50 protein-coding genes and 1 tRNA gene (2 of these 51 cut by a window edge) are annotated in these 57,671 nt (G+C 62.7%); 39 read left to right on the top strand and 12 right to left on the bottom strand.

Features of this window, described 5'->3' with window-relative positions:
* Positions 1-746: the final stretch of a M13 family metallopeptidase gene (locus tag D9M09_RS27625; protein WP_121670832.1), read on the top strand. The gene continues 1,330 nt to the left of window position 1, outside the view; the window shows 746 of its 2,076 coding nt (coding positions 1,331-2,076); its start codon lies off the left edge, out of view; the stop codon is at positions 744-746.
* 308 nt (positions 747-1,054) lie between these two features.
* On the opposite strand, the gene D9M09_RS27630 is transcribed toward D9M09_RS27625, so the two are convergent.
* Complete coding sequence (locus D9M09_RS27630) at positions 1,055-1,618, bottom strand: c-type cytochrome (protein WP_121670833.1); 564 nt, start codon at positions 1,616-1,618, stop codon at positions 1,055-1,057.
* A gap of 199 nt (positions 1,619-1,817) precedes the next feature.
* Here D9M09_RS27630 and D9M09_RS27635 point away from each other — a divergent pair.
* The 19 genes from D9M09_RS27635 (at position 1,818) to D9M09_RS27725 (ending at position 24,610) form a co-directional block, all read left to right on the top strand.
* Positions 1,818-1,893 (top strand) — tRNA-Arg (locus D9M09_RS27635).
* Between the two features lie 195 nt (positions 1,894-2,088).
* A complete protein-coding gene (locus D9M09_RS27640) occupies positions 2,089-2,553 on the top strand; it encodes a helix-turn-helix domain-containing protein (RefSeq protein WP_240453498.1) in 465 nt (154 codons plus the stop codon).
* Positions 2,553-3,131, top strand: a complete 579-nt coding sequence (locus D9M09_RS27645; RefSeq protein ID WP_121670835.1) for a PIN domain-containing protein — start codon at positions 2,553-2,555, stop codon at positions 3,129-3,131. The genes D9M09_RS27640 and D9M09_RS27645 overlap by 1 nt, the downstream gene beginning before the upstream one ends.
* A 294-nt stretch (positions 3,132-3,425) precedes the next feature.
* Complete coding sequence (locus tag D9M09_RS27650; RefSeq protein WP_121670836.1) at positions 3,426-6,083, top strand: TonB-dependent receptor; 2,658 nt, start codon at positions 3,426-3,428, stop codon at positions 6,081-6,083.
* A gap of 113 nt (positions 6,084-6,196) precedes the next feature.
* A complete protein-coding gene (locus tag D9M09_RS27655) occupies positions 6,197-7,549 on the top strand; it encodes an MFS transporter (protein ID WP_121670837.1) in 1,353 nt (450 codons plus the stop codon).
* Positions 7,550-7,573: 24 nt separating this feature from the next.
* On the top strand, positions 7,574-8,521 hold the full coding sequence (locus D9M09_RS27660) for a glycoside hydrolase family 43 protein (RefSeq protein WP_121670838.1): 948 nt from the start codon (positions 7,574-7,576) through the stop codon (positions 8,519-8,521).
* A gap of 16 nt (positions 8,522-8,537) precedes the next feature.
* Complete coding sequence (locus D9M09_RS27665) at positions 8,538-9,608, top strand: aldose epimerase family protein (RefSeq protein WP_121670839.1); 1,071 nt, start codon at positions 8,538-8,540, stop codon at positions 9,606-9,608.
* 200 nt (positions 9,609-9,808) lie between these two features.
* Positions 9,809-11,551 carry an IlvD/Edd family dehydratase gene (locus tag D9M09_RS27670; RefSeq protein WP_121670840.1) on the top strand — a complete coding sequence of 581 codons (1,743 nt, stop codon included), beginning with the start codon at positions 9,809-9,811 and terminating at the stop codon, positions 11,549-11,551.
* A 12-nt stretch (positions 11,552-11,563) separates the two neighbouring features.
* Positions 11,564-12,556, top strand: coding sequence for an AraD1 family protein (araD1, locus tag D9M09_RS27675; protein WP_121670841.1), 993 nt, complete (start codon positions 11,564-11,566; stop codon positions 12,554-12,556).
* Positions 12,553-14,130, top strand: coding sequence for an aldehyde dehydrogenase (NADP(+)) (locus tag D9M09_RS27680; RefSeq protein ID WP_121670842.1), 1,578 nt, complete (start codon positions 12,553-12,555; stop codon positions 14,128-14,130). The genes araD1 and D9M09_RS27680 overlap by 4 nt, the downstream gene beginning before the upstream one ends.
* 75 nt (positions 14,131-14,205) lie before the next feature.
* Positions 14,206-14,973, top strand: coding sequence for an SDR family NAD(P)-dependent oxidoreductase (locus D9M09_RS27685; protein ID WP_099408093.1), 768 nt, complete (start codon positions 14,206-14,208; stop codon positions 14,971-14,973).
* Positions 14,974-15,205: 232 nt separating this feature from the next.
* Complete coding sequence (locus D9M09_RS27690) at positions 15,206-16,756, top strand: alpha-N-arabinofuranosidase (protein WP_121670843.1); 1,551 nt, start codon at positions 15,206-15,208, stop codon at positions 16,754-16,756.
* Between the two features lie 65 nt (positions 16,757-16,821).
* Complete coding sequence (locus D9M09_RS27695; protein WP_121670844.1) at positions 16,822-17,847, top strand: arabinan endo-1,5-alpha-L-arabinosidase; 1,026 nt, start codon at positions 16,822-16,824, stop codon at positions 17,845-17,847.
* Between the two features lie 161 nt (positions 17,848-18,008).
* Positions 18,009-18,983, top strand: coding sequence for an ABC transporter substrate-binding protein (locus D9M09_RS27700; protein ID WP_121670845.1), 975 nt, complete (start codon positions 18,009-18,011; stop codon positions 18,981-18,983).
* Between the two features lie 9 nt (positions 18,984-18,992).
* On the top strand, positions 18,993-20,546 hold the full coding sequence (locus tag D9M09_RS27705; protein WP_240453499.1) for a sugar ABC transporter ATP-binding protein: 1,554 nt from the start codon (positions 18,993-18,995) through the stop codon (positions 20,544-20,546).
* The gene (locus D9M09_RS27710) at positions 20,543-21,628 is read left to right on the top strand and encodes an ABC transporter permease (protein WP_205602313.1); all 1,086 of its coding nucleotides are present in this window, start codon (positions 20,543-20,545) and stop codon (positions 21,626-21,628) included. Before D9M09_RS27705 ends, D9M09_RS27710 begins: the two co-directional genes overlap by 4 nt.
* Positions 21,625-22,599 (top strand): galactofuranose ABC transporter, permease protein YjfF, encoded by a 975-nt coding sequence (gene yjfF / locus D9M09_RS27715; protein WP_070289435.1) that lies wholly within the window; start codon positions 21,625-21,627, stop codon positions 22,597-22,599. Before D9M09_RS27710 ends, yjfF begins: the two co-directional genes overlap by 4 nt.
* Before the next feature lie 4 nt (positions 22,600-22,603).
* The gene (locus tag D9M09_RS27720) at positions 22,604-23,575 is read left to right on the top strand and encodes a glycoside hydrolase family 43 protein (RefSeq protein ID WP_070289436.1); all 972 of its coding nucleotides are present in this window, start codon (positions 22,604-22,606) and stop codon (positions 23,573-23,575) included.
* A 93-nt stretch (positions 23,576-23,668) separates the two neighbouring features.
* Complete coding sequence (locus tag D9M09_RS27725; protein ID WP_070219038.1) at positions 23,669-24,610, top strand: LysR family transcriptional regulator; 942 nt, start codon at positions 23,669-23,671, stop codon at positions 24,608-24,610.
* A 115-nt stretch (positions 24,611-24,725) separates the two neighbouring features.
* On the opposite strand, the gene D9M09_RS27730 is transcribed toward D9M09_RS27725, so the two are convergent.
* From D9M09_RS27730 to D9M09_RS27745, 4 genes are all read right to left on the bottom strand, one after another.
* On the bottom strand, positions 24,726-25,991 hold the full coding sequence (locus D9M09_RS27730) for a DUF6445 family protein (protein WP_121670847.1): 1,266 nt from the start codon (positions 25,989-25,991) through the stop codon (positions 24,726-24,728).
* Positions 25,992-26,037: 46 nt separating this feature from the next.
* Positions 26,038-26,769: a hypothetical protein gene (locus D9M09_RS27735; protein ID WP_121670848.1), complete on the bottom strand. Its 732-nt coding sequence runs from the start codon at positions 26,767-26,769 to the stop codon at positions 26,038-26,040.
* Positions 26,770-26,800: 31 nt separating this feature from the next.
* The gene (locus D9M09_RS27740; protein WP_121670849.1) at positions 26,801-27,625 is read right to left on the bottom strand and encodes a hypothetical protein; all 825 of its coding nucleotides are present in this window, start codon (positions 27,623-27,625) and stop codon (positions 26,801-26,803) included.
* A gap of 85 nt (positions 27,626-27,710) precedes the next feature.
* A complete protein-coding gene (locus tag D9M09_RS27745; protein WP_121670850.1) occupies positions 27,711-29,099 on the bottom strand; it encodes a caspase family protein in 1,389 nt (462 codons plus the stop codon).
* Positions 29,100-29,274: 175 nt separating this feature from the next.
* On the opposite strand from D9M09_RS27745, the gene D9M09_RS27750 reads away from it, so the two are divergent.
* From D9M09_RS27750 to D9M09_RS27815, 14 genes are all read left to right on the top strand, one after another.
* Positions 29,275-30,039 carry a hypothetical protein gene (locus tag D9M09_RS27750; RefSeq protein ID WP_141750051.1) on the top strand — a complete coding sequence of 255 codons (765 nt, stop codon included), beginning with the start codon at positions 29,275-29,277 and terminating at the stop codon, positions 30,037-30,039.
* The gene (locus D9M09_RS27755) at positions 30,036-31,061 is read left to right on the top strand and encodes a hypothetical protein (protein WP_121670851.1); all 1,026 of its coding nucleotides are present in this window, start codon (positions 30,036-30,038) and stop codon (positions 31,059-31,061) included. The genes D9M09_RS27750 and D9M09_RS27755 overlap by 4 nt, the downstream gene beginning before the upstream one ends.
* Positions 31,062-31,089: 28 nt before the next feature.
* A complete protein-coding gene (locus tag D9M09_RS27760) occupies positions 31,090-31,947 on the top strand; it encodes a hypothetical protein (protein WP_162995804.1) in 858 nt (285 codons plus the stop codon).
* 1 nt (position 31,948) lies between these two features.
* On the top strand, positions 31,949-33,589 hold the full coding sequence (locus tag D9M09_RS27765) for a hypothetical protein (protein ID WP_240453500.1): 1,641 nt from the start codon (positions 31,949-31,951) through the stop codon (positions 33,587-33,589).
* Complete coding sequence (locus D9M09_RS27770; protein ID WP_070219046.1) at positions 33,564-34,475, top strand: glycerophosphodiester phosphodiesterase; 912 nt, start codon at positions 33,564-33,566, stop codon at positions 34,473-34,475. Before D9M09_RS27765 ends, D9M09_RS27770 begins: the two co-directional genes overlap by 26 nt.
* A 28-nt stretch (positions 34,476-34,503) precedes the next feature.
* The gene (locus D9M09_RS27775) at positions 34,504-35,100 is read left to right on the top strand and encodes a hypothetical protein (protein WP_121670853.1); all 597 of its coding nucleotides are present in this window, start codon (positions 34,504-34,506) and stop codon (positions 35,098-35,100) included.
* A gap of 148 nt (positions 35,101-35,248) precedes the next feature.
* Positions 35,249-36,286 (top strand): LacI family DNA-binding transcriptional regulator, encoded by a 1,038-nt coding sequence (locus tag D9M09_RS27780; protein ID WP_121670854.1) that lies wholly within the window; start codon positions 35,249-35,251, stop codon positions 36,284-36,286.
* Positions 36,286-37,773 carry a sugar ABC transporter ATP-binding protein gene (locus D9M09_RS27785; RefSeq protein ID WP_121670855.1) on the top strand — a complete coding sequence of 496 codons (1,488 nt, stop codon included), beginning with the start codon at positions 36,286-36,288 and terminating at the stop codon, positions 37,771-37,773. The genes D9M09_RS27780 and D9M09_RS27785 overlap by 1 nt, the downstream gene beginning before the upstream one ends.
* Positions 37,754-38,773 carry an ABC transporter permease gene (locus D9M09_RS27790; RefSeq protein ID WP_121670856.1) on the top strand — a complete coding sequence of 340 codons (1,020 nt, stop codon included), beginning with the start codon at positions 37,754-37,756 and terminating at the stop codon, positions 38,771-38,773. The genes D9M09_RS27785 and D9M09_RS27790 overlap by 20 nt, the downstream gene beginning before the upstream one ends.
* A 61-nt stretch (positions 38,774-38,834) precedes the next feature.
* Positions 38,835-39,803 carry a substrate-binding domain-containing protein gene (locus D9M09_RS27795; RefSeq protein ID WP_121670857.1) on the top strand — a complete coding sequence of 323 codons (969 nt, stop codon included), beginning with the start codon at positions 38,835-38,837 and terminating at the stop codon, positions 39,801-39,803.
* Positions 39,804-39,896: 93 nt separating this feature from the next.
* The gene (locus tag D9M09_RS27800; protein ID WP_121670858.1) at positions 39,897-40,949 is read left to right on the top strand and encodes a sugar phosphate isomerase/epimerase family protein; all 1,053 of its coding nucleotides are present in this window, start codon (positions 39,897-39,899) and stop codon (positions 40,947-40,949) included.
* A gap of 9 nt (positions 40,950-40,958) precedes the next feature.
* Positions 40,959-42,110 carry a Gfo/Idh/MocA family protein gene (locus tag D9M09_RS27805; RefSeq protein ID WP_240453501.1) on the top strand — a complete coding sequence of 384 codons (1,152 nt, stop codon included), beginning with the start codon at positions 40,959-40,961 and terminating at the stop codon, positions 42,108-42,110.
* A 9-nt stretch (positions 42,111-42,119) separates the two neighbouring features.
* On the top strand, positions 42,120-42,425 hold the full coding sequence (locus D9M09_RS27810) for a 2Fe-2S iron-sulfur cluster-binding protein (protein ID WP_121670860.1): 306 nt from the start codon (positions 42,120-42,122) through the stop codon (positions 42,423-42,425).
* 170 nt (positions 42,426-42,595) lie between these two features.
* A complete protein-coding gene (locus D9M09_RS27815; RefSeq protein ID WP_162995805.1) occupies positions 42,596-44,218 on the top strand; it encodes a PQQ-binding-like beta-propeller repeat protein in 1,623 nt (540 codons plus the stop codon).
* Positions 44,219-44,236: 18 nt separating this feature from the next.
* Here D9M09_RS27815 and D9M09_RS27820 read toward each other — a convergent pair whose 3' ends face one another.
* On the bottom strand, positions 44,237-44,548 hold the full coding sequence (locus tag D9M09_RS27820) for a hypothetical protein (protein WP_070219056.1): 312 nt from the start codon (positions 44,546-44,548) through the stop codon (positions 44,237-44,239).
* Positions 44,549-44,650: 102 nt separating this feature from the next.
* Between D9M09_RS27820 and D9M09_RS27825 the strand changes: the two genes are divergently transcribed.
* Positions 44,651-44,920, top strand: a complete 270-nt coding sequence (locus D9M09_RS27825; protein WP_121670862.1) for a MoaD/ThiS family protein — start codon at positions 44,651-44,653, stop codon at positions 44,918-44,920.
* A 14-nt stretch (positions 44,921-44,934) separates the two neighbouring features.
* Entirely contained in the window at positions 44,935-46,032 is a 1,098-nt protein-coding gene (locus D9M09_RS27830; protein ID WP_070313129.1) for a WD40/YVTN/BNR-like repeat-containing protein, read from the top strand.
* On the opposite strand, the gene D9M09_RS27835 is transcribed toward D9M09_RS27830, so the two are convergent.
* A complete protein-coding gene (locus D9M09_RS27835; RefSeq protein WP_070219059.1) occupies positions 46,005-46,628 on the bottom strand; it encodes a TetR/AcrR family transcriptional regulator in 624 nt (207 codons plus the stop codon). The genes D9M09_RS27830 and D9M09_RS27835 overlap by 28 nt on opposite strands.
* A 151-nt stretch (positions 46,629-46,779) precedes the next feature.
* On the opposite strand from D9M09_RS27835, the gene D9M09_RS27840 reads away from it, so the two are divergent.
* Positions 46,780-47,823 (top strand): MBL fold metallo-hydrolase, encoded by a 1,044-nt coding sequence (locus D9M09_RS27840; RefSeq protein ID WP_070313128.1) that lies wholly within the window; start codon positions 46,780-46,782, stop codon positions 47,821-47,823.
* 6 nt (positions 47,824-47,829) lie between these two features.
* On the opposite strand, the gene D9M09_RS27845 is transcribed toward D9M09_RS27840, so the two are convergent.
* Positions 47,830-48,162, bottom strand: a complete 333-nt coding sequence (locus tag D9M09_RS27845) for a hypothetical protein (protein ID WP_070313127.1) — start codon at positions 48,160-48,162, stop codon at positions 47,830-47,832.
* A 435-nt stretch (positions 48,163-48,597) separates the two neighbouring features.
* On the opposite strand from D9M09_RS27845, the gene D9M09_RS27850 reads away from it, so the two are divergent.
* Positions 48,598-49,608, top strand: coding sequence for a substrate-binding domain-containing protein (locus D9M09_RS27850; protein ID WP_070289455.1), 1,011 nt, complete (start codon positions 48,598-48,600; stop codon positions 49,606-49,608).
* 32 nt (positions 49,609-49,640) lie between these two features.
* On the opposite strand, the gene D9M09_RS27855 is transcribed toward D9M09_RS27850, so the two are convergent.
* The 3 genes from D9M09_RS27855 to D9M09_RS27865 form a co-directional block, all read right to left on the bottom strand.
* Positions 49,641-53,237, bottom strand: coding sequence for an indolepyruvate ferredoxin oxidoreductase family protein (locus D9M09_RS27855; RefSeq protein WP_121670863.1), 3,597 nt, complete (start codon positions 53,235-53,237; stop codon positions 49,641-49,643).
* Positions 53,238-53,479: 242 nt separating this feature from the next.
* Positions 53,480-54,622, bottom strand: coding sequence for a hypothetical protein (locus D9M09_RS27860; protein WP_121670864.1), 1,143 nt, complete (start codon positions 54,620-54,622; stop codon positions 53,480-53,482).
* 74 nt (positions 54,623-54,696) lie between these two features.
* Positions 54,697-55,626: a LysR substrate-binding domain-containing protein gene (locus tag D9M09_RS27865; protein WP_070219121.1), complete on the bottom strand. Its 930-nt coding sequence runs from the start codon at positions 55,624-55,626 to the stop codon at positions 54,697-54,699.
* 138 nt (positions 55,627-55,764) lie between these two features.
* On the opposite strand from D9M09_RS27865, the gene D9M09_RS27870 reads away from it, so the two are divergent.
* A complete protein-coding gene (locus D9M09_RS27870) occupies positions 55,765-56,991 on the top strand; it encodes an HD-GYP domain-containing protein (RefSeq protein ID WP_070219063.1) in 1,227 nt (408 codons plus the stop codon).
* A gap of 121 nt (positions 56,992-57,112) precedes the next feature.
* On the opposite strand, the gene D9M09_RS27875 is transcribed toward D9M09_RS27870, so the two are convergent.
* A protein-coding gene (locus tag D9M09_RS27875) for a GGDEF domain-containing protein (RefSeq protein WP_070219064.1) crosses the window boundary here: on the bottom strand, positions 57,113-57,671 show its 3' portion. The gene runs 488 nt beyond the window's last position; 559 of the gene's 1,047 nt are visible here — the last part of the coding sequence; the start codon falls outside the window, past its right edge — the gene reads right to left on this strand; its stop codon occupies positions 57,113-57,115.

Here is a 57,671-nt window from a genome sequence, read left to right on the forward strand (position 1 = left end):
TGACGGTGGCGCCCGATGATTTGATCGGCAACATCCAGCGTTCGCACCTGCTCAATTACAACCGCGAATTGAACAAGCTGGGCCAGCCTATCGACCGCGACGAGTGGGGCATGACGCCGCAGACCGTGAACGCCTATTACAACCCGGAACTGAACGAAATCGTCTTCCCGGCCGCCATTTTGCAGGCACCGTTCTTTGACGCCAAGGCGGACGACGCCGTCAACTACGGCGCCATCGGCGGCGTGATCGGCCATGAAATCAGCCACGGCTTCGACGACCAGGGCGCCCAGTACGACGGCGACGGCAATCTGCGCGACTGGTGGACCAAGGCCGACCATAAAAACTTCGCCAAGAAGACCAAGCAGCTGGTGGCGCAGTACAACAGCTTCAGTCCGGTGAAAGGCCACTTCGTCAACGGCGAGCTGACCCTGGGCGAGAACATCGCCGACAATTCCGGCGTGGCAATTGCCTACAAAGCGTATAAATTGTCGCTGAACGGCAAGCAAGCCCCCGTCATCGATGGTTTCACGGGCGAACAGCGCTTCTACGCGGGCTTTGCCCAGGTATGGCGCATGAAGATGCGTGAAGCGCAGCAACTGGTCTTGCTGAAAACGGATCCGCACTCGCCAGGCCAGTTCCGCGCCAACGGCACCATGCGCAACCAGCCAGGTTTCTATCAAGCCTTCGACGTGAAACCGGGCGACAAGATGTATCTGCCGCCGAAAGACCGCGTCATCATGTGGTAAGACGCTAAGTAATCCTCGGGAAATTAGTGTGAATTTATGACGAATAGAACCGGATGCTATGCAAGGCGCTCGCTGCGACGCAGCGCGAGCACTGCTAGCAGCGAGCAAGCCTCGTCGGCCACCTTGCAGAGCGCCGGTTATAGAAGTCAGAAATCACAATAATTTATTGGGGGTTACTTAGTTCAAGGCATAAGTTGCCAGCCGCCCCGCGCAAGCCGGGCGGCTTTTTTACGGCCTGATGTAACGCAAATTGCGGGTAAAAAAAAACCGCCCCTGCGGGCGGTTCCTCGATACAGGTGCTGCGCTGCTTACTTGGCAGGCTCGGCGGCTGGTGCGCTGGCGGCGCCAGCCGCTGCGGCCGGTGCCGGCACTTCCGGCTCCTTGAACTTGCCGCCCGACGCATTGGCCATGTAGACCACGGCGCGCGCCACTTCCACATCGTCGAGGTCGGGATTGCCGCCCTTGGCCGGCATCGCGCGCAAGCCTTCGATCGCGTGTTTCAGGACCGTATCGTAGCCCTGGGCCAGGCGTGCCGACCAGCTGCCCGCGTCGCCAAACTTCGGCGCACCGGCCACGCCGGCGCCATGGCAAGCCACGCAGGTGGCCGTGTAGACGGCTTCGCCGCCTTGCAGCACTTTCGGACCGCTGGCATCCTTGAAGGTAAAGCCTTCATTGGCCACCGGGCTCAAGCGGGCATCGATGGCTTCGGGCGACTGGCTGTCCGTGCCGGCGCCCGTCAGTTTTTGCGCCGTGACGAACTGCACCAGCAGGATGATGCCGATGACGGTGATGAGGAAGAAGCCCGCTACGGCGGCAAGCAATTGTTTAGGCGTTTTGATCGCTGATTGTTGTTCGTTATGTGCGTCGCTCATGATGTCCTTAGTCCAGATTTGAAACTGATGGCCGTGTAAGGTAGCATTTTTACATGCTTGTATGTAAACCTTTATGAAACCCACAATTATAGGCACAAAAATTGAGCAGTGACATGCAATTGCCGACGATACGACAGTTTCCGTAGACGTAGGTAAAGAAAAACGGTATCCTTCGCATCACTTCAGAAATTCCCCCTACGCGGCTGTAGCTCAGTGGATAGAGTATTGGCCTCCGAAGCCAAGGGTCGTGGGTTCGATCCCCGCCAGCCGCACCAAGATTTTCCTCATCGTTTCCAGATCATTTCTCCACCATGTCGCGGTTGATGGCACTGGCTTTCTGTCGGCCTGTATCTGTTCGCCTTGCCGTTAAAACGTCGTGTCGTACTTGTCCTTGCACAAATTGTTATACTAATTTGGTTGCGTTTATTGCGTTTGCTTCGTAAGATTCAATGGAAAGTAGGGAGGATGCCATGTCGAATGTGCTTGATCGTCTGGACAATAAAGAAGACCTGGAACTGGCGAAGGCGGCGCAGCGCTGCCTGGTGAGTGCGCTTGATCATTCTCGTGCCGTGCAGATTGCGGTTCTGGAAGAGGGCGCGCAGGACTTGGGTGATGCACCCTTGCTGCGTTTGCCGCCGAATGTGTTGCGCCTGTTTGCCGATGTCTTAGGTACCTTGGCCCAAGGTAAGGCCGTGACAGTCATGCCGAAGGAACATGACGTGACGACACAGGAAGCGGCCATGTACCTGAACATGTCACGTGCCTACCTGGTGCGCCTGCTTGAGGCAGGGAAGATTCCCCATCATAAGGTGGGTACGCACAGGCGGCTGCGCTTTGAGGATGTGGTGCAGTACAAGGATGAGCGCAAACGGCGTTCGCAACAGGCCTTGCAGGCCTTGGCAGATCAGGCGCAGGAGCTTGAACTGGGGTACTGATGGCTGGATACTACCGTTACACTGCCGTCCTCGATGCCTGTGTGTTGTATCCGGCCCCCTTGCGCGATCTATTGCTGAGTTTGGCGGCGGACGGTATATTCAGCGCACGCTGGACAGCACGGATACAGGAAGAGTGGCAACGCAATTTGCTACTCAAGCGGCCTGATCTCGATCCTTCGGCATTGGCGCGCACCAGCGCGCTGATGGACGAGGCGGTCGAAGACGGCGTGATCGAGTCGTATGAATACCTGATTGATGCCTTGGTCTTGCCCGATGCCGACGACCGGCACGTGCTGGCGGCAGCCATCGTGGGGCATGCGGACGCCATCGTCACGTTCAATCTTAAAGACTTCCCGGACGCGATCATGCGAGGGCACAACATTGAAGTCTTGCATCCCGATGATTTTCTGGTGGCGCAGTATGAACTGGCCCCGATACGCATGCTCAGTGTCGTCAAGGAAAACCGGGCGCGATTGCGCAAACCGCCCAGATCCGCTGCCGAATTGATTGCCACCTACGAAGCGCAAGGCTTGCCGCAACTGGGGAAGTTGCTGCATTCCGCAATTGCCTTGCCCTAGCGTCTGCTTCGGCAACCGGGCAAGAGTTGCTCCCCCGCTTGAAAGACATGCCTCCGTTGTCCAGGATCGTGTACTGCCGTTTTTTTAGGCGTGATCACGCCTGAAATGTCCCTGGCGCCCCTGCCGTTGTCGCATTACAACCTCCAAAGTCACCCAGCCATCGATATCAAAATTGATATCGAAACAGTGGAAAAATTGATTGGAGAGATTATCGCCCAGCCCCTAAGATAAACGCCGAGCATGCGAACGACATGCAAGCAGCACAAAAAATATCAATACAATATCTGGAGATTCATGATGCGCAACGCCACCGGCCCGCTCGCGGCCACTTTCCCTCGTCCATTCATGTTGAAGGCAGCCGTCGCGGCATTGGCCGGTATCGGCTTGCTGAGCACGGCTTCGGTCCGGGCGCAGGAGGCGGTGGCGGCCGATGCCGGTGCCGAGCCTGCCGCGGAAGTGGCTGTCGTGACCGTCAGCGGCGTGCGCCGTTCGGCGCAGAACTCGCAGCAGATCAAGATGCGCTCGGACCAGGTCATCGATTCCATCGTCGCCGACGACATCGGCAAGTTCCCTGACAATAACGTGGCCGAGACCCTGGCGCGCATTTCCGGCATCCAGATCCGCCGCGATTCGGGCGAGGCTAGCGCCGTCATGATCCGCGGCTTGCGCGATGTCACGACCCTGCTCAACGGCCGCGAGCTGTTCACCACGACGGGCCGCTACGTCAACCTGGCCGACATTCCTGCCACGATGCTGCAGCGCGTCGACGTGTACAAGTCGCAAGGCGCGGACCAGGTCGAAGGCGGCGTGGCCGGCATCATCGACGTGCGCACGAATCGCCCGTTCGACTTCAAGGATTTCACGGCCAGCGTCAACACGCGCGCCGTCTACAGCGACAAATCGAAAGCCACGGACCCGAACATCAGCGGCATGGTGGCGAACCGCTGGAAGACGGGCATCGGCGAAGTGGGTGCCTTGCTGGGCCTGTCGCAGCAGCAGCACCGTTACCACGAAGAACGCGCGTTCAGTACGGCGCCCGTGGATAAAAGTTTCCTGTCGCCGGGCTTGACGGGGCCGGACCAGGTGGGTTTGTTGCCGATCAAGGGCGACCGCCGCCGCACGACCGCCAATGCCGTGCTGCAATGGCGTCCGAACGCCGACGTCGAACTGTACGCCGAAGGCATGGCCACGCGCTTCCTGCTCGACGCCGAGTCCGACTACTTTGTCGGCTTGCCGTGGTGGGGCACGCCCGTGTCGGCGACCAAGATTCCCGGCAGCAACCAGCTGCAAACCCTAACCTCGACCAACGTCAACACCATCATGTCGACGCAGGCGAACAAGAACCAGACGAAGACGCACCAGTTTGCCGTGGGCGGCTTGTGGGATATCAACCCGGAATGGCGTTTCACGTCGGAAGTGGCCAGCACCAAAAGCACTTATGCGTGGCGCAATCCGATTCTCGACGCCATCACCGTCGTGCCGAACGCCACCATCAATACCAACCAGAACGGCACCCTGCACGTCGACTACACGGGCATCGATCTGCAAGACCCGTCGAATTATTATTTGAAGGGCTTTTTCGACCGCTACGGCAAGGACCAGGGCAGCTCGAACGATGTGCGCGCCGACCTGGCGTACACGCCGAGCGCCGGCGGCATCTTCAAGGAAATCAGCGTCGGCGTGCGCGGCGTCAAGCGCGAAGCCGAATCGATCAAGAGTTTCGAGGGCAATGCGGAAGCACCGGACGTGTCCGGCGCCGCGTTTCCGTTCAGCCGCCAGAGCGTGACCTCGATTCCGGGCCTCAATTGCCTGTCGGAACCGATGTCCGGCGGCGGCCCCGATTATGGCTTGAAGCAATGGTACACGCCGTGCGCCAGCTTCCTGCTCAATAACACGGGTACGATCCGCCAGGCCGTCACGGGCAGCAGCGCGGCGCGCGCCATGGACCCGGGCTCGTTCTTCAAGGATACGGAAAAGACGTATTCGATCTATACCAAGGCGAAGGTCGCCTTCAAGCTGGGTGCCTACCCCGTCGATGGCACCGTGGGCGTGCGCGTCGTGCGCACGGAGCAAAGCTTGCAAGGCAACAGTTCGCAGGATGGCGTCTACACGCCCGTCATCAGCGACACGGCCAGCACCGACGTGCTGCCGAGCGTGGCCCTGAAAATCAAGCTGCGCTCCGACCTGGTCGGCCGCTTCGCTGCCGGCCGCACCATCAGCCGCCCCGGCTTTGCACAGCTGAACCCGGGCGTGGCCCTCGTCAACTCGACGGAAACGGTGAAGGCGACGGGGGCGGGCGGCAATCCGAACTTGAAACCGGTGACGGGCGACAATGTCGATGCGGCCTTGGAATGGTATTTCGCGCCGGCCGGTTCCGTCACGGCCACCGTGTTCCACCACAAGTTCGACGGCTATATCCAGCAACGCATTGCCAGCGAAACCATCGGTGGCAAGACCTACGACGTGGACCGTCCGTACAACACGGCCGCCGGCAAGCTGCAGGGCCTGGAAATCGGCTACCAGCAGTTTTATGACGGCTTGCCCGGCATCCTGAGCGGCCTGGGCCTGCAGGCGAACGGCACCTACATGAGCGGCACCACCGACGACGAGACGGGCAGCCATGCCATCACGGGCGTGTCGCGCTACTCGTACAACCTGGTGCTGCTGTATGAAAAAGATGCGTGGTCGGGCCGCCTGGCCTACAACTGGCGCTCGAAATTCATCGACAGCTACAACCAGGGCGGCCCCGGCCTGGACTTGAAAGTGGCGCCGACGGCCCAGCTCGACGGTTCGCTGTCGTACAAGATCAACGAACAGTTCACGGTGACCCTCGATGGGAATAACTTGCTCGACACCAAGTTCAAGGATTACTGGAACGAGCCGGGCGTGTATGCGCGCGATACGCGGCGCTATGACCGGACAGTTGGCGTATCACTGCGCTGGAAAATGTAAGTTGATCACATCGTAAAAAATCAAGGGCGTTGCATGGTTTCGGCCGGCAGCGCCCCTTGCGTTGCAGTTTGGCAGTCAGACACGATTCATCATCAAAAGAATGGACGGAAAGCATGGAGACGCAAAAATTATCCACCGTTGAAAAGGTCGGCTTCGGCGCCGGCGACATGGCGCTCAATGTCGTCATCTCGTCGATGATGTTGATCATTACCTTTTTCTATACCGATATCTATGGCTTGAAAACCACGGACCTGGCACTGCTGTTCGTGGCCGTGAAAGTCATCGGCGCCATCGCCGACCTGGTCATGGGCCAGATCACCGATCGCTACAGCTTTGCCTCGGGCCGCTACCGCCCGTATCTGCTGTGGCTGGCCGTGCCGTACGGCGTCAGCGTCTTCTTCGTCTTCAGCACGCCCGAGTGGCAGTATGACGCCAAGCTGATCTGGGCATATTCGACGTATATCCTGATGACCATCATGACGGCCGGCGTGGGCATCCCCTACATTTCCCTGATCAGCGGCCTGACCAGCGACCCGCAGGACCGCCTGTCGGCCAATGGCTACCGCCTGTTCTTCGCCAAGATCGGCGCCTTCATGGTGACCATCGTCGTGCCGATCCTGTCGCAGCGCTGGGGCGGCGGCAACCCGGCCGTCGGCTATCAGGCGGCCATGGCCGTGATGGCCGTCATGGGCGTGGCCCTGTTCCTGTTCTGCTATTTCTCCACCACCGAGCGCGTGGTGCACGTGGTGGAAAAGCAATCGTTGCTCGACCAATTGAAAGTGCTGCTGCAGAACGACCAGTGGCTGGTGCTGTGCGGCGTGTGCGTCACGGGCACCATCGGTTATGTGGTGCGCGGCTCCGTCGCCATTTATTACGCGAAATACTATCTGGGCGGCAATACGGAAACGGTGGCCGCCTTTTTGACCACGGGCGTGGTGGCCGCCATTCTGGCCATGATCGCCTCGACCTGGATCACCAAGTTCTACTGCAAGGTCAAGCTGTTCCGCTACACGCAGATCGGCGTCGCGCTGATCAGCCTGGCCATCTATTTCTTCGTCAAACCGAGCGACACCGTGCTGGCCTTCGCCCTGTATTTCCTGCTCTCCTTTGTCGTGGACTTGCATGCGCCCGTGTTCTGGTCGGCCATCGCGGAAACCATCGATTACGGTCAAGTCAAGACGGGCAAGCGCGTCTCCGGCTTTGCCTTTGGCGGCATTTCCGTCTGCCAGAAGGCGGGCATGGCGGTGGCAGGTGGCCTGGTGGGCGTGCTGCTCGCGTATTTCGACTACCAGCCCAACCATGAGCAAACGCAATTCGCCCTGAACGGCATCGCACTGATGCTGTCGATCATCCCCGGCTTCTTCCACTTGTTGATGGGCTTGCTGATGTTCAAGTACCGCATCAGCGACAGCTATTACACGGGTGTGAAAGTGGAAATGCACAAGCGTGGCTTTGTTGCCACGTAAGAACAATTGAATGGAGTAAGCAACATGGCAGACGTCTTGAAACCGCTGATCGAACAGCGCGCCGACCCGCATATCTACCGCCACAGCGACGGCTATTATTACTTTACGGCGTCCGTGCCGCAGTACGACCGCATCGAACTGCGCCGCGCCGACAGCATCGCCGGCCTGGCCGACGCGCAAACGGTCGACGTGTGGCACAAGCCGGACACGGGGCCGTACAGCGAACTGGTGTGGGCGCCGGAGCTGCACTTCAACCAGGGCGCCTGGTATGTGTATTTCGCCGCCGCGCCGAGCCGCGAAATCAAACATAAACTGTTCCAGCACCGCATGTATGCGATCCGCAATGCCAACGCCAACCCCTTGGAAAGCGAGTGGGAATTCATGGGCCAGATCGATACGGGCATCGACACCTTCTGCCTGGACGCCACCACGTTCGAACACGACGGCGTGCTGTACTACCTGTGGGCGCAGAAGGATGTGGCCATCGAGGGCAACTCGAACCTGTACATCGCACCGATGGCCACGCCGTGGCAGCTGGCCGGCCCGCCCGTGATGCTGAGCAAGCCGGAATTCGACTGGGAAATCCGCGGCTTCTGGGTCAATGAGGGACCCTCCGTGCTGAAACGCAATGGCAAGATATTCATCAGCTATTCGGCCAGCGCCACCGATGAAAACTATGCGATGGGCCTGCTGTGGGCCGATGACACGGCCGACCTGCTCGATCCGGCAGCGTGGACGAAGTCGCCCGCGCCTGTGTTTGCCACCTGCTACGAGCACGGCATCTACGGCCCCGGCCACAACAGTTTTACCACGGCCGCCGATGGCGATGGCGTATTGCTGGTGTACCATGCCCGCACCTACACGGAAATCGTCGGCGACCCGCTGTGGAACCCGGACCGCCACACGTTTGTCAAACCGCTGCGCTGGGATGCGCAGGGCATGCCCGTGTTTGGCCGCTCCTCGACCCTGTAACTCCGGACCCGACGCCATGACCCCAGTTGATTCTGTTTCAGTGACGCAAGCGCCGTTCGGCGTCCTGCCCGATGGCCAGCAAGTGACGGCCTTTACCCTGACGAACCGCCAGGGCATGCAAGTGAAAGTGCTGGACTTTGGCGCCATCATCAGCGAAATCCACGTGCCTGACCGCGATGGCCGCTTTGCCGACGTGGTGCTAGGTTTTGATCGCCTCGAGCCGTATCTGGCCAACAGTGCGTTTCTGGGCGCCGTTATCGGCCGTTACGGCAACCGCATCGCCGAGGGCCGTTTCAGTCTCGACGGCAAGGAATATCAGCTGGCCGTCAACAACGCACCGAATCACTTGCATGGCGGCAATCAGGGCTTTCACCAGGTCATGTGGCAGGCTGAACCGTTCACGAAGGACGATGCCGTGGGCATCACGTTCACGCGCAGCAGCCCGCACGGTGAAGATGGCTACCCGGGCAAGCTCGACGTCACCTTGACCTATGCACTGGACAACGACAATGCGCTGAGCCTGCGCTACCACGCCGTCACGGACCAGGCCACGCCCATCAACTTGACTAACCACAGCTATTTCAATCTGGCGGGGCAGGGCACTATCCTCGGCCACGCGCTGTCCGTCAACGCGGACCGCTACCTGCCCGTCGATGCGGGGTCTATCCCCACGGGGGAACTGGCGGACGTGGCGGGCACGCCGTTCGACTTGCGCCAGAGTACCGTCATCGGCGACAACATAGCCCTGCCGCATGAACAGATCCGCATCGGGCGCGGCTATGACCATAACTTTGTGCTCAATCAAAAGCCGGGCCAGCAGCTGAACCTGGCCGCCACCGTGCGCGATCCCGCCTCGGGTCGGGTGATGCAGGTGTACACGCAGGAACCGGGCATCCAGTTTTATTCCGGCAATTTCCTCGACGGCAGCCAGCACGGCAAGCAGGGCCCCATCCTTTACCGCGGCGCGCTGTGCCTGGAAACCCAGCATTTCCCGGATTCGCCGAACCAGTCGCATTTCCCGAACACCATTTTGCGCCCGGGCGAGGTGTATCAGACGGAAACGGTCTATCGGTTTTCCGCAGAATAATCGTCGCAGACCCCAAAAACCTTCCACGCCCTGCCGCCATGCGCCCGCAGGGCGTTTTCATTGGGGCATGCCGATATCGTTTTCGATATCGGAACGCATTAAAAATTGATTGGAAAGGCATGGCAGGATTCTTTAGTATTCCAACATCGCTGCCCGGGCCGACGACCTTAGATCCGGCATGGCACAACCAGGAGAATGGCATGTCTGAGACAAAAAAGAAGGTAGCCCTGCGCTCGGCCGAGTGGTTCGGCTCGCAGGACAAGAACGGCTTCATGTACCGCAGCTGGATGAAAAACCAGGGCATACCTGACCACGAATTTCACGGCAAGCCCATCATCGGCATCTGCAATACCTGGTCCGAACTGACGCCCTGCAACGCGCATTTCCGCCAGCTGGCCGAACACGTCAAGCGCGGCATCCTGGAAGCGGGCGGTTTCCCCGTGGAATTCCCCGTCTTCTCGAACGGCGAATCGAATCTGCGCCCGACAGCCATGCTGACGCGCAACCTGGCCTCGATGGACGTGGAAGAATCGATCCGCGGCAATCCGATGGACGCCGTCGTGCTGCTGGTCGGCTGCGACAAGACGACACCGGCATTGCTGATGGGCGCGGCCAGCGTCGACATTCCCACCATCGTCGTCAGCGGCGGCCCCATGCTGAACGGCAAACTCAATGGCAAGGACATCGGTTCCGGCACGGCCGTATGGCAGCTGCACGAGCAGATGAAGGCGGGATCGATCACCTTGCACCAGTTCATGTCGGCCGAATCGGGCATGTCGCGCTCGGCCGGTACCTGCAACACCATGGGCACGGCTTCGACGATGGCCAGCATGGCCGAAGCGTTGGGCACGTCCTTGCCGCACAACGCGGCCATCCCAGCCGTCGATTCGCGCCGCTACGTGCTGGCGCACATGTCGGGCATCCGCATCGTTGAAATGGTGCACGAAGACCTGCGCCTGTCGAAAGTGCTGACGCGCGAGGCGTTTGAAAACGCCATCAAGGTCAACGCGGCCATCGGCGGCTCGACCAATGCCGTGATCCACCTGAAGGCGATTGCCGGCCGCATCGGCGTGCCTTTGGAACTGGAAGACTGGACCAAGACGGGCCGCGGCACGCCGACCATCGTCGACTTGCTGCCGTCGGGCCGTTTCCTGATGGAAGAGTTTTACTACGCGGGCGGCTTGCCGGCCGTGATACGCCGCCTGGGCGAGGGCGATTTGCTGCCGCACAAGAACGCGCTGACCGTCAATGGCAAGTCGCTGTGGGACAACTGCGTCGAAGCGCCGATCTACAACGATGAAGTGGTGCGCACCCTGGACAATCCATTGCTGGCCGATGGCGGCATTTGCGTGTTGCGCGGCAACCTGGCACCGCGCGGCGCCGTGCTGAAACCGTCGGCCGCCTCGCCGCATTTGATGCAGCACCGGGGCAAGGCTGTCGTGTTCGAGGATTTCGAGCACTATAAATCGCGCATCCTCGATCCGGATCTCGACGTCGACGCGAACTCCGTGCTGGTCATGAAGAACTGCGGCCCGAAAGGTTATCCGGGCATGGCGGAAGTGGGCAATATGGGCTTGCCGCCGAAACTGCTGGCGCAAGGCATCACCGACATGGTGCGCATTTCGGATGCGCGCATGAGCGGCACGGCCTACGGCACCGTCGTGCTGCACGTGGCGCCGGAAGCCATGGCGGGCGGCCCGCTGGGCATTGTGCGCGACGGCGACATGATCGCCCTCGATTGCCACGCCGGCAGCCTGAACATCGACATCAGCGACGCGGAAATCGCCGAGCGCCTGGCGGCCCGCGAGCTGGGCAGCGCGCCCGGACCGAAGAGCGGCTACCAGCAGCTGTACATCGAACACGTGTTGCAGGCCGATGAAGGCTGCGATTTCGACTTCCTGGTCGGCAATCGCGGTTCCGCCGTGCCGCGCCACTCACATTAAGCGGAGACCATTATGCTGTTGCTGCAATTTACGAATGAACATGGCGGCCGCCTGGTCGGCCTGCTGCAAGACGACCAGATCCGCGTCATTGAAGGCTACAACACGACGTATGCGCTGGCGCAAGACGCCATCCGCAAGCGTATCAATCTGGCGGAACTGGTCAACGCCAGCGTCGGCAACGCCACGCATGCGTATGCGGACGTGGCCGCCAGCGGCCGCCTGCTGCCGCCGCTCGACCATGCCGACGAGGCGCACTGCTACGTGACGGGCACGGGCCTGACCCATTTGGGCAGCGCCGGCGCGCGCGACGCCATGCACAAGAAGATCGGCGGCGACGCCGAATCCTTGAGCGACTCGATGAAAATGTTCCGCCTGGGCGTGGAAGGCGGCAAGCCCGCTGACGGCACGGCCGGCGCCCAGCCCGAGTGGTTCTACAAGGGCGACGGCTCCATCGTGCGCGCTGGCGGCCAGCCGCTGCGCATGCCGGACTTTGCCCTCGATGGCGGCGAAGAGCCGGAAATCGCCGGCCTGTACGTGATCGGCGACGACGGCCAGCCCTACCGGGTCGGCTACGCCATCGGCAATGAATTCTCGGATCACGTGACGGAACGCCAGAACTATCTGTACCTGGCCCACTCGAAGCTGCGCGTCTGCAGCGTGGGCCCGGCCCTGCTGGTGGGCGAATTGCCCGCGCACATAGACGGCACCTCGCGCGTGCTCGACGCGGCCGGCAATGTGCGCTGGGAAAAAGCGTTCGTCAGCGGCGAAGACAATATGTCGCACACGATCGCCAACCTCGAGCACCATCACTTCAAGTATCCGCTGTTCAAGCGCCCTGGCGACGTGCACGTGCACTTCTTCGGCACGGCCACCCTGAGCTTTGCCGATGGCGTGAGCGTGGCGCCGGGCGAAACCTTTGAAATCGAAGCGCCGGCCTTTGGCCCTGCCTTGCGCAACCGCCTCGACGTCTTCCCAACCGAATTTGCGAAAGTGAGCACATTATGAGTTTCAATATCACCGGTGATGCATTGATCGGCGGCGTCGCCGTCAAGGGCAATGGCGGCTCCTTCGAAGCGTGGGACCCGGCCGCGCGCGCACACATCGCGCCCGCCTTCCACATGGTTGACGTAGCGCAAATCGACGAAGCTTGCCGTCTGGCGCAAGCCGCGTTCGACCCGTTCCGCGCCACCAGCGATGCGCAGCGCGCCGACTTCCTCGACACCGTCGCCGCGCAAATCGGCGAACTGGGCGATGACTTGATCGTGCGCGCCATGACGGAAAGCGGCTTGCCTCGCGCGCGCCTGGAAGGCGAACGCGGCCGCACCGTCGGTCAATTAAAACTGTTCGCCGGCTTGCTGCGCGAAGGCTCGTGGACCGATGCGCGTATCGACAGCCCGCTGCCGGACCGCGTGCCGCCGCGTCCTGACTTGCGCTTGCGCATGATCGGCCTGGGCCCCGTCGCCGTGTTTGCGGCCAGTAACTTCCCGCTGGCCTTCTCCGTGGCCGGCGGCGATACGGCCTCGGCCCTGGCTGCCGGTTGCCCTGTCGTCCTGAAAGCCCATTCGGCCCATCCGGGCACGTCCGAGCTGGTGGCGCGCGCCATCGTGAAAGCGATTGCCATCTGCAAGCTGCCGGCAGGCGTGTTTGCCTTGCTGACGGGTACGGGCAATGGCATCGGCCAGGCCTTGGTCGCCCATCCGGCAATTCGGGCTGTCGGTTTCACGGGTTCGCGTTCGGGCGGCATCGCCCTGATGAAGGTGGCGGCGGAACGTCCGCAGCCGATCCCCGTCTATGCGGAAATGAGCAGCATCAACCCCGTGTTTGTGCTGCCGCAAGCCCTGGCCGCCCGTGGCGCGGCCATTGCCAGCGGTTTTGCCGCGTCGCTGACGATGGGCGTGGGCCAGTTCTGCACCAATCCCGGCCTCGTGCTGGGCCTGGAAGGTGCCGACTTCACGGCCTTTGCCGCCGCCGCCGCCGAAGCGCTGGCGCCGGCACCGGCCGCCACCATGTTGACGGCTGGTATCGCCAGCAGCTATGCCAAGGGCGTCGCCGCGCTGGCGCAGCACGCCGATGTGACGCCGCTGGTGCAAAACACGGGCGAGGAAGGCAAGGGCGCCGCCGCCCTGTTCGTCACCTCGGGCGAGGCCTTCCTGGCCAGGCACGATCTGCGCGACGAAGTGTTCGGTCCCGCCTCCCTGCTGGTGGCGTGCCGCGACATGGAGCAAATGCTGGCGATCACGGAAAGCCTGGAAGGCCAGCTGACGGCCACTCTGCAGATGGATGCGGGCGACCTGGAAGACGCGCACCGTTTGCTGCCCGTGCTGGAACGCCGCGTGGGCCGCATCCTGGCCAACGGTTTCCCGACGGGCGTGGAAGTGTCGACGGCGATGGTGCACGGCGGCCCGTTCCCGGCCACCTCGGACGGCCGCAGCACCTCGGTAGGCACGGCGGCCATCAACCGCTTCCTGCGCCCCGTGTCCTACCAGAACCTGCCGCAGGACTTGCTGCCGGAGTCGCTGCGCGATGATAATCCGCTCAGTATCTGGCGCCGCAAGGACGGCGTGTTGGGCAAGGAATAACAACACGGCGAGCCGCATATCGAATGCGGTACGCTGTGGTGCACGTGTACATAAAAATAAACAGGTGGAGACAAGATGAAGCAATTGGCGAAATATGGCAGCTTGCAGGGCAAGCGCGTGTTCATCACGGGCGGCGGCAGCGGCATCGGCGAATCCCTGGTGGCGGAGTTTGCCGCCCAGGGCGCGCTGGTGGCGTTTGTCGACATCGCCGTGGAAGCGAGCGAGGCCCTGTGCCGCCGCCTGGCTGAAGCGGGCCTGACGGCGCCACTGTTCCGCCATTGCGACATCACGGATATTGCTTCCCTGCAAGCCGTCATGGCGGAACTGGCGCAGAAGCTGGGCGACTTCGATATCCTCGTCAACAATGCCGCCAACGACCAGCGCCACCAGGCGCAGGACGTCACCCTGGAATACTGGAACGAGCGCATTGCGATCAATCAACGTCCCATGTTCTTCACCTGCCAGGCCGTGTTCGAGGGCATGAAGCGCAGGGGCGGCGGCTCCATCATCAACGTCAGCTCGATTTCCTGGCACATGAAGTCGGGCGGCTATCCTGTGTACGCCACCACCAAGGCTGCCGTTGTGGGCCTCACGCGGGGCCTGGCGCGCGATTACGGCGCTCACAATATCCGCGTCAACACGGTCACGCCCGGCTGGGTCATGACGCAGCGCCAGATCGACCTGTGGGTCGACGACGCGGCCGAAGCGGAAATCAAGAAAAGCCAGTGCTTGCCCAATAAACTGATGCCACAGGACATCGCCGCCATGGTGTTGTTCCTTGCATCGGACGACGGCGCGATGTGCTCCAGTCAAGAATTCATCGTCGACGCCGGCTGGGTCTGACAAAACGTCCAGGGCGTTGTTGCAGCGTCTCGCCGTACTAGCGTACTGTCTTCGACGCTGCGCCTAGCCCTGGGCGTTTTGTCGGCTGCGGACTGATCCGCGGCCAAACCGCTACCTCCATTGCAGCACCGCTCCTGCCGCCCCAACCCCGCGGCAGGAGAGGCATCGTCACATCCAGATTGCGCCGGGGTTGACCCCGGCCCTTGCTTTTCACTAAAAAACAGGAGACAGCATGAAATTCATCCATACCAGCATCGTGGCCCTCAGCCTGGCCATGGCCGTCGGCAGCGCTTTTGCCGCGCCCGTCAATGTCACCATCGACGTGGCCAGGCCCGGTTCCGTGATCAACAAGAACATCTACGGCCAGTTCGCCGAACATCTGGGCACCGGCATCTACGAAGGCATGTGGGTGGGGCCGGAGTCCAGCATTCCGAACACCAAGGGCTGGCGCAATGACGTGCTGGGTGCGCTGAAACAGTTGCACGTGCCGCTGGTGCGCTGGCCGGGCGGCTGCTTTGCCGATGAATACCACTGGAAGGATGGCATCGGCGCGCGCGCCCAGCGCCCGACCAAGGTCAACACCAACTGGGGCGGCGTGGAAGAGTCGAACGCCGTCGGCACGCATGAATTCTTCGACCTGGCCGAGTTGCTGGGCGCGCAGACCTATATCAACGGCAACCTCGGTTCCGGCACGCCGCAGGAAATGTCCGAATGGCTCGAATACATGACGTCGGACAGCAAATCGACCCTGGCCGAGTTGCGCCGCAAGAATGGCCGCGCGCAGCCGTACAAGGTCGATTACTTTGGCATCGGCAATGAAGCGTGGGGTTGCGGCGGCAACATGCGCCCGCAGTACTATGCCGACCTGTACAAGCACTATCACACCTTCATGAAGACGCCGGAAAGCGCGCGCCCGAAATTCATCGCCAGCGGCGGCAATGACGACGACATCAGCTGGTCCAGCACCCTGAGCCGCGAGATCAAGCCGAACATGATGGATGCCATCAGTTTCCACTACTACACGGTGCCGACCGGTGTGTGGGAAAAGAAGGGCGCGGCCACGGGCTTTGGCGAAAATGAGTGGATTTCCACCCTGAGCCGTACCCTGCGCATCGATAGCTTGATCAAGAACAATCTCGCCGCCATCGACAAGAACGACCCGTCGAAAAAGACGGGCCTGTACGTCGATGAATGGGGCACCTGGTACGACGTGGAGCCGGGCACCAACACGGGTTTCCTGTTCCAGCAAAACAGCTTGCGCGATGCGCTCGTCGCCGCCCTGAACTTCAATATCTTCCATGCCCACGCGGACAGGGTGCGCATGACGAATATCGCGCAAATGGTCAACGTGCTGCAGGCCATGATCATCACGGACAAGGACAAATATTTCCTCACGCCTACGTATCACGCGTTTGAAATGTACGTGCCGTTTCAAGATGCCACGTCCTTGCCGGTTGCCATTAGCGGCAATGGCAAGTACAGTCTGGGCAAGGTCAGCATTCCCGAAGTGAGCGCCTCGGCCGCGCGCGGCAAGGATGGCAAGGTGTACTTGTCGCTGGTCAACACGAACCCGCACAAGGCCGTCGACGTCAGCGTGGCCCTGGCCGGCAAGCCGGCGGCCAAGGTCACGGGCCGCGTGCTGACCGCCGGCAAGATGGATGCCGTCAACAGCTTTGCGCAGCCGCAAGCCGTGCAGCCGGTGGCGTTCAATGCCCAGGCGCAGGGCGGCAAGCTGACCGTGTCGGTGCCCGCCAAGGCGGTGGTGGTGGTGGCGGTCGAGTAAACCTGCCGATTTTGAGGTATCCAGCCGGCCCGCATGACGGGCCGGCTGGCCATGTGGAGAACACGATGCAATTTTCGACAATGATGGCCTTGGCGGCCATGCTTGCCTTCAGCCCCGTCCAGGCGGCCCAGGTCAGCGTGCACGACCCCGTGATGGCCAAGGAAGGCGACACGTATTATTTGTACAGCACGGGTCCCGGCATCACCTTCTACAGCTCGAAGAATATGCGCGACTGGCAGCCGGAAGGGCGCGTCTTCGCGGGCCAGCCGACCTGGGCCAAGACGGCCGCACCGTCGTTTGACGATCATATCTGGGCGCCCGACGTGCAATTCCATGACGGCAAATATTACCTGTACTACTCGGTGTCCGGCTTCGGCAAGAACACCTCCGGCATCGGCGTGACCGTCAATACCACCCTGAATCCCCGCTCGTCCGATTACCGCTGGGTCGACCAGGGCATGCTGCTGCAATCGGTGCCCGAGCGCGACGAGTGGAACGCCATCGATTCGAACATCGTCACCGATGCCAAGGGCACGCCGTGGATGGCCTTCGGCTCGTTCTGGAACGGCATCAAGCTGGTGAAACTCAACGCGGACTGGAAAACCATTGCGGAACCGCAAGAGTGGCATTCGCTGGCGCGCCGCGTACCGCTGCCGCCACGGGCGGGCGAATTCAAGCCCGCGCCCGAGGAAATCGAGGCGCCGTTCATCTTTCAGCGCGGCAATGAATACTTCCTGTTCGTCTCCTGGGGCTTGTGCTGCCAGAAGGAAAAAAGCACGTATCACCTGGCCGTGGGCCGTGCCAAGAGCGTGACGGGGCCGTATCTGGACAAGGATGGCCGCGACATGGCGCAGGGCGGCGGCACGGTGGTATTGAAAGGCGACAAGGATTGGCAGGGACTGGGCCACAACAGCGCCTACACGTTTGACGGCAAGGATTACCTGGTGCTGCACGCCTACGAAACGGCGGACAACTATTTGCAGAAGCTCAAGATATTGCCCATGACGTGGGACAAGGACGGCTGGCCGCAGGTGGACCCGCGCGACTTGAACCGCTACCAGAGCCGCGAATTGCCGGCCGCCAAACGGTAAACGGACCAGGTGATGGGCGGCAGGTGATACGTAAATCGGTATCGCAAGCGAAAAAGAATTGATTGGATGGCTATGTTGCTTTCTCCTACCATGGGTTCATAAAAAACCGCCCATCCGGCATCCGGCTGTGATGGTATTCCAAAAAAAAACTGGAGACAAGAATGAAATTGACACGCCGCACACTCCTCGCCAGCGCCATGCTGCTGGCCGCTTCCGCCACCACCTTCGCTACCTCGTCCGCGTTTGCCGCCAAGCCCCTCGTCATGGGCTTTTCGCAGGTAGGCGCCGAGAGCGAGTGGCGCACCGCCAATACCGTCTCCATCAAGGAGGCGGCCAAGAAAGATGGCGTCACTCTGAAATTTGCCGATGCGCAGCAAAAACAGGAAAACCAGGTCAAGGCCCTGCGCTCGTTCATCGCGCAAAAGGTCGACGTGATCGCCTTCTCGCCGGTCGTGGAATCGGGCTGGGATACGGTGTTGCGCGAAGCCAAGGCTGCCAAGATTCCCGTCATCCTGACCGACCGCGCTGTCAACGTGGCCGATAAATCGCTGTACGTGACCTTCATCGGTTCCGACTTCGTGGAAGAGGGCCGCCGCGCCGGTCAATGGCTGCTGGACTATGCCAAGAAAACCCCGGACGCGCAACTGAACATCGTCGAACTGCAGGGCACGGTCGGTTCCGCGCCGGCCATCGATCGCAAGGAAGGCTTCCAGGAAGTCATCGGCAAGAATCCCAAGCTGAAGATCATCCGTTCGCAAACGGGCGACTTTACGCGTGCCAAGGGCAAGGAAGTGATGGAAGCGTTCCTCAAGGCCGAAGGCAAGAAGATCAACGTGCTCTACGCGCACAATGACGACATGGCCATCGGCGCCATCCAGGCCATCGAAGAAGCGGGCATGAAACCGGGCAAGGACATCATCATTATCTCGATCGATGGCGTCAAAGGCGCGTTCGAGGCCATGATCGCCGGCAAACTGAACGTCACCGTCGAATGCAGCCCGCTGCTGGGCCCGCAACTGATGTCCATCGCCCGCGATGTGGTGGCCGGTAAACCCGTGCCAGCGCGCATCACGACGGTGGAAGGCGTGTTCCCTGCCGAGGTGGCCGCCAAGGAATTTCCGAACCGTAAGTACTAAGCTTGCCGCATGATGAACACGCAAGCGCATCACTCTGCCGCGCCAGCTCCCTTGCTGGAGTTGCGCGGCATCAGCAAATCCTTTCCCGGCGTCAAAGCCCTCAGCGACGTTGCCCTGCGCCTGTATCCGGGCGAAGTGCACACGCTGATGGGGCAGAACGGCGCGGGAAAGTCGACCCTGATCAAGGTGCTGACGGGCGTCTACACGCCCGACAGCGGCCAGATTCTGTTTGACGGCAAGCCCATCGCCCCCGCCTCCACCTCGGATGCGCAGGCGCTCGGCATCAGCACCGTGTACCAGGAAGTCAATCTGTGTCCGAACCTGTCGGTGGCGGAAAACATCTTTATCGGCCGCTACCCGCGCCGCTTCGGTGCCCGCTTTGGCCCGATCGATTGGCGTTCCATGCAGCAACAGGCGCGTGCCTTGCTGCAGCAATTGCAGATCGATATCGATGTCACGGCGCAACTGTCCAGTTTTCCGCTGGCCATCCAGCAAATGGTGGCCATTTCGCGCGCGCTGAATATTTCTGCCCGCGTGCTGATCCTCGACGAACCCACGTCCAGCCTGGACGAGGCGGAAGTCCATCTGCTGTTTTCCGTGCTGCGCCGCCTGCGCGAGCAGGGCATGGCGATCCTGTTCGTGACCCACTTTCTCGACCAGACCTACGCCATTTCCGACCGCATCACGGTCATGCGCAATGGCGAGCGCGAAGGAGAGTATGCGTGCAGCGAACTGTCGCGCCTGGCGCTGGTGAACAAGATGATCGGCGTGGCGGCCGATACGCAGGCGCAAGAACTGGATCTGGCGCAAGAAGCGGGCGCCGCCAGCTTCAGCCCGACTGTGCTGGAAGCAACAGGACTGGGCCGCAAGGGCGCCTTGCTGCCCATGGATTTCCACATCCGCCAGGGTGAATTGCTGGGCCTGGCGGGTTTGCTCGGTTCAGGCCGCACGGAACTGGCGCGCTTGCTGTTCGGCGCCGACAAGGCGGACTCGGGCACGATCACCATGCAGGGCCAGCCGCGCCAGTTCACCGTGCCGCGCGACGCGATTGCCCGCGATATCGGTTTCTGCTCGGAAGACCGCAAGCACGAGGGGGCAATTTTGTCGCTGTCCGTGCGCGAAAACATCATCCTGGCCTTGCAAGCCCGCACGGGCTTGCTGCGCGCCATCCCGTTCAAACGCCAGCAGGCGCTGGCCGACGAATATGTGAAGGCGCTGGGCATCAAGACGGCCAGCATCGAGACGCCCATCGGCAGCCTGTCGGGCGGCAATCAGCAAAAAGCCCTGCTGGCGCGCTGGCTGGTGACCTCGCCCGCCATGCTGATTCTCGACGAACCGACGCGCGGCATCGACGTGCGCGCCAAGCAGGAAATCATGAGCTATGTCAGCAAACTGTGCCGCAAGGGCATGGCGATCCTGTTCATCTCGTCCGAACTGCCCGAAGTGCTGCGCTGCAGCGACCGTATTCTGGTCATGCGCGACCGCAAGGCGTGCGGCGACTATGCGCGCGGCGAGCTCGATGACAGTTCCGTGCTGCAAGTGATTGCCGGAGAGACAGCATGAGCATGACCACACCGTCGCCCGCCGCCCCTGCGGCGCGGGCGGCTGCCACCACGGATTCTTCCATTGTGCATACCGTTTTACACCACCCCCTGAGCCGGCCCGTGGCCGCGCTGTGCTTGCTGCTGCTGGTCGATTTCTTTGCCATCCCCGGCTTTTTCCACCTGGAAATCCGCGATGGTCATTTGTACGGCAGCGTGATCGACATCGTCAACCGCGCCGCGCCCCTGATGCTGGCCGCGCTGGGCATGACCCTCGTGATTGCCACGCGCGGTATCGACATTTCCGTGGGCGCCGTCGTGGCCCTGTCGGGCACCGTGGCCGCCATGCTGATCGGCGGCACCATGGTGATGGACAACGGTGTGCCCACTTACGTCAGCAACATCCCCATGGGCTGGGCCCTGGCGGCGGCCTTGGGCGCGGCCCTGCTGTGCGGCGCCTGGAATGGCGTGCTGGTGGCCGGTCTCGGTTTGCAGCCCATCGTCGCCACCCTGATCCTGATGGTGGCGGGGCGTGGCCTGGCGCAATTGCTGACGGATGGACAGATCGTCACCGTCTACTATCAACCGTTCTTTTTCATCGGCAGCGGCTACCTGTTCGGCTTGCCGTTCTCCCTGTTCCTCGTGGCGGCCGTGTTTATCATCACGGCCTTGCTGATGCGCAAAACGGCCCTGGGCCTGTTCATCCAGGCCGTCGGCATCAACCCCGTCGCCGCGCGCCTGGCGGGCATCAGGACGGCGACATTGATCTTTTTCGTCTACGTGTTTTGCGCCGCCTGCGCGGGCTTGTCGGGCTTGATGATCAGCTCGAACATCAAGAGCGCGGACGCGAACAATGCGGGCCTGATGCTGGAACTGGACGCCATCCTGGCCGTCACCCTGGGTGGCACGTCCCTGGCCGGCGGCAAGTTCAGCCTGGTCGGCAGCATGATAGGCGCCCTCATCATCCAGACCCTGACCTACACGATCTATTCGCTCGGTGTGCCGCCCGAAGTGAACATGGTCGTCAAGTCGGTCGTCGTGTTCCTCGTCTGCCTGTCGCAATCGTCGGAATTCAAGCAATTGCTGCATCGGAGAAAAGCATGAAGGGCTTGCTGCACACCCCGTATTTCACCTCGCTCGTCACGGTCTTGCTGCTGGTGGTGATGCTGGGCCTGGGCGGCGCCGCCTACCCGGGCCTGCTGTCGACGCAAGTCATTTTTAACTTATTGATCGATAACGCCTTTTTGCTGGTGATTGCCGTCGGCATGACCTTCGTCATCGTTTCCGGTGGCATCGACCTGTCCGTCGGTTCCGTGCTGGCCCTGTCGACCATGATCGCCGCCTGGCTGCTGAACGTGGCGCACTGGCCGCCGCTCCTGGTGATCGTCACCGTGCTGGCGCTGGGCACCGTGTTTGGCGCCGGCATGGGCGCGCTGATCCATTACTTCAAATTGCAGCCCTTCATCGTCACCCTGGCCGGCATGTTTCTGGCGCGCGGACTGTGCTACTTGATCAGCATCAATTCCATCACTATCGACGATCCGCTGTTCGTCGCCATGTCGCAGACGCAACTGGGCTTTCTCGGCGGCTTCGTCTCGCCCGGCGTCGTGATCGCCGTGCTGACCTTGCTGCTGGCCATCTGGCTGGCGCACGCCACGCCGTTCGGCCGCGCCGTGTATGCGATCGGCGGCAATGAGCAGTCGGCCCTGATGATGGGCTTGCCCGTGGGCCGCACCAAGGTCTTCATTTATGCCTTCAGCGGCTTTTGTGCTTCGCTCGGCGGCGTGCTGTTTTCGTTCTACATGCTGTCCGGCTATGGCTTGCATGCGCAAGGCACGGAACTGGACGCGATTGCCGCCGTCGTCATCGGCGGCACCCTGCTCAGCGGCGGCTACGGCTATGTGGCGGGCGCCCTGTCCGGCGTGCTGGTGCTGGGCACCATCCAGACCCTGATCGCCTTCGACGGCACGCTCAGTTCGTGGTGGACCAAGATCGTCATCGGCGGCCTGCTGTTCGTCTTTTGCGTCGTGCAAAGACTGATGGCCATGGGCCAGAAAAATACCAACGGGAGTTAATCTGATGTTCAAGCAACACACACGTGCCGCCATTGGCATGGCGGCGGTGCTCGCCTGTGCGGCATGCGGCGCCCAGGCGGCCAACCCCATCGTGAAAAATATCTACACGGGCGATCCGGCCGCGCTGGTCGACAATGGCAGGGTGTATCTGTACGTGGGTCACGATGAAGCGAGCGCCACGGATACGGATTACCGGATGAACGAATGGCGCGTGTATTCCTCGTGCGACATGGCGAACTGGACCGACCACGGCTCGCCCGTGCGCTTTTCCACTTTTGCCTGGGCCGGCAAGGATGCGTGGGCGGGCGACATCGTCAAGCGCGGCAGCAAATACTATTTCTATTCGACCGTCGACCATAAAACCATCCCCGGCAAGGCCATCGGCGTGGCCGTGTCCGACAGCCCGACGGGGCCGTTCGTCGACGCGCGCGGCAGCGCCCTGATCACGAATGACATGACGAAACAGACGGCGATCCCGTGGGACGACATCGACCCGGCCGTCTTCATCGATACGGATGGCCAGGCCTACATTTATTGGGGCAACACGGTCTTGAAATACGCCAAGCTCAAGGCCAACATGACGGAGCTCGACGGTCCGATATTGACCTTAGGCATGGATGCGTTTACGGAAGCGGCCTATATGCACAAGCATGCGGGCACGTATTACCTGTCGTACTCGCGTAACTTCCCGGAAGAAACGGCATATTCGACGGGACCCACGCCCACGGGGCCGTGGCATTTCCGTGGCGCCATCATGGACAAGAATGCCGTCGTGAAAACCATCCACCAGGCCATCATCGAGTTCAACGGCAAGTCCTACATCTTCTATCACAACGACAAGTTGCCCGGCGGCGGCGAATACCGGCGCTCCGTGGCCGTGGAAGAGCTGAAATACAAGCCGGACGGCACGATCGAATTCATCCAGCAAACGGCTGGCCCGGCCGCCAACCCGAGCGCCGCCTGCAAGGCATCGTGACCGCTCGTTGACGACGCTCAAAAAGGAGACACACCGATATCAATAAGATCGATATCAGTGAGAAACTGATATCGATCATGATATGATTTATTCATGGATACCCTCAACCCCAACTGGTTCTTGCGAGCCCGCCTGAAGACGCGGCAATTGCTGCTGTTGATCGCCCTTGACGAGCAGCGCAACATCCATCGCGCGGCGGAAGAATTGCACATGACGCAGCCGGCCGCGTCCAAGCAAATCAAGGATCTGGAAGAGATGCTGGACGTGCGCCTGTTCGACAGGTTGCCGCGCGGCATGGAGCCGACCATCTACGGCGAAACGATGATACGCCACGCGCGCATGGCCCTGACGAGTCTATCCTTGGCGCATGACGACATCGTCGCCCTGAAGTCAGGCCTGACGGGCCAGGTGGAAGTGGGCGTCATCATGACGCCGGCCATGGCCTTGCTGCCGCGCGCGATTGCCCGCATCAAGCAGCAGGCGCCGCTGATGCGCATCGGCGTGCACCTGGAGCACAGCAATACCCTGATGGACATGCTGCAGCACGGTACCCTGGATTTCATGATCGGGCGCATCCTGGAAAAGGAAAGCAGCGCCGGCCTCATCTATGAAGAATTGACGGAAGAGCCGGCCAGCGCCGTGGCGCGCAATGGCCATCCGCTGCTGTCGCGCAAGAATCTGCAATTGAAGGACCTGGCGGCCCAGCCGTGGATATTGCCGCCGCAAGGCAGCATCCTGCGCCACCGTTTCGACATGATGTTCCGCCGCGCCAGCCTGGAGCCGCCCGTCGACGTGGTCGACACGACCGCCTTGCTCTTGATCACGTCATTGCTGCAGCAGACGGATTCCCTGCACGTGATGCCGACGGAAGTCGCCCATTACTATGAATCGCTGAACGTGCTGAGCATTTTGCCCATCGAGCTACCGTGCAAGATGGATGCCTTCGGCATCATCCGCCAGCAGGATCATTTGCTGTCGCCGGGGGCGGATATGTTGTTGAAAGCGGTACGGGCGACGGCCGCCGACATGTATTGACCCGAGGCGGTGGTTGTGTCGGATTACGCGTTCCGCTAATCCGACCTACGCATGGTCCGGTGACTGGTAGGTCGGATTAGCCCGCAGGGCGTAATCCGACAATTGCCCGTTACGCCTAATCCGGCACCTCAAAGAAAAACAGCTGCACCAACCGTCCATTTTCCGGCGTGTCGCCAAACACATTGCTGATCGAGTGAAAGTAGTGGCCCTTGTACACGATCAACCGGTTGTGGCGCATCGGCACTTCCAGCAGCGCTTGCCAACTGTCGCGCTGTTCCTGTAAGTCGTTGAATTTCTGTACTTTACTGTTCGGCAGCCAGCGTTTCTGGAAATCCTTGAAGCTGGCGTAGCCACCCGCCTTGACGTCCGCCTCGGGCAATCGCCGGTACCAGCCGCTGGGCTGGTGGCGCCAGAACGTGGTGCCGCCCTGGCACTGTTCGGGCGGGTTCAGATACAGCACGCCCGCATAGAAATTGAAATTGTTGCCCGTCTCGTTGTCCACGTGGATATCCGTGCGCGCCATCGCGTCCGCATAGCTGAGGCGATACGAGCCATTGTCGGGCGAAATGAAACGGATGGGGCGGCCCAGCGCCGTGGCGATGCGCTCCATGATGGCTTGACTGGGCTGGCCCGCCGTCTGGCTGCCCGGATAATTCTGTCCCGCATAGCGCTGCTGCTCGAACGGTAGCTTGAGCGCCTGGGCGCGCCAGGCGTCCGGGTCGGGCAGGAAATCGTCGAGGATGTGCAGGTCGGTTTCACGGATAAAATCGTGCAGGGTGTCCGCGACATTGAGCTGCGTCAATGTTTCTGCCTGTTCCGCTTGCGGACTGGCAAAGCCGATGCAGCACGTTTGCGCCAGCGCCGGATGCAGCGCCAGGGCTTGCGCATAGCGGGCCAAGGCCAGTTCCTGCTGTCCCGTGCGGTAATACAGCTCGGCCAGGCCTTGCAGGGTTTGCCAGCGCTGGGGGCGCAGGGCGTGGGCACGTTCCAGTTCGGCGATGGTCTCCATCAGCTGCTGTTTCCCCATCAACAATTCCGCATGGCTGATGGCGAAATCGTGCTCGTGCGGCGCCAGCCGCGCCGCCGTGGCGTAGCTGGCCAGCGCCGCCTCGCTGTCCGTACCGCGCAGCACGTTGCCGAGGTTGTAGTGGAACAGGGCATTGTCGGGCTGTTGCTTGAGCGACAGTTTCAACAGGCCCAGGCCGATGGTGCCCTGGCCCAGCTCCAGCATCGCCAGGCCCTGGAAATGCTGCGCTTCGGCCAGGGCCGGGTCTTGTTTATAGGCAGCCTGGTAAGCGTTGATCGCTTCGATCAGCCTGCCTTGCTGCTGCAGTTGCCGGCCTTTGGCCAGCTGTTGTTCCGCCAGTGTCTGTTCGCCCACGTCAGTATCCCGATGCAATGTGGCGAACAGTGTAACCGAGCTCGTTCTACAGTGCCTGGCTGACAGGAATTTCCTGCCCGTTCAGCTTGATCGCCACCTTGACGATCTGGGCCTTGACCTGGTTGCTGGCCATGTCCGCTTCCTGGGCGTAGGCGTACACGATGATGGCGAAATCCTTGTAGCCGCTGCGCGCCGCCTCGATCTTGCGCGCCGCCTCCTGGTCCACCTTCAGCAGCGCGTAGCCGTCGCCGTTGGTAAATGCCAGCTTGTAGTCGCCGTTGTCGTACATGTAGTAATACGTGCCCGCTTCGGCGAACTTGGCGGGGAAGGCGGCCTTGTCCATCGCGTACGGCGACAGCGCGCCCTGGCCGTTGATCTGATAGCGCAGGTAGCGTTTCGTCTTGGCTTCATTGACCTTGGCGTCGATCTGCGGTTTCAGCGCGTCGAGCACTTCCTGCTTGCGGAAGGCGTCGTTGCTGCCCGCATATTCGCGCGAGATGCGCTGCGCCACGGCCGCGTAGTCGGGCGGCACGCCGGACAGGGCGATGTAGCTGTACATCAGCTGGTTGCCGCTGGTGATGTCGATATAGCTGGCGTTTGGCGTGGCAGCATCCGCTTGCGGCAGGCTGGCGGCCGCCGCTTTTACCTGGGCTTTGGCAGCCATGTCGGCGACATTCGCGGCGACGGGGGCGGAGGCGGCCGGTGTGGCGGTGTCGGTCTTGCCGCAGGCGGACAGGATCACGGCGATGGCGAGCAGGGCGGGCAGGGTACGGTTCATGATATTTCCTTTAGTGAATGTGTGAGGTGACTTAGCCGATGGTTTTACGTTTGTATTCGCCGATGCCGTAAGCGGCCAGGACAATGCTGGCCGCCAGCACCAGGTAAAAGCCGATGCCGAACGACAGTCCCTGCCACACTTGGCCCAGCATTTCGCTGGCCATCTGCTCGGCCATGCGGGCCGCGCGGCTGCCCATGATGCCGCCCATGGCGTTGCCCGCGTCGCTGACGGCGCCCTTGATCTTGATGAACAGCAAGCTGCTGTGGATGACGATGAACAGCAGCGGCGCGCACTTGCCCAGCGCCGCTTTCGGGTGGTTGCTGGCCATGGTGGCGCAGCAGGCGGCAATGGCCAGCAGGAAGAAGAATTGGGCCGAGGTAAAACCGCTGCCGCCATCGCGGGCAAAACTTTCCAGGCTGTCGGCGGACAGGCCCAGCAGCTGCCAATAGGTGCGCGAGACGGAGGCGAACAAACGGATGCCGATGGTGTTGAAGATGAAGGCGCCGGCGATCAGCACGCCCAGGCTGGCCAGCACCTGGATGCCGAGCGCCGAGACGGCCCGGCCCCACAGTTGCTGGCCCTTGTCGCGCGCCAGCTTGGCGGCGCCGGCCATGTCTTCCTGGGCCAGCTGCTGGGCGGGAATGGCCGTGACGGTGGCGAGGCCGCCGGCGTCGTCGAAGCGCACGTCGACGACGGCGTTGATGGCGGGCGCCGCGTCCGAGCGCCAGTGGGTGGCCACGTCGAAGGCATGCTGGATGCCGGCCACGCTGACGGAACCTTGTCCGCTTGCTTGGTAGGCGAGGATGCGGCCCCGTTGGCCGGTGGTAATGGTTGCTGCCGGGCTGGATGTGTGCATAAGATTTCCCTGGTCACTGTCATGCTGTATTGCATGTACCCACGGATAACGGGGGCAGTTCAGGGAAATCCAAAATTATTTGCAATTATTTTTTCGGTGGCTGTAATACGTCCTTGGCGGCGCCCTGATAATCCTTCATCAAGCCCATGAAAGCGTCCTGCAAATGGCGGGCCGCATCCTGCGGCGGCGCGCCCGTGCGCCGCGCCAGGTCGAATTTGTACGCATGGGCGGGGCTGTAGCCGGCTTGCGAGGCGGCGTCCAGCAGCACGCCCGCCCGTTTCAATGACGCCGGATCGCCCTTGACCATCAGCAATTCGGCCAGGTAGGTCTGGGCAATCGGGAAATCCTTGGCGGCCGCCTTTTCCAGCCATTGCATGCCCGCCTTCGGCTGTTTGATGCCCGCATCGCCGCCGCCGATGCCGTAGCCGAGCGCCGTCAGCGCCACCAGATCGCCGCCCCGTGCGCGCTTTTCCAGCTGCTGGCGGGGAAACGGCCGTGCCGCGATCTGCATGCGGATTTCATAGTTGATGTCTTGCAGCACATTGCCTGGCCACACCTTGGCGCCCGGTGCGGCCGGCTTTTCCACCGCTGGGGCCGGCGCCGGGACCGGTGTGCGCATGCCGCCCTGTCCTTGCGCGCCGGCCAGCACGCTGGCTGGAGGCTGGCTGACGCCTTTGCCGCTGCCCATGTTCAGCACGAGGCGCGCCGACGTTTCGCCAAATGACACGCGCGGTTTTTGCACGTCGTGCGTCATGGTGGCGACCCTGGCCGCCACTTGCGAGAACACGTCGCTCATCGGCAGACCCGGGGCGTCGAGCGCGTCGAGCAGGGCGCTCGTGTACGGGCTGTTGCGCGAATCGGGCGACCAGAAATCGCGCGCCAGGGCGCCGGGACCGGCAGAATAGGCGATCACCACGCCGCGTGGCGCTTGCGTGTCGGCAAAGCCGTGGCTGGCCGCATTGCCGCCGCCAGGGACCATCACGGCGCCCCCGCGCGTATATTCCTGGCGGCAAGCGTCGAGGATCAGCACAGCGCCGCGCGCGCCCGTGCGCTGCAGGTCGCCCGCCAGGCTGGACACGGACACGCCCTGCGCGGCGATGGCGGCAGCGCTGAGCGCATTCATGTTGGCGCCCAGCGGCAACACATAATTGGTTTCGCCCGCCTGTGCGCCGTGGCCCGCGTAAAACACGAGGGCGATATCGGCACCGCGCGCCTGCGTGGAAAACTCGGCCGAGGCCTTTTGCAGCTGTTGCGCATTGATGTCCGTGCGCAACAGCACTTCAAAGCCCAGGCGGCGCAGGCGCTCGGCCATGGCGCGCGCATCGTTCACGGGATTCAATAGCGGCTGCGGATAGGCCGCGTTGCCGATCACCAGGGCGATGCGCTTGCCGGGGGGCGCAGGCGCGGCGGCGTGCGCGACGTTGCTGAGCAGTAAAAAGAACAGGCTGAAAAACAGGGGAATCAAACGATGCATCGGCGTCTCGGGGATTGTCGTGAAAGTAACAAAAGTTAGCGATTTTTACTGTGATATGAGAAAATTGCCTAAATGCATTTTACCTTACTGACAAGTTTCTCTTGTCTGGCCAGCGCACGGTGTACATCGCCGCCGGCCAGTGGCGCGTGCCGCCCAACACACGATCGGACCGGCTTTGCAATCGGAACAATTTGAACGGATTCATGACTTCTGGACGCGCCGCCAGCGGCTGACACAAGGCGAACTGGGCGAGTTTTACCAGCGCGTCATTGCCGCGCTGACGCCGTGCCGCCCGCGCGAGACGGCCTCGCTCGGCGACTCGCTGGCCGACTTGCGCCACCAGTTCTTCATCGAAAAAGTCCTGCACGGCGACAGCGACGCCGCGCCCCACCACGTCGGCGCCTTGTTCCTGTACTTCAAGCGCTTCATCATCGACCAGCTGCGCAAACAGCGCGATGACGACGACGCCGATGCGCAGGAGGGCTGCGACTTGCAGGCGCCCGACGCCTATGCCGAACCGCTGCGCGACTACCAGCTCACCCCGCAGCAAGTGCGCGACGCGGCCGACCTGTTTATCGCCACCTTGCCCCGCGATTTGATCTTGCTGCTGCGCCATTGCGGCTGCGGCGGCATGCCCGTCAAAGAACTGGCCGAGCAGATCGCTTCCGCGCATTATCACGGCGGAAAATTAGGTCTCGTGCACCGTCAGAAGGGCGATCCCGCCAGCGCGGGACGGCAGATCGTCGAGCCGGCCCACCGCGCCACCTTGCTGGGCAGCTGGGTCTTGACCCTGCTCAAGCTGCGCGTGGGCGATGCGCTGACCGCGCGCGATATGCAGGCGGCGCAAATAGTTTTGGATATTCTGTGCGTGGCCGCGTTATCCCTGCACATGGACCCCGTGTCCACCCACCCGAACCCTGATGAAAGGCCACCGGCATGACTGCATTGACGCCCTCGCTGGCCATCGTTGCCGCGCGCCTGCCATCGCCGCCGACTTCCGCCGAGCTGCTGGACGCGGACGTGGCGGGTACTCCCCCCGACTGGCGCGGCATTGCCGTGCCGGAACACTTGATGGAACGCTTTGCGCGCCGCAGCGACGCGGCGCCCTTGGCCGGGCGGCCCATCGCGGGCGGACAAATCCACCTGCTGGCGCGTTGCCCCGGCTTTGGCGCCGTGCTGCTCGACGCCTGGGACAGCACGCGGCAGCGCTGGCGCGGCTGGCTCGTCACGCCGGACGCGGCGTATGCGGATGCCTGCGGCCTCGTGGTCGAGGAGCGCGACGCGCCCGCCGACCCCCGCGCGGGCCTGGTGCTGTGCGACATGCCCGTGACTGTGGCCGTGACGGACCTGGGCGCCTGCCTGGGCGTGTTCAGCCAGGAGCGCCTGCAGGCGGCGCGCTGGCTGGAGCTGCATGGCCGTTCCAATGGGGCCACGGCGGCGCCCGGCGTGATCGCCCGCGTGGCCTTGCCTGGCGACGGCTATGCGCTGACGGGCACGCCCCTGTCGAGCGAGCTGGGCAAGGATGGCCGCGTGGCCTACCGGCAATTGCTGCGCCAGGGCTTGCAGCAGTTGCAGATCGCTTCGGCCGATGCCGCCGCGCCACAGTTGACGCCAATCAAGGCGGCCAATGCCAGCCGCTGGCTGAAGATCGTCACGGCCGTGGCCGCCAGCGTGATGGTGGTGCAATCGGCCTGGCTGTTCCTGCCGAAAGATCAGGCTGTCGTCGGCAATGCCGAGTTCCGCAGCGGCAGTGGCAGCGGCGTCGAGACGGGTGTGCGCTTCCGCGTGCTGTTCCGCGCCGAGGCGACGGAGGCGGAGATCCGCACGTGGCTGCAGCGCGAGCAGCTGGAAATCGTCGCCGGGCCGGACACCCTGGGCGCCTTCACCGTGCTGTCGCGCAACCGCCAGAAAGTCTTGCCGCCGCCAGGCCCGGGCAATCCGCTGGCCGTCATCAATCCCTGAATCCTGAAATAAGAGAAAGTTATCGAGCATGACAACGTATAAGAGTTTTGCATCCGCGCACTGGCGCAAACTGGCTATGGGCGTGGCCGCCGGCATGCTGTTGACGGGCTGCGCCATGACGCCGAACGGCCGTGGCGGCGTGATGGTCGGCCTCGATACGGCCGAGCTGTTCGGTACGCCGCTGTCCACCTTCCGCCTGCGCGACGGCACGGAAGGGACCTTGCGCAAGGACCCGCAAGGCAAGTATTCGATCAAGCTGTCGCAGGCGTTTCGCGTCGTGCCGCTGGCCAACGCGATCACGGCCCGCGTGGCGCGCGTGGAAAACGTGGGCGAGCGCACCGTGGTGATCGTGGAAACCCAGGAGCGCGGCTGCGCCTACCGCTATGAAGTGCTGGCTTTCCAGGGCACGGACGTGCTGCAGTGGACGGTGGGCAATTGCAAGGACCGCCCCCGCGTGGAACTGGCGGCGGACGCGAAATCGCTGAATATCGACTTTCCCAACTACAACCGCCTGTCGCGCATGATCTACACGGACAACCGCCTGCTCAACGCCAGCGTGGCCGTGCCGCCCGGCGTCGATACGCGCGCCCAGCCGTTTGCCGACGACGGCTTGCGCGCTACCGGCCCCGCCATCGCCACCGTGCCTGGCAGCGGCAGCGACAGCGGCCGCGTGATTCCCGCGCCGCCGGCCCCGGCATCGGCCCCGGCCGCCGCGCCGAAAGCGGGCAGCCGCGCCAGCGCCAAGCCGCGCCGCCAGGAAACTCCGGCCAGGGCGGCGGCACCCGCCATCAGCGTGCCCGCCCCGCGCGGTGCCGCGCCGGCGGCCGCGCCGATGATCTTCCAGGCTGAAGAGATCAAGCCCGTCGTCATCGATCTGAGGAAATAAGATGGCCGCGAGTCTGCGCAGTCTGCAAATCCGGCAGACCTTGATCCTGATCTTCCTGACGATCATTTATTTGTGCTGCGAGCTGGGCTTCAATGCCCGTTTGCTCGACGTGGTGGGCGGCGACGTCAAGCCGCACGACGTGGAAGGCGTGGAATTCTATGGCCGCAGCCTGTCGGGCATCGCCGCCGCGCTGGTGGTACTGCAACTGATGTGGCGCCGCCGGCTGAAGAACAATGGCAGCGGCCCCAGCTGGAAAAAGATCATCTTCTGCTGCATCGCCACGGCCGCGGTCGTATTCGGCATTCTGAAGACGACGGTCACGGTGCTGGTGGAAACGCGCGATGCGCAATTTCGCCGCCTGGCCTTCAACACCACCCTGATGCAGCGCTCGCTGGTGGGCGGCAGCCTGCAATTGCAGGGCCTGGTCGACGATGCCACCCTGTTTGCCAAGCCCGAAGGCAAGGCTTTCCTCGCCCTGTTTCCGTTCCTGGCCGTGTCGGTGGGGCACCTCGACGAGCGCATGGAGCCGGCCAAGGAACAGTTGATCAATTTTAACGTCCGCAAGATCGCCGGCGGCGCGGCCGGCTACTACGACAAGTACCAGCAGGCGATCGGCGAAGTGCATGACAAGTGGAAATTGTATTCGGGTATTATTCCCGACGACGATGCGGGCTTGCGCCAGCAGCAGGAATCGGCGTGGAACGATTACCGCCAAAGCCTGTCGCGCCACGGCTGGCAGCCGCATTCCGTGCCGGCGCGGCGCAAGGCGGCCGTGGTCAACAATGTGCGCAAGAAGGTGCCCGTCTCGGCCAACTGGCACCCGGCCGACCAGCTATCGTTCCGCCTGGCCGTCAAGCGCCGCTATGCGTCGGAAGCGGCCGGCAAGGGCTTGACTATCAAGGGCGACCGCATTCCGCCCGGCCTGTCCTTCCCCGCCTTCGTCGCGCGCCCCGGCATCCAGGCCGTGCTGCGCGACGGGCCGGACGGCGGCGACGGCAGCGAAGCGAGCAAGGGCTTGCGGCTGCCCAAGGGCGCCGTGGTGCAGGACGCGTATGCGAGCCCGGCCGAGTTCAGCCGCCTGTTCGACCAGTTCGCCGCGCGCCAGACGGCGGAAAAGCTGGTGGAATACCGCGCCAGTCGCAGCGACTTCGAAGTGCATGGCAAGTATTATGCGGAGGGCAAGGAAGCGGCGCGCGCGGCCATCGTGCCGCCCGTGGCCCTGTTCTTTTCGCTCCTGGGCGCCATCGGCCACTTTTCGAAACTGCTGTACCTGATCGCCACCGTGGGCTTGCTGGTGCTGGCGGCGCGCCGGGGCGAGCAGGCGGGCGCCGATGGCCAGCTGAGCCGCCGTTCCGCGTGGATCGCCACGGGCGTGCTGGCCGGCGCTTTCCTGGGAACCTGGGGCATTTTTACCCTGTCGGACAATAATGTCACGAAGAGCGAGCTGTTCCGTCAGATGCTGGACTGGAACCGCCAGGCCGACGGCGACAGCACGCGCTGGCAAATCGCCGGCAAGGGCTTGCTGGCCAATATCACGCACGTCGTGGCGGTGGGGCAGGGCTACAGCTACCCCGTCAATGAAGCGATCCGCATCAATATTTTGCAGGGACTCGAATATGGTTATCACCCGGAAAAGAAATAAGGCGGCCGCCCTGGCCTTGCTGCTGTGCATGGCCAGCACGGCCGTCCAGGCCGACTGCCTGGGCATGAAGGTGCATGCCCACCGCGGCGCCGGCAATGCGCCGGAAAACTCGCTGAGCGCGCTGCGCAATACGTATTTCGGCACCTGGGACGGCGTCGAGACGGATTTGCAGCTGCTCGGTGACGGCAGCTGGGTGGTGCACCACGATCTGCTGACGGGCCGGGTCGTCGACACGGGATCGCCCCGCACCGTGAAACAATTGACGGCCGACGACTGGCGCGCCGCCAGCATGAAGAACCGCGGCGTGGCCACGCCGGAAACGCCGCCGTTCGTCAGCGATGTGGCCGACCTGGCCACCGCGTTCCCGGCCAAGACCCTGAATGCGGAAATCAAGGATGTCGTGCCGTCGTGCGCGCCCATCAATACGCTGGTGGCGCAGTTGCGCGCCAACATCAAGCATGGCAACTGGTTTTTGACCTCGGGCGTGCCGAACAACCTCGCTTGCGCGCGCCGCGCCGATCCGCACGGTTACCTCGGTCTGCTCGTGTTTGATGCGCGCAATGCGCAGGCGGCCGGAGCCAACCGGGTCAGCCGCTATATCGCGAAAAATGCCCGTCCGCCCAAGCTGGACAAGCCCTGGCTGCAGCGCGTGCAGCAGCAGATCGGCATGCCGACGGGCGTGCACGTGGACGCGCGCAGCCTCGACGCCAATCCGAATTTGCTGGCCGATGCGGCCAGTCTGAACATGCCCGTCTTCGTGTACGCCGTCGACGGCGACTCGGCCCTGGCCGCGTCCCTGCTGCGCGCCCAGCAGCGCAGCCACCGCTGGCCCAGCGGCGTCATCCTTGACGGCAATCCCGAGACGTTTTGCGCGATGATGAAGTAATCGCTTTGATTGACCGGGAGACCCTGCCATGACCCTGACACAGACCGCACAGACCGACCCTGCCGCCGCCCTTGCCCGCAGCGCCATCGGCGCCATGTTCTTTTCCCTGTTTGGCGGCCTGTGGGTTGCCGCCTGGTGCGTGCAGACGTATGGCGCGCATCCCTTAAGCTTGCTGCCCATTGCCGCCATCACCGTCCTGCTGTTCATGCTGGCGTGGCGCCAGTTCAGCCGTCACCGGGCAGCGCATGCGGCGGCGGAACAGACGCCGGAAGCGAAGCGCGCGGGCCGGCTGTTCAATATCGTGAACGCGGGGCAATGGATCGCCATCTTCATCGTCGGCAATGTCCTGAAAAACTTGGGCTTGCAGGCGTGGTTCATCCCCGCCGTGATCCTGATCGTGGGCCTGCATTTCTTTCCGCTGGCCTGGCTGTTCAAGGCGCGCCGCCATGTGGCCATCGGCATGGCCTTGTGCGTGTGGGCCATCGGCTATCCGTTCACCGTGCGCCATGGCCCCATCCATCCCGTCGGCTGCCTCGGTGCCGGCCTGATCCTGTGGGTGGCGGCCCTGTCCGCCGTGCGCGCCGGTTTTGCCGTGCAGCAGAACACCTTCCAAGCCCAGAAGTAGCTGCGTCAGACGGCCCGCGCAGGGCCGTTTTTATCCCCGTTCGGTCTCCGTTTTTTCTCTTTTCCTGCCTGTTTTTTGCGCATTGCAGCATCGATAATGTTTGCATCGCGCGCGTGACTGGCCTATAAATGTAATCGATTACATTTATATGAAAAGCCCCATGCCGCCAGCCGTCCCGTCTTCCCTGCCGACCGAAACCGTCTCCATCAGCGCCGTCGCCGCACATGCGGGCGTGTCGGTGGCCACCGTCTCGCGCGTGATGAACGAGCAGGCAGGCGTGCGGGCGCCCACGCGCGACAAGGTGCTCGCGTCCGTGGCCGCGCTCGGCTACCGCATGAACCACCTGGCGCGCAGCCTGCGCACGGCCGAGAGCCGCATGCTGCTCACCATGGTGCCCGACGTGGGCAACCCCTTCTATGCGCAGATCGTGCGCGGCATCGATACGGTGGCGCGCGAGCACGGCTACTTTGTATTGCTGTGCGACACGGGTGCCGATGCGGGCCGCGAGCGCTCCTACTTCGACTTGCTGCGCATGCACCGCGCCGACGGCGCCATCTGCCTCGATCCGGACACGGTGCAGCATGCGCTGTCGCATGAATCCGTCAGCCTGCCGTGGGTGGCCTGCTGCGAATTCGACCCCGGCGTGGCCGTGCCCTATGTCGGCATCGACAACCACCGGGCAGCGTCGGATGCCGTCGCGCATCTGCTGTCGCGCGGCCATACGCGCATCGGCCTGATCAATTCTGACGAACGCTATCTGTACGCGCGGCAACGCCAGCAAGGCTATCTGGACACCCTGGCGGCGGCCGGCTTGCCCGTGCAGCCGCAGTGGGTGCACACGGTGCAAAGCCTCGACTATGAAGCGGGCACGGCCGCCACCCTGCGCATGATGGCGGGACCCGATGCGCCGACGGCCATCTTCGCCGTCTCCGATACCCTGGCCATCGGCGTGCTGAGCGCGCTGCGCCAGCTGAAAAAACGCGTGCCCGAAGACGTGGCCGTCATCGGCTTCGATGATATCGCCATCGCCGCGCAGATCGACCCGGGTTTGACCACCATCGCGCAGCCGATGCGCGAACTGGGCGAGACGGCGGCGCGCCTGCTGCTGCAGCGCTTGGCGGACCCGGCAGCCAGCGTGCCGGGCGTGTTGCTGGAACATAACTTGGTCTTGCGAGGGAGTGCATAGTGAGCGTTGCCGTCGGTTTCGAGGGGGTGTGCAAGGATTTCGGCCCCGTGCGCGTCTTGCATGGCGTCAGTTTTACCCTGGCGCCGGGACGCGTGTATGGCTTGCTGGGTGAAAATGGCGCCGGCAAGTCGACCCTGATGAAAATCCTCGCCGGCTACGAGAGCGTGAGCGAAGGCCAGCTGCTGATCGATGGCCAGCCCCGGCGCTTCGCCAGTTCGCGCGCGGCGGAGAGCGCCGGCATCGTGCTGATCCACCAGGAATTCAACCTGGCCGAGCACCTGACGGTGGCGCAAAACATGTTTTTAGGCCACGAAAAGACGCGCGGCTGGCTGCTGGACGAGGCGGCCATGCGCGAAGAAGCGTCGCGCTATCTGAAACAGGTGGGGCTGGACGTCTCGCCCGACACCAAAATACGCGACCTGATCGTCGCCGAGAAACAGCTGGTGGAAATCGCCAAGGCCCTGTCGCGCCGCGCCCGCTTTTTGATCATGGACGAGCCGACGGCCACCCTGACGTCGTCGGAAACCCAGCGCCTGTTCGCCGTGATGGCGCAGCTGAAGGCGGACGGCGTCACCATCCTCTACATTTCCCACAAGCTCGACGAAGTGGAGCGCAACACGGACGAAGTCATCGTCATGCGCGACGGGCGTTTCGTCACGCGCGAGCCGACGGCCAGCCTCACGCGTCAGCAGATGGCGAACCTGATGGTGGGGCGCGAATTGTCCGACATGTTCCCCGCGAAAGTGGCGCTGGCGCCCGATGCCCCGATCCTGCTGAAGGTCGATGGCTTGAGCGTGCCCGGCTGGGCGAAAGCGCTGTCGTTCGAGGTGCGCGCCGGTGAAGTGCTGGGCTTTGCGGGCCTGGTGGGCGCGGGGCGCACGGAATCGTTCGAGGCCTTGCTGGGCTTGCGTCCGCGCAGCGCGGGGTTGATCCATCTCAATGGCCAAGCTATGGATATCCGCACGCCCAGGCAAGCGATGCAGCACGGCATGACGTATCTGAGCGAAGACCGCAAGGGAAAAGGACTGCACGTAAACCTGGGCTTGCGGGAAAACCTCACCATGATGACGATGGAGCGCTATGCGCGGCCGTGGCTGGACTTGAAAGCGGAAAAGGCGGCGCTGGCCAGGGCGGTTGACGATTTCAATATCCGCACGGGCGACCTGGACAGTCGCGCGCGCATGCTGTCGGGCGGCAACCAGCAAAAGCTGGCGCTGGCGAAATACCTGCATTCGGACCCCCGCGTCGTCGTGCTCGATGAACCGAGCCGCGGCGTGGATGTGGGCGCCAAGCGCGATATTTACTTTCTGATCCACCGCCTGGCTGCCGAAGGGCGCGCCGTGATCGTGATTTCATCGGAATTGATCGAATTGATCGGCCTGTGCCACCGGGTCGCCGTGATGCGCGCCGGCACCCTGCAAGCCACCCTGTCTGCTGACCACCTGACCGAAGAGGAGTTGATTGCCCATGCAACCGGCACGCACTGACACCACCGTATCCCCGCTTGCCACCGCCGTTGCCCGCTTTGGCGCGCGCATCAAGGGTTTCGGCCCCGTGCTGGGCTTGTTAGCTCTGTGCATCGCGGGCACTTTGCTCAATGGCGACTTCGCCACCCTCGATAACCTGATGAACGTGCTCACGCGCACGGCGTTTATTGGCATCATCGCCGTGGGCATGACGTTCGTGATTATCTCCGGCGGCATCGATCTGTCGGTCGGCTCCATGGCGGCCTTGATCGCCGGCTGCATGATCTATTTCATGAATGCGCTGGCGCAAGGCGCGGGCGGTGACCTGGCGCCGATCACCATGCTGGTGCTGGGCATCGCCATGGCATTGATCCTCGGTGCCGGCTTCGGCCTGATGCACGGCTTGTTGATCAGCAAGGGCAATATCGAACCGTTCATCGTCACCCTGGGCACGCTTGGCATCTTCCGCGCCGTCTTGACGTATCTGGCCGACGGCGGCGCGCTGACCCTGGACGCCACGCTGTCCGAGCTGTACAGCCCCGTCTATTACACGAGCGTGCTTGGCGCGCCGATCCCGATCTGGATTTTCCTGTTCGTCGCCGCCGCCGGCGCCATCATCCTCAACCGCACGACGTTCGGCCGCCACGTGCAGGCGATTGGTTCCAACGAGCAAGTGGCGCGTTATGCGGCCATCAACGTCGACAAGGTGAAAATCGCCACCTACATGCTGCTGGGCGTCTGCGTGGGCATCGCCACGGTGCTGTATGTGCCGCGCCTGGGCTCGGCCACGCCGACGACGGGTTTGCTGTGGGAACTCGAAGCGATCGCCGCCGTCGTCGTCGGCGGCACGGCCCTGAAAGGGGGAGAAGGGCGCATCGTCGGCACCGTGATCGGCGCCATCCTGCTCTCCGTGATCAGCAATATCCTGAATTTGACCAGCATCATCAGTGTCTACCTGAATGCCGCAGTGCAAGGCGTGGTGATCATCGCCGTCGCCTTCCTGCAGCGAGGCCGCAAATAAAACAAGAGCGGCGTTCTGAAAGGGCGGCCAACGGGCGCCCACAACCTTGGAGGAGAGCAGCATGAAGAGCTTTATACGGGTAGCAGGAATGGCAGTGCTGGTGATGCAGGCGTGGGCGCTGCCGATGGGGCCGGCGCAAGCGGCTGACAAGCTGGTCGTCGGCGTGGCCATTCCCACGGCCACGCACAGTTTTACCTCGGGCATCGTCTGGTGGGCCAACCAGGCCAAGGCGGAGCTGGAAAAGGCCCATCCGGGGCTGAAAATCATCGTCAAGACGGCCACCACGGCGCCCGAACAGGCGAACCAGTTGCAGGATATGTTGACGGTGAATAAGATCAACACCCTGGTGATCTTTCCCATCGAATCGGCCTCGCTGACGCAGCCCGTGGCGCAGGTGAAAAACAAGGGCGTGTACGTGACGGTGGTGGACCGTGGCTTGACGAACACGCAGTCGCAGGATGCGTACATCGCGGGCGACAACACGGCGTTCGGCAAGCTGCCAGCCGAATACCTGGCGAAAAGTCTGAATGGCAAGGGCAATATCGTCGTGCTGCGCGGCATGCCGACCACCCTGGACAACGAGCGCTTTGACGCGTTTTCTGCCGTGATGAAGGGCCATCCCGAGATCAAGGTGCTCGACGCCAAGTATGGCAACTGGAACCGCGACGATGCCTTCAAGGTCATGCAGGATTACCTGACCCGCTTCAAGCACATCGACGCCGTCTGGGCCGCCGATGACGACATGGCCATCGGCGTGCAGAAAGCCATCGCGCAAGCCAAGCGCACGGACATCAAGCAGGTGTTCGGCGGTGCCGGCGCGAAGGGCGCCGTGAAAAAGATCATGGACGGTTCCGACCCGCTGATCGTGGCCGACGTGTCCTACTCGCCGAAGTTCATGTACGACGCCATCAAGCTGACGACGGAAGCGCGCCTGAAAGGTGATAAATTGCCGGCCAACACGATCATCCCCTCGGTGCTGATCACGCGCGAGAACGCCAAGCAGTTTTACTTTCCGAACTCGCCTTTTTAAATTCTGGGGCCAGACCCCCTCGCACGCCAGCAATGACCTTTGCGTTAGCGGCATTGAGGGTCTGACCCCGGCTTTCTCCAACAGGACATTGACATGAAAACCATCCAGGGCCCGGCCATCTTCCTGGCCCAGTTTCTCGGCGACGAGCCGCCGTTCGACTCGCTCGAGCACTTGGCGCAATGGGCGGCCGGCCTGGGCTACAAGGGCTTGCAGCTGCCGACGGCGCCGCGTTTGTTCGACCTGGAGCAGGCGGCTGTCAGCCAGCAGTACTGCGACGACGTGGTCGCCCTGCTGGCGCGCCATGGCTTGCAGGTGACGGAATTGTCGACGCACTTGCAGGGCCAGCTGATCGCCGTGCATCCGGCCTACGACGCGCTGTTCGACGGCTTTGCGCCAGAACAAGTACGCGGTGATCCTGCCGCGCGCACGGCCTGGGCCACGCAGCAACTGCTGTGGGCTGCCACCGCCTCGCAACGCCTGGGCCTCAAGGCGCACGTGACGTTTTCCGGCGCACTGGCCTGGCCGTATCTGTACCCGTGGCCGCAGCGCCCGGCCGGACTGGTGGAAACGGCATTTGCCGAGCTGGCGAAACGCTGGTTGCCCATCCTCGATGCGTTCGACGCGGCCGGCGTGGACCTTTGCTATGAATTGCATCCGGGCGAGGACTTGCACGACGGCGTGACGTTCGAGCGTTTCCTGGCCGCCGTCCACGACCACCCGCGCGCATCGATTCTGTACGACCCCAGTCACTTCGTGCTGCAGCAGCTCGATTACCTGGCGTTCATTGATATTTATCATGCGCGCATCAAGGCCTTCCACGTCAAGGACGCGGAGTTCCGGCCCAACGGGCGCCAGGGCGTGTATGGCGGCTATGGCGACTGGCAGGACCGGGCCGGACGCTTCCGCTCGCTCGGTGACGGGCAGATCGACTTCAAGGCGATTTTCTCGAAGATGGCGCAGTATGACTTCCCCGGCTGGGCCGTGCTGGAATGGGAATGCTGTCTGAAACACCCGGAAGATGGCGCGGCAGAGGGCGCACGTTTCATCCGTGACCACATCATCCACGTGGCCGAACATGCGTTCGACGATTTCGCGGGCAGCGCCGTAGACCAGGGCCAGATCAACCATTTGTTGGGATTGAAATAGGGAGACGACATGCAGCGACGCTTACGGCTGGGCATGGTAGGGGGCGGGCAGGGCGCATTCATCGGCGCCGTGCACCGCATCGCGGCGCGCATCGACGACCAGTACGAACTGGTGGCGGGCGCCCTGTCGTCCGACCCGCAGCGCGCGCGCGATAGCGGCGCGGCGCTGCACCTGGCGCCCGACCGTTGCTACAGCGATTACCGCGCCATGGCGCAGGCCGAAAGCCTGCGGCCCGACGGCATCGAGGCCGTGGCCATCGTCACGCCGAACCATTTGCACGCGCCCGTCGCCACGGCGTTCCTGGAAGCGGGCATCCACGTGATCTGCGACAAGCCGCTGGGCATCTCTCTGGCGGAAGGCCAGGCGCTGGCGGCGCTGGCCAGGCAGAAAAATCTGCTGTTTGCGCTCACGCATACCTACAGCGGCTACCCGCTCTTGCGCCATGCGAAAGCCATGGTCGAGGCGGGTGACATCGGCGAATTGCGCCTCGTGCAAGTCGAATATTCACAGGACTGGCTGGCCGACGCCATCGCGGCGGGCGGCATGAATGAAGGCAACTGGCATAACGACCCGCAGAAGGCCGGCCCGGGCGGCACCCTGCTCGACGTGGGCTTGCACGCGTATCACCTGGCGCAGTTCGTCAGCGGCTTGACGCCGCACGCCGTGCTGGCGGAACTGTCGACTTTTGTTCCGCACCGCACCCTGGACGACCACGTGCAGGTGATGCTGCGCTATGCCAACGGAGCCAAAGGTACCTTGTGGGCCAGCCAGGTGGCGACCGGTTGCGAAAACACGGTGCGATTGCGCCTGTTCGGCAGCAAGGCGCAGCTGGACTTTGACCAGGAACAGCCGAACGCGTTATGGTTCACGCCGCAGGGCGGCAACCGCCAGCTGCTGCGTCCGGGCCGGGTCGACAGCGCCGCCGCGCGCCACGCCACGCGCGTGCCGGCCGGCCATCCGGAAGGGTATCTGGAAGCGTTCGCCCAGCTGTACCTCGATGCTGCCTTGGCCATTCGCGCCCTGCAGGCGGAGACGCCGATACCGGAAGCGGCGCGCTGGCTGCCGACGGTGGCCGATGGCGTGGCGGGCCTGGCCTTTGCCGAGGCCGTGCTGCGCAGCCATGCGCAGGGCGCTACCTGGACCACCCTGGCGGACTGTTAAACTGGGCGCATGAGCGCGCTCCCCTTTACCACCACCACGTTTACCGTCACCATCGTCCCGCAAGGCTGGCAATTCCCGGCCGAGGCGGGCACCACCGTGCTGGCCGCCGCCGAGCTGGCCGGCATCCGCCTGCTCAGTTCCTGCCGCAACGGCACGTGCCGCACGTGCATTTGTCACATGCCCGAAGGAAAGATCCGCTACACGGTGGACTGGCCCGGCATCAGCCCCGATGAACGGCTCGACGGCTACATCCTGCCCTGCGTGGCCGTGGCCGAAAGCGATATCACCATCCAGGCGCGCGCCGTGCGCAAGTAAAGCGTTGTTGTGAGTATCTGTTAGATTTTAACAATGTTTCTCATGCTATAACATTCAGTCCAGGTTTCCAGCACACCTCCATTGGGGAGGAAATGAAACCTCAACATGGACATTGCATGCGCACATTATTCCCTTCGTTGCGGCAGGCCGCCGCATTGGCGTTGGCTATCATGACTACCTTGTCCGCCTGTGGCGGCGGTTCCGGCAGCGCCGTTGGCGTGCCGCCTGGCTTGCAGGAAAAACCCGGCATGACGCTGGCGGAGGTGAGCGGCAGCTGCACGGCCCAGCCTGGCGCCACCTGCGATGATATTCGCGTGACAGTGCGCCTGGCCGATGGCGTGAGCGATGCGCGTCCCCAGCCGCAGGAAAAACCCGCCAGCGGCACGGCGCTCGTGCTGCAGGTGGCCGACCGCCAGAAGCAGGCCGATGGCAGCTGGCGGCTGACGTTCAAAACGGTGCCTGGCCTGCTTCCCGGCGAGTACACGGGCAAGATCGAGCTGTCCTTGCCCGCCACGGTAGGCCTGTACAAGACGGAAAGCATGGATTACAAGGTCATTGTCGCGCCGCTCGCCGGCAGCATGGGCGCCTTGCAAGCCCTGCCCGGCGTGGACGACTGGGAAGGCGTGAATGGCAATGCCGCGCATACGGGCCTGGTGCCGGCCACCTTCGACAGCCGCCGCTTCACGCGCCGCTGGACCTGGCTGGGCGCGAGCTCCCCGCGCGCGGTCGTCGGCAGTCCCGTGGTGACGGCCAACGGCCTCGTGTATGTCAGCCAGCAGTCCGCCGCGCCGGCGGACGGCAGCAGCAAATATGTGACCACATCGACGGTGACGGCGCTCAGCGAGAGCGACAGCCAGGCGCGCTGGACGCAGTCGCTCACGTCGGACGGTTACCTGGGCGCGCCGGCCGTGTCGGGCGGCAAGCTGGCCATGGCGGGCAGCGATACCGTGTATGTCTTTGACGCGCTTGCTGGTGGCGCGCCGCTCGGCGTGCGTCCGCCGAATACGAATGGCGCACTGCTGGGTGTTTCCCTGGCGACGGCGCCCACCTTTTTGGACGGCAATGTCTACCTGGGCGGGAATAACGACGTGAGTGCCATCGGTGCGGCGACGGGCCAGACACGCTGGTCTGCCAGCCTGGGCTTGTCCAAGCTGGGCAATGTTGATGAGTGGACACCCGCCGTCAATGCGAGCACGGTGTACAGCCATGCGGCAGGGACATTGACGGCGTTCAATATCGCCGATGGCACGACGCGCTTCAGCGTGGCGGTGCCGGGCCAGGTGCTGGGCGGCTTGAACAAGAGCAGCCTGCGCCAGGCGCCCGTGCTGGCCGAGGCGGGCCGCGTGCTGGTGCTCAATCAGCGACCGCTGGCCGGCGAGGCGGCAGATAACAGCTTGAGTCTGGTTGACGTGGATAGCCGCGCCGTGCGCTGGACGGTGCAGGGGCAGTTCAGCACGCAGCCAGTGGTGGCGCGGGGCGTCGTGTACGTGGGCAACCAGGCCGGTCAGGCGCTCGAAGCACGCCAGCTCGCCGACGGTGCGCTCCTATGGCGCTGGCCCCTGGATACGGCCCTTGATGGGTATTTTGGCGGCGATCTGATCGTCACCGGCAATCTGCTGTTTGTTGGCGGGCGCAACAATACCTATGCGATCGACCTGGCCAGCCGCAAGACCGTCTGGACCTACCGCATGGGCGGCAGCCTGGCGCTGTCGCGGCATGGCGTGCTGTACATCCGCCAAGGCACGGATTTACCTGGCAGCAGCATGGTGTTGACCGCCATCAACCTGCAATAGCGGCTTGCCGCGCCGTAGTCAGGGCTTGCCCGGGTTCTTCAAACGCTGCAGCAGCGCTTCCACGCCGTCGCTGACGGGCAAGCCGTGGCGGCGCAGCAACTGCACGTGCAATACGAGGTTTTCCAGAACCAGCTTGGCCGCCACGGCCAGCAGGGCCAGGTTGCGGTCTTCCGGGCTGAAACTTTCCATGGCGTCGGCCATCTCGCACAGGTGGTTGGCGATCAGTCCGCGCAATTCCTGCTCGTTGAAGGGCAGGTCGGCAAAATCGATGGGATCGGCCACTTCCACTTCCTGCATCAGCACCGCTAGTTCTTCCGGGGTAATCGTCATGCCTGGCCTCCTTGTGTGCTTGCCGCTATTTTAGCGGTATCGCCGTTGCATCGTCGGCGAATCGGACTAGAATGAGTCCAGGCCGATGACGTCGAAGGCAGCATGGCGCAATTGCATTTTACCCAACAACTGGCACGCTTCCTGAACGTCCCCTCGGTGGACGTGTCCGCGCCACGCCTGCGTGCCGCCTTGGACAGCGTCTTTGCCCAGCAGCCGCGCCTGCGCGGCTACGTGCTCGACGAACAGGGCGCGTTGCGTCCCAATGTGGTGATCTTCATCGACGGCGTGCGCTGCCGCGAGCGCAGCGTGCTGGACGACGCCTTGCGGCCCGACAGCCAAGTTTATATCTTGCAGGCACTTTCCGGAGGTTAATCATGGGACCAGGCATGGCGCAGCGCGCGTATCTCGGCACCCGCAAGGGGCTGTTCCGGTTCGATGTCGATGCGGCCGGCGCCTGGCAGCTGGCGCTGGTGCAGTTTGCCGGCGATCCCGTTTCCATGCTGCTGCACGATGGCCGCGACGGCACCGTGTACGCAGCCCTGAACCTGGGCCACTTCGGCGCCAAGCTGCACCGCCTCGACGCGGGCGCCGGCGCGTGGCATGAAGTCGCCGTGCCCGCCTATCCCGCCAAGCCCGAGGGCAGCAGCGATACGGTGGACTGGACGGTGCGGCAGATCTGGTCGCTGGCGGCCGGCGGCGCGGACCAGCCCGGCGTACTGTGGGCAGGGACTTTACCTGGCGGCCTGTTCCGTTCCAGCGACCGCGGCGACAGCTGGCAGCTGGTGGAAGCGTTGTGGAACGTGCCGCAGCGGGCGCAGTGGTTTGGCGGCGGCTACGACGTGCCCGGCATCCACAGCATCTGCGTCGACCCGCGCGACAGCAATACCGTGCTGGTCGGCGTGTCCTGCGGCGGTGTGTGGCAAACGGCTGATGGCGGCGCCAGCTGGGCCTTGAGCGCGACGGGCATGCGCGCCGACTACATGCCGCCCGAACTCGATGAAAACGAGGCCGTGCAAGACCCGCACCGCATCGTGCGCAGCGCCGGCACGCCGGACGCGTTGTGGTGCCAGCACCATAACGGTATCTGGCGCTCGCTTGACGCGGGCTGGCACTGGCAGGAAGTGACGACGGCGCCGCTGTCGCATTTCGGCTTTGCCGTGGCCGTGCATCCGCGCGATGGCGACACGGCCTGGTTCGTGCCGGCGCAGGCGGACGTGCTGCGCATACCCATCGATGGCGCGCTGGCCGTGACGCGCACGCGCGACGGCGGGAAAACGTTTGAAGTGTTGCGCGCGGGATTGCCGCAGCAGCATTGCTACGACCTCATCTACCGCCACGGGCTGGCGCTGGCCGACGACGGGCGCAGTTTATTGATGGCGTCGACGACGGGCGGCGCCTGGTATTCGGGCGACGAGGGCGAACATTGGCAGACGCTGTCTGCCCACTTGCCGCCCGTTTATGCCGTCTGTTTTGCCACGCCGTAATAGCACAGGAAGATATCGACGGCCAGTGCCGTCACTTCGCGCTGGCGTGCCGGGCTCAGCAGCGGTTCACCGAGGGTGATCTGTGGCCAGAAGGCAAAGGTCTTCAATGGAGCCATCAGCAGGTGTCCCACTTCCAGCGTCTCGCCCGCCTTGATGCGTCCGTCTTGCTGCGCCGCGCGGATCCAGATATTCAGGCCCGTTTCCTTTTCATTCAGGCGCGCCACCATCGCTTGCGCGCGCTCGGGCGAGTGGATGGTTTCGCCAAAGATCACGCGCGCCAGGTCGATGAAGGCCGGATCGCACAGCAAGGCCATCTTCTGCTCGACCAGGGCCAGCACTTGCGGGCGCAGCGGCTGGTCGGCCACATAGGGCACGGCAGGCTGGGCCATGCTGCTTTCCCACATGCGCTGCAGGATTTCCGCGAACAGCTCGTCCTTGCTGGGGAAATGGTTGTACACGGTGCGCTTGGACACGGCGGCCGTGGCGGCGATCTTGTCCATGCTGGTCGCATCGAAACCGTGCTCGCGGAACTCGGCGATGGCGGCATCGACGATGGCGACGCGCTTGCGGTCGGTGAGGCGTTGCGGTGCGGCCATGGCTGAAAATCTCCTTTGAAAACAATATTTTACACCTCCTGGTTTACTTTGCCAGAAATAGGAACTACACTGTGTAGTGTAATTTAATCCTTGTATTTTATTGACCGGGCTGCATATGTACCGCATCTTATTCTTGGGAGTTCTGATCATCATGAGTTCTTGCACCTTGCGCGCCGCGCCCGTCGCGCCGACCGAATCACCGCAACGCCTCGAAGGCAAGTTCCGCAATCCCGTGCAAATGCACAAGCTGGGCACGGCGGCAACGCTCAAGCTGATGTGGACATTTCTCTTTGATAAGCCCGACAGCACGGTACCGGCTGCGGCTGTGCCCGTGCAAGCCCTGACCCGGGCGCAACTGCTGGCCGCGCCGGACAATAGCCTGTTTCGCCTCGGCCATTCGACCCTGTTGCTGAAACTGAATAACGAATTCTTCCTTACCGACCCCGTGTTTTCCGAGCGCGCCTCACCGGTGCAGTGGGCGGGACCCAAACGTTTCCACCAGCCGCCCATCAGCATCGCCGACTTGCCGCCGATCAAGGCCATCATCCTGTCGCATAACCATTACGACCACCTCGACCATGCCGCCGTGCTGCAACTGGCCGCCAAGACCGAACACTTCGTCGCGCCGCTGGGCGTGGGCGACACCCTCGTCGAATGGGGCGTGCCGAAGGACAAGGTGCAGCAGTTCGACTGGTGGCAGGGGACGACGATTGGGGGCGTGAAGCTGGTGGCGACGCCATCGCAGCATTTCTCGGGGCGGGGCTTGTTTGACAGCAATCAAACCCTGTGGGCGTCGTGGGTCATCGACGCGCCCGAGGTGCGCGTGTTTTTCAGCGGCGACTCCGGCTATTTCGACGGTTTCAAGCAGATCGGCGACAAGTACGGTCCGTTCGACGTGACCATGATCGAGACGGGCGCCTACGACAAGCTGTGGCCGGACGTGCACATGCAGCCGGAGGAAACCCTGCAAGCGCACCTGGACTTGCGCGGCAAGTGGCTGATGCCCGTGCATAACGGCACGTTCGACCTGGGTCTGCATGCCTGGCACGAACCGTTCGACCGCATCACGGGACTGGCGGCCAAGCAGGGCGTCAACCTGGCCACGCCGCAGATGGGCGAGGCGGTCGACCTGGCGCAGCCGAAGAAGGGGAATAAATGGTGGCTGGCGATGCTGGAAGAGGAGATGGCGAAGTAAGCTGGCTCAAGCCGTCACATCGATCAGACGTCCCAGGGTCTGGCCATAGCCGTTCAGCTGGGGCGTGCTTTTCGGCGCGGCCGGGATGGCTTGCTGCGGCACGGCCACCTTGATCGCCTGGTCCAGCTGCGGCGCCTTGACGGCGGCCGGGGCATCGGCCTGCGCTTGCTGGCTGCTGCGCTGGGTCTGGCTCAGCGATTCCTGTTCCCGCGCCAGCAACTGGCGGCTTTGTGCCAGCTGTTCGCTGTCGCGCTGTACCTGGTTCTGGCCTTGTTCGACCCGGCGCTGCGCCTTGGCCAGCGAGGCTTGCAGATTGTTGACGGACGTTAGCGATACCACATTGTTCACCTTTGAAAGTATGCCCAGGCGTGTACACAAGAGGAAGAATGCAGGCCAGGGGCTGCGGCATGTCTGCAGGCAATCTTTACCTTAGTCAAGAGTAGGATAAATTCTCGCACAGTTCCAGTGAATTATGTTTTCTTGATAATCTTATCGTGCGCGCTATGCCGTGCCGCAGCGGCATGCCGCACGTGGCGAGATAGAGAATAAAGTAAGTACACGCTATCGATAACAGCAATTGTTTGTGTGCCATTCATCATGCCCTGCTGCTGACGCGGCAAACACGCTTATTTCTCAAAAGACAATTTTTAAAAATCCAATAAGTTGTTGTTTTTCTACCATGTTGGCGCACGGTCATGTGCCGCCTGTTTGGCGCTCTGGGCTATAATGGACGGTCAGAGTTGGTTTCTTTTGCCATACAGACAGGTAGTTAACATGAATCTCAAGAGCCTCGCAATTGCCCTCGGCATGTCGAAAACGACAGTCAGCAGGGCGTTGAACGGCTATCCGGAAGTCAATTCCCGCACCCGTGAAATCGTCCTGGCCGCCGCCAAGAAAGTTGGCTACCGGCCCAACCCCCTGGCGCGCAGCCTGGCCGTCGGCCGCACGAATGTGCTCGGCATGATCTATCCGCTGCTGCCCAGCGACCTGGGCGACAGCGTCTTTCTTTCCGTGGTCAATGGCATGTCCGACGCCGTCGAAGCGTCGAAGATGAGCCTGATCATCGCCCCCGTGTCGCCGCAGAACGAACAGCCGTCATATGAAAACATGGTGCGCGGGCGCCAGGTCGATGGCCTCGTGGTGGGCCGCACCAAGGTGGTCGACGAGCGTATCGCGTATTTGACGAAAGTCGGTTTTCCCTTTGTCGCGAACGGCCGCACGCGCATCGACGCGCCCTACGCGTATTTTGATTACGACAACGACACGGGCATCGACCTGGCCGTGTCTTTCCTGGCGGCCCATGGCCACCAGCGCATCGCCTTGCTGAGCGCGCCGCTGGAGCTGCACTTTGCTTATGAGCGCAAGGAAAGCTTTATCCGCTGCATGGCGCAAGCGGGCCTGCCGCTGGACCCCAACTATCTGCTCGACAATACTTTTGATCGCCGCAGCGGTTACCAGGCCATGCAGCAATTGCTGGCTTGCTCGCCCCGTCCCACGGCCGTCATCGTCGACAACCACCTGTCCGGCGTGGGCGTGGTGCGCGCGCTGATGGATGCGGGCATCGAGATCGGCAAGGAGATCTCCGTCATCGTCTGGGGCAATGTGGAAGATACCTTGATCGGCATCAACGTCACCACCATCGACCAGCCCGACCTGCGCCGCGCCGGCGCCAAGATGGTGGAAATGCTGCAATCCTTGCTGGCCGGCACGCCGCCGGAACGGCTGCAGGAAATCTGGCAACCGGTGCTGTTGCCGGGGGCGACCGTGGGGCGCTGTCCGGAATAAAAAAACGCAGAGCCGAGGCTCTGCGTTGTCTTTTATGCCGCGTGCTTGCTGCCATCCGCCAGCACGGCCAGCAACCTCGCCTTGTCCTTGCGGTAAGTATCGACGGCCGCTTCCTTGACGTGGCCGAAGCCGCGGATTTTTTCGGGCAGCGACGCCAGTTCTACGCAGGTAGGCAGGTTTTCCGCCGTCAGGTTCACCAGCAGTCCTGCCAGCAGTTCGCGGTATTCGACGATCAGCGCGCGTTCCATCTTGCGCTCGGCCGTATAACCGAAGACGTCGAAGGTGCCGCCTCTTAGCCCCTTGGCTTTCGCCAGCAGCTTAAAGGCGCGCCACATCCAGGAACCGAACTCCGCTTTCACCAGATGCCCCTTCGCATCTTTCTTGGCAAACAGCGGCGGCGCCAGGTTGAATTTCACGGAGAAATTACCCTCGAACTGCTGCTGCAACTGCTCGACGAAACGGCCATCGGTGTACAGACGCGCCACTTCATACTCGTCCTTGTAGGCCAGCAACTTGAAATAGCTCCTGGCGACGGCCGTCGACAGCTTCTGGCCCAGTCCCAGGGTGTTTTCACGGTCGCGCATCTGTTTCACCAGGGTGGCATAACCATCCGCATACGCGGCGTTTTGATACGCGGTGAGAAACTCCACGCGTTTTTTGATGACGCTATCGAGGCTTTGCGGCATTTGCACGATGATCGCTTGCGCCGGCGTGGCGATTTGCGTGACACGGCGCACGTCGACGGCGGCGCGGCGGCCCCACAAAAAGATTTTCTTGTTCGATTCGATCCCCACGCCGTTCAATTCGATGGCGCGCAGCAGGGCCGCCTCCGTCAACGGAATGCGGCCCTTTTGCCAGGCGTAGCCGAGCATGAACAGGTTGGCGGCGATCGAGTCGCCCATCAGCGCGGTGGCCAATTTCGTCGCGTCGATGAAGTCGGCCGCGTCCGCGCCGCCCACGGATTCCTCGATCAGCTGGCGCACTTCCGCCGCTGGATATTGCCAGTCCGCATTTTGCGCAAACGTGCCCGGCGGTTGCTCGTGCAGGTTGACGACGGCCAGGCTGCGGCCAGGACGCATTTTCGACACGGCATCCTGCGCGCCGGCCGTCAGCATGTCGCAGCCCAGGATCAGGTCCGCTTCGCCCGTGGCGATGCGCTGGGCGCGGATGTGCGCCGGGGACTTGGCGATCTTCACGTGCGAGGTGACGGAACCGTTCTTTTGCGACATGCCCGTCATGTCCAGCACGGACGCGCCCTTGCCTTCCAGGTGGGCGGCCATGCCCATTAGCGCGCCCACGGTGATGACGCCTGTGCCGCCGATGCCGTTGATCAGGATGTTGTACGGCGCGTCGCAATCGGGTAATACAGGTTCCGGCAGCGGACCGAAGTTGTCCGTCTCGCCCGCTTTACTGGCACCCGTCTTGGTTTTCTTCAGGCTGCCGCCTTCGACGGTGACGAAGCTGGGGCAGAAACCCTTGGCGCACGAGTAATCCTTGTTGCACGAGGATTGGTCGATGGTGCGCTTGCGGCCAAATTCCGTTTCCTTCGGCAAGATCGACACGCAGTTCGACTGCACGCCGCAGTCACCGCAGCCTTCGCAGACGGCGTCGTTGATGACCATGCGCTTGGGCAAATCGGGATACTCTCCTTTTTTACGGCGACGGCGTTTCTCGGCCGCGCAGGTCTGGTCGTAGATCAGCACGGACACGCCGGGTACTTCGCGCAATTCGCGCTGCACGGCATCCATATCCTTGCGGTCGTGCAAGGTCAGGTGGGCGGGCAGGTTGCTGCGGTCGCTGTAGCGTGACAGATCTTCCGTGACCAGTGCGATGCGGGCGATGCCTTCGGCGGCCACCTGCTGCGCCATCATGGGTACGGTGATCAGGCCGTCCACGGGCTGGCCGCCCGTCATGGCGACGGCGTCGTTGTACAGAATCTTGTAGGTGATGTTGACCTTGGCCGCCTGCGCGGCGCGGATGGCCAGGTAGCCCGAATGAAAGTAGGTGCCGTCGCCGAGGTTCTGGAACACATGCGGCAATTCCGAGAACGCGGCCTGGCCGATCCACGGCGCGCCTTCGCCGCCCATGTGCGTGGTCAGCTTGTTCATTTCCGGATAGATCGAGGTCGCCATCACGTGGCAGCCGATGCCGGCCAGCGCCAGGCTGCCTTCCGGCACCTTGGTCGAGGTATTGTGCGGGCAGCCGGAGCAGTAAAACGCGGGGCGGAACGGCGTATTCACGGCCTTTTTCAGGACCGCGTCCTTGGCGTCGAGGAAACTGAGTCTCGCCTTGATCAGGTCGCAGGTGACAGGATCGGAAATCAGGCGCGCGATGCGGCTGGCGATGACTCTTGCCACTTGCGAGACGGAAAAATCCGCCTTCGAGGTCAGCAGCCATTCGCCGCGCGGCGCCACCCATTCGCCTTTTTCGTCGAACTTGCCGATGACTCTAGGGCGCACGTCGTCGCGCCAGTTGTACAGCTGTTCCTTGAGCTGGTATTCGACGATCTGCCGCTTCTCTTCGACCACGAGAATTTCATCGAGACCTTGCGCAAATTCGCGCACGCTGTCCGGTTCCAGCGGCCACGGCATGGCCACCTTGAACAGGCGCATGCCCACGTCGGCCGCCATCTGCTCGTCGATGCCCAGCTCTTCCAGCGCTTCGAGCACGTCCAGATACGATTTGCCGGAGGCGATGATGCCCAGCTTGGCGTTCGGACTGTCGATGGTCGTATGGTTGAGCTTGTTTTCGCGCGCGTAGGCCAGGGCCGCATAGATCTTGTAGTCCTGCATCAGCGCTTCCTGGTTGCGCGCCTGCTGGCCCAGCGGGATGCTCGACAGGCGCGCATTCAGGCCGCCTTCGGGCATGACGAAGTCCTGCGGAATCTTGACTTCCACGCGGAACGGGTCGGCGTCGATGGAGGCCGACGATTCGACCGTGTCGGCCAGGGCCTTGAAGGCCACCGTGCAACCTGAAAAGCGCGACATGGCCCAGCCGTGGATGCCCAGGTCCAGGTATTCCTGCACATTGCATGGATACAGGACGGGGATCATCGAGGCGGAAAACAGATGGTCGGACTGGTGCGGCAGGGTCGATGAGTATGCGCCATGGTCGTCGCCGGCCACCAGCAGCACGCCGCCCAGTTTGGACGTTCCCGCATGGTTCATGTGCTTGAAGACATCGCCGCAGCGGTCCACGCCCGGGCCCTTGCCGTACCACATGGCGAACACGCCGTCGTACTTGGCCGGGCCGATCAGGTCGACCTGCTGCGAACCCCAGACGGCCGTTGCGGCCAAGTCTTCGTTGACGCCGGGCACGAACTGCACGTGGTGCGCTTCCAGCTGCTTTTTCGCTTTCCACAGGTTTTCGTCGAGGCCGCCCAGCGGTGAGCCGCGGTAGCCGGAAATGAAACCGGCCGTGTTCAGGCCGGCGGCCTGGTCGCGCAAGCGCTGCATCATGGGCAGGCGCACGAGGGCCTGGATGCCGGACAGAAAGATGGCGCCGGATGTGGCCGTGTATTTGTCGTCGAGGCTGACGGTGGTCAAACGGGATGTGTCGGGGGGCGTAGATGGCGCGGCACCGGCGTTTCTAGCGAACGCTGCGGAGCCGTTTTCCGTGGTCACGGACATGGCTGTCTCCAAAAGGGTGTTTCAGATATCGGCTGTACCAGGGACGCGCCCGGTAAGGCGCGTACTGTGCAGACGGGATGGCCGCGTGTGGGCGGCACATAACTAGTTTAAATTTAAAATAGTTAATGTGGTCAGTGTAGAACGACCGTGAGGAACGGGCAAATACGCTTTGGCGATGGGGGTATAAGAAAAAATGATGGCCTGCCTTGCGCCGCAAGACAGGCCCTGTCTGCCGTGCCCGCTTAGGGCTGCGTCCATTGCAGCTTGCGCGCGCGCAAGGGATAGGCGACGGGCGTCAACTCGGGCAGCAGGGCATTGAGCGAGTCTTGCGTCAGTTCCAGGGCTTTTTGCGGACTGAGTTCATTGATACTGATGGTGCTGAAGATACCGTTATCAAAGCTCAGGTAGACGGGAGGCCCATTTTCCTTGATATCGAAGGTCTTGCGGTCTTTGTAGAAGGCGATTTCGTACGTGCCCGGCGGCAGTTCCAGCGCCACATGGGTCTTGGAGTCATTATAGTAAGAGGTTTTTTTCGCGCGGCCCTGCAGATGGCTGGACTGGATATCATAGAATTTCCTGCCACTGTCGAATTTCTCGCTATCCACTGTTTCTTGCGGCATGCGGTTAAAGAAGATCAGATTGGCTTTTTTGTTGAGTGCCGTGCCCGCCTGTCCTGGCACATTCGACGGCTCGAGGGCGGTCGTACGGCGCATGCCTTGTTCCTCGGCTTGTTGCACGGTTTTGCGCTCAATGATCGCGTTCAGCGTAATGGCAACGTGCAGTGGCCCTATACGATTTGCCTCTTTGACATCGTAGCTGAGTCCCTTCATCGCGGCGCGTGTCGTTTCGATGGAATGCCAGATCGTTTTGGCTGCAACCCGGTCGTATACCACCGTTTCAATGAGCATGACGAGGCTGGAGTAGCAGCCAAAGCTATTGCATTTTCCTAGCGTGGTATCGGCATATTTCCAGTCGATCAACGCCACGTAGCGCCGCCCCGTCGTGCTGGCAGGCAGTCCCTGCACGGTGTCGAGGATGGATGGTCGCTTGAACGCGGGTGGCATGGGGACGAAGGCGAATTCTTCTTTCGGATCCTTGGCAGCGTCGACATAGGCACGGCAAGCCCAGCTTTTGAACAGGGAGGTGTTGTCCGACGAGACGATGGTACCCCAGGTACTTTCATGGGTCTTGGGCGTACAACTTTCCGGCGCAATAAATACCACCACCTCGATTTCTTTTCTTTCGATGGGCTGCGCAACATCGCTGAGCAGCACCTCGCGCAAGGGAAATTCGGATTGAGGGCGCGCGGCTTGAGCGCCCTGCATCAGTAGCAGCAGGACGGCGCTTGCCGCCAGACGGCGCAAGGAAGTGGTAAGCAAGAACATGATGACGATGGTGAAATGAATAAGACCATCATTTTATTTCTTTTGAGAAATTATTGTTGGAAAAATAATTCACGCTACAGCACGTGCGCCCCCACCCAGCGTCCGCTGCCGCACAGTTCGGCGGCCACTTGCAGCACGAGGTTTTTCACGGCGTTGCCTGCATTGGTGAGGGGAATGTTTTTCGAGGCGCACAGGGCCACCGTGCGCGACAGCACGGGGCTGTGGATGGCGTAGCTGCGCATGGCGCCGCTGTCCAGTTCGGCCAGCAGGGGCGCGGCGGGCAGGATGGTAGCGCCCATGCCGGCCAGGATGGCCGATTTCAGGATGGCGATCGAGTTGATCTCGATCACGTTCGCCGTCTCCAGTGCCAGTTCGCGGGCGCGGCTGTCGATGCGGGGGCGCACGCCATGCTGCAGGCCCGGCAGGATCAGGGTGGCGCTCAATGCCTGCGCGAATGACAGCGCCGTGCCCGGGGGCGCGAACGGCGAATCGCTGCGGCAGATAAAACGCATTTCTTCCTCCACCAGGGGGCAGCAGGAAAACGGCGTCAGCTGGCCATCGTCGAACAGCACGGCCAGATTGATGCGGCCTGATTTGAGCTGTGCATTGAGGTTGCCCGTGATTTCTTCCGTCAGTTGCAGGGTGATCTCGGGATAGCGTTCGCGCGCGGCCAGCAGCAGGGGCAGGGCCAGGGCGCCGGAGATACTGTGCGGCAAGCCCAGGGTGACATTGCCGGACGGCCGCGTGGCGCTTTGCGTAACGGCCGAGCGGGCGTCCGCCACCTGTTTCAGGATCGCCTGCGCATGTTCGTAAAACACCTTGCCCGCATCCGTGCTGAGCACGCCCTGGGCCGAGCGGTGCAGCAGCTGCACGCCCAGTTCCTCTTCCAGCTGGCGCAGCTGCTGCGTCAGGGCCGGCTGCGCCACGTGCAGGATCAGGGCCGCGCGCGACAGCGAGCCGTGGTCGACGATGGCGACAAAGTAGCGTAATTGGCGCAGTTCCATGGGTCCCAATAGCGGTGCGGTGAGCGGAAAAAACAGGGTGTTGCGCCGCAGCGCCGAACGCGGCCAGCAGAATAACAATTTTGTTATACTCATTCTAGCGCCTTCGGTGCTCCAGCCGCGTATTTGTGGGATGACAGCATGCTCAAGAAAGTTGATTCGTCTCAATTAAAAGTGGGCATGTACATTCATGACCTCAGTTGTGACTGGATGACGCATCCGTTCGTGCGCAACCGTTTTCTGTTGCGCAGCGACGATGAAATCCGCAAGATCGTGCAGGCCGGCATCCACGACGTGGTGATCGACAGCGGCAAGGGCCTCGACGTGCAGGATGCGCCCACCGTGGCGCAGGCGCGCGCCGAGACCGAGCGCGAACTGGTGCAGATCGCCGCGGCGCCGCAGGTGGTCACGCGCGTGTCGTTGGGCATGGAACTGGCGCGCGCCGCGCAGGTGCGGCGCCAGGCGGCGAGCCTGGTACGTACGGTGATGGCCGACGTGCGCCTGGGCAAGGCGGTCGAGCTCGACCGCGTGCAGCACACGGTGCAAGATATTACCGAATCGATCCTGCGCAATCCCGGCGCCCTCGTCGGCTTGTTGCGCATCAAGACCAAGGATGACTACACCTTCCTGCATTCCGTCAGCGTGTGCGCGCTGCTGGTGGCGTTTTGCCGCTCGCGCGGCATCGATGCGGCCACCACGCACCAGGCGGGCCTCGGTGGCTTGCTGCACGACACGGGCAAGGCGCTGGTGCCCGACAGCGTGCTGAACAAGCCCGGTCCCCTCACGTCCGAGGAATTTGCCCTGATCAAGCGCCATCCGCGCGATGGCTACGAGATCCTGCTGCAGTCGCCCGACCTGGGCGCCATTCCGCTCGACATCGCCTTGCATCACCACGAGCGGCGCGACGGCAGCGGCTATCCGGACCAGCTGGCCGGCGACGCCATCAGCGAGCTGGCGCAGATGGCCGCCATCGTCGACGTGTACGACGCGCTGACGTCGGACCGCAGCTATCACAAGGGCATTCCCGCCGCCGAAGCCCTGCGCAAGATTTATGAATGGAGCAAATTCCATTTCAACCCCGTGTTTGCGCAGGATTTCATGCGCTGCGTGGGCATCTATCCGGTGGGCACCATGGTGATGCTGGAATCGGGCCGCCTGGCCGTCGTCGTCGAGGCGCACGAAAGCAATCTGCTGGCGCCGAAAGTGAATGTGTTTTTCAGTACGAAGAGCAAGACCTACATCAAGCCCGAGACGGTGGACCTGTCGCGCGGCTTCGGTTTTGGCGGCGCCGACAAGATCGTCGGCCATGAGTCGGCGGCCAAGTGGCAGGTCGATCCCATGCGTTTTATCTCGCTGGCGGATGCATGAACGGTGTGTGTTCTTTGAAAAAGAGCGCCTGAAAAACGTTCAGGGCAAGGCGCTGGCGCGAAGACAGTACGACGAGTACGGCGAGCGCCGGCAACGCCGCGATGGACGTTTTGTCAGGTGATCAGAAAAATTCCGCCGTATCGTTCGAGGCGATGGTGGTAAGCAAGCCCTTGGCGACCAGCTCATCGTAATGGCAAGCCAGGTTGCGGCCATGGCTCTTGGCGTAATACAAGGCCTGGTCGGCGCGGCCGAGGATGATGACGGGCGCCTCGTAGGCGTTGATGCTGACGAAGCCCACGCTGACGGTGACTTTGCCCACTTGCGGGAAGTCGTGCGCCTCGACATTGGTGCGGAAGCGGTCGATGATTTTCTGCGCATTTTCCAGGGTGATCGAGCGCAGCAGCACGACGAATTCCTCGCCGCCGAAGCGGAAGATGCGGTCTTGCGAGCGGAACGACGATTGCAGCTGGTTGGCGATCAGGATCAGCACTTCATCGCCATACAGGTGGCCAAACTTATCGTTGACCAGTTTGAAATGATCGACGTCAATCACGGCCAGCCATTGCCGTTCCGTGTCCGTATGGTGGCGCCGTTCTTCATCGACGGGACGCGGCTTGTCCGCTTCCGGTTCGCCGCGGCTGTGCAGGATTTTCGCCAGCTGGTCGTCGAAGGTCTTGCGG

The organism is Janthinobacterium agaricidamnosum (assembly GCF_003667705.1).
GTDB lineage: Bacteria > Pseudomonadota > Gammaproteobacteria > Burkholderiales > Burkholderiaceae_D > Janthinobacterium.

Coding starts and splice junctions, on each gene's coding strand:
- D9M09_RS27835 (WP_070219059.1), bottom strand. CDS start 46,628: ATGGCCGCACCGCAACGCCTCACCGACCGCAAGCGCGTCGCCATCGTC.
- D9M09_RS27830 (WP_070313129.1), top strand. CDS start 44,935: ATGGCGCAGCGCGCGTATCTCGGCACCCGCAAGGGGCTGTTCCGGTTC.
- D9M09_RS27805 (WP_240453501.1), top strand. CDS start 40,959: ATGCAGCGACGCTTACGGCTGGGCATGGTAGGGGGCGGGCAGGGCGCA.
- D9M09_RS27765 (WP_240453500.1), top strand. CDS start 31,949: ATGGCCGCGAGTCTGCGCAGTCTGCAAATCCGGCAGACCTTGATCCTG.
- D9M09_RS27725 (WP_070219038.1), top strand. CDS start 23,669: ATGGATACCCTCAACCCCAACTGGTTCTTGCGAGCCCGCCTGAAGACG.
- yjfF (WP_070289435.1), top strand. CDS start 21,625: ATGAAGGGCTTGCTGCACACCCCGTATTTCACCTCGCTCGTCACGGTC.
- D9M09_RS27645 (WP_121670835.1), top strand. CDS start 2,553: ATGGCTGGATACTACCGTTACACTGCCGTCCTCGATGCCTGTGTGTTG.
- araD1 (WP_121670841.1), top strand. CDS start 11,564: ATGCTGTTGCTGCAATTTACGAATGAACATGGCGGCCGCCTGGTCGGC.
- D9M09_RS27755 (WP_121670851.1), top strand. CDS start 30,036: ATGACTGCATTGACGCCCTCGCTGGCCATCGTTGCCGCGCGCCTGCCA.
- D9M09_RS27840 (WP_070313128.1), top strand. CDS start 46,780: ATGAGTTCTTGCACCTTGCGCGCCGCGCCCGTCGCGCCGACCGAATCA.
- D9M09_RS27650 (WP_121670836.1), top strand. CDS start 3,426: ATGATGCGCAACGCCACCGGCCCGCTCGCGGCCACTTTCCCTCGTCCA.
- D9M09_RS27700 (WP_121670845.1), top strand. CDS start 18,009: ATGAAATTGACACGCCGCACACTCCTCGCCAGCGCCATGCTGCTGGCC.
- D9M09_RS27665 (WP_121670839.1), top strand. CDS start 8,538: ATGACCCCAGTTGATTCTGTTTCAGTGACGCAAGCGCCGTTCGGCGTC.
- D9M09_RS27710 (WP_205602313.1), top strand. CDS start 20,543: ATGAGCATGACCACACCGTCGCCCGCCGCCCCTGCGGCGCGGGCGGCT.
- D9M09_RS27740 (WP_121670849.1), bottom strand. CDS start 27,625: ATGCACACATCCAGCCCGGCAGCAACCATTACCACCGGCCAACGGGGC.
- D9M09_RS27855 (WP_121670863.1), bottom strand. CDS start 53,237: ATGTCCGTGACCACGGAAAACGGCTCCGCAGCGTTCGCTAGAAACGCC.
- D9M09_RS27795 (WP_121670857.1), top strand. CDS start 38,835: ATGAAGAGCTTTATACGGGTAGCAGGAATGGCAGTGCTGGTGATGCAG.
- D9M09_RS27745 (WP_121670850.1), bottom strand. CDS start 29,099: ATGCATCGTTTGATTCCCCTGTTTTTCAGCCTGTTCTTTTTACTGCTC.
- D9M09_RS27820 (WP_070219056.1), bottom strand. CDS start 44,548: ATGACGATTACCCCGGAAGAACTAGCGGTGCTGATGCAGGAAGTGGAA.
- D9M09_RS27760 (WP_162995804.1), top strand. CDS start 31,090: ATGACAACGTATAAGAGTTTTGCATCCGCGCACTGGCGCAAACTGGCT.
- D9M09_RS27690 (WP_121670843.1), top strand. CDS start 15,206: ATGAAATTCATCCATACCAGCATCGTGGCCCTCAGCCTGGCCATGGCC.
- D9M09_RS27815 (WP_162995805.1), top strand. CDS start 42,596: ATGACTACCTTGTCCGCCTGTGGCGGCGGTTCCGGCAGCGCCGTTGGC.
- D9M09_RS27850 (WP_070289455.1), top strand. CDS start 48,598: ATGAATCTCAAGAGCCTCGCAATTGCCCTCGGCATGTCGAAAACGACA.
- D9M09_RS27825 (WP_121670862.1), top strand. CDS start 44,651: ATGGCGCAATTGCATTTTACCCAACAACTGGCACGCTTCCTGAACGTC.
- D9M09_RS27775 (WP_121670853.1), top strand. CDS start 34,504: ATGACCCTGACACAGACCGCACAGACCGACCCTGCCGCCGCCCTTGCC.
- D9M09_RS27720 (WP_070289436.1), top strand. CDS start 22,604: ATGTTCAAGCAACACACACGTGCCGCCATTGGCATGGCGGCGGTGCTC.
- D9M09_RS27780 (WP_121670854.1), top strand. CDS start 35,249: ATGAAAAGCCCCATGCCGCCAGCCGTCCCGTCTTCCCTGCCGACCGAA.
- D9M09_RS27865 (WP_070219121.1), bottom strand. CDS start 55,626: ATGGAACTGCGCCAATTACGCTACTTTGTCGCCATCGTCGACCACGGC.
- D9M09_RS27800 (WP_121670858.1), top strand. CDS start 39,897: ATGAAAACCATCCAGGGCCCGGCCATCTTCCTGGCCCAGTTTCTCGGC.
- D9M09_RS27705 (WP_240453499.1), top strand. CDS start 18,993: ATGATGAACACGCAAGCGCATCACTCTGCCGCGCCAGCTCCCTTGCTG.
- D9M09_RS27860 (WP_121670864.1), bottom strand. CDS start 54,622: ATGTTCTTGCTTACCACTTCCTTGCGCCGTCTGGCGGCAAGCGCCGTC.
- D9M09_RS27870 (WP_070219063.1), top strand. CDS start 55,765: ATGCTCAAGAAAGTTGATTCGTCTCAATTAAAAGTGGGCATGTACATT.
- D9M09_RS27770 (WP_070219046.1), top strand. CDS start 33,564: ATGGTTATCACCCGGAAAAGAAATAAGGCGGCCGCCCTGGCCTTGCTG.
- D9M09_RS27655 (WP_121670837.1), top strand. CDS start 6,197: ATGGAGACGCAAAAATTATCCACCGTTGAAAAGGTCGGCTTCGGCGCC.
- D9M09_RS27660 (WP_121670838.1), top strand. CDS start 7,574: ATGGCAGACGTCTTGAAACCGCTGATCGAACAGCGCGCCGACCCGCAT.
- D9M09_RS27685 (WP_099408093.1), top strand. CDS start 14,206: ATGAAGCAATTGGCGAAATATGGCAGCTTGCAGGGCAAGCGCGTGTTC.
- D9M09_RS27630 (WP_121670833.1), bottom strand. CDS start 1,618: ATGAGCGACGCACATAACGAACAACAATCAGCGATCAAAACGCCTAAA.
- D9M09_RS27695 (WP_121670844.1), top strand. CDS start 16,822: ATGCAATTTTCGACAATGATGGCCTTGGCGGCCATGCTTGCCTTCAGC.
- D9M09_RS27680 (WP_121670842.1), top strand. CDS start 12,553: ATGAGTTTCAATATCACCGGTGATGCATTGATCGGCGGCGTCGCCGTC.
- D9M09_RS27640 (WP_240453498.1), top strand. CDS start 2,089: ATGTCGAATGTGCTTGATCGTCTGGACAATAAAGAAGACCTGGAACTG.
- D9M09_RS27790 (WP_121670856.1), top strand. CDS start 37,754: ATGCAACCGGCACGCACTGACACCACCGTATCCCCGCTTGCCACCGCC.
- D9M09_RS27810 (WP_121670860.1), top strand. CDS start 42,120: ATGAGCGCGCTCCCCTTTACCACCACCACGTTTACCGTCACCATCGTC.
- D9M09_RS27735 (WP_121670848.1), bottom strand. CDS start 26,769: ATGAACCGTACCCTGCCCGCCCTGCTCGCCATCGCCGTGATCCTGTCC.
- D9M09_RS27670 (WP_121670840.1), top strand. CDS start 9,809: ATGTCTGAGACAAAAAAGAAGGTAGCCCTGCGCTCGGCCGAGTGGTTC.